Origin of the sequence: Halomonas sp. 7T, from assembly GCF_025643255.1 — a bacterium.
In the GTDB taxonomy this organism is placed as follows: Bacteria; Pseudomonadota; Gammaproteobacteria; order Pseudomonadales; family Halomonadaceae; genus Vreelandella.
In genome coordinates, this window is the sequence record NZ_CP087112.1 from 918145 (window position 1) to 975227 (window position 57083).

At 54.2% G+C, this 57083-nt stretch carries 53 protein-coding genes (2 of these 53 only partly in view); 46 read left to right on the forward strand and 7 right to left on the reverse strand.

The window, feature by feature from the left end:
• The 6 genes from murC to lpxC all read left to right on the forward strand — a co-directional run.
• Positions 1-1277 carry the 3' portion of a UDP-N-acetylmuramate--L-alanine ligase gene (gene murC / locus LOS15_RS04195; protein WP_263069618.1) on the forward strand. The gene continues 136 nt to the left of window position 1, outside the view, so 1277 of the gene's 1413 nt are visible here — the last part of the coding sequence; its start codon lies off the left edge, out of view; its stop codon occupies positions 1275-1277.
• Complete coding sequence (locus LOS15_RS04200; RefSeq protein WP_263068325.1) at positions 1274-2215, forward strand: D-alanine--D-alanine ligase; 942 nt, start codon at positions 1274-1276, stop codon at positions 2213-2215. The genes murC and LOS15_RS04200 overlap by 4 nt, the downstream gene beginning before the upstream one ends.
• A gap of 10 nt (positions 2216-2225) precedes the next feature.
• Positions 2226-2942, forward strand: a complete 717-nt coding sequence (locus LOS15_RS04205) for a cell division protein FtsQ/DivIB (protein ID WP_263068326.1) — start codon at positions 2226-2228, stop codon at positions 2940-2942.
• Between the two features lie 308 nt (positions 2943-3250).
• On the forward strand, positions 3251-4540 hold the full coding sequence (ftsA, locus tag LOS15_RS04210) for a cell division protein FtsA (RefSeq protein WP_263068328.1): 1290 nt from the start codon (positions 3251-3253) through the stop codon (positions 4538-4540).
• 34 nt (positions 4541-4574) lie between these two features.
• The gene (gene ftsZ, locus LOS15_RS04215) at positions 4575-5753 is read left to right on the forward strand and encodes a cell division protein FtsZ (protein ID WP_263068329.1); all 1179 of its coding nucleotides are present in this window, start codon (positions 4575-4577) and stop codon (positions 5751-5753) included.
• Positions 5754-5908: 155 nt separating this feature from the next.
• Positions 5909-6820, forward strand: coding sequence for a UDP-3-O-acyl-N-acetylglucosamine deacetylase (lpxC, locus tag LOS15_RS04220; protein ID WP_263068330.1), 912 nt, complete (start codon positions 5909-5911; stop codon positions 6818-6820).
• A 98-nt stretch (positions 6821-6918) separates the two neighbouring features.
• Here the strand turns inward: lpxC and LOS15_RS04225 are convergent, their stop codons facing one another.
• Positions 6919-7392 (reverse strand): DUF721 domain-containing protein, encoded by a 474-nt coding sequence (locus LOS15_RS04225; RefSeq protein WP_263068331.1) that lies wholly within the window; start codon positions 7390-7392, stop codon positions 6919-6921.
• A gap of 123 nt (positions 7393-7515) precedes the next feature.
• Between LOS15_RS04225 and LOS15_RS04230 the strand changes: the two genes are divergently transcribed.
• The 4 genes from LOS15_RS04230 to LOS15_RS04245 all read left to right on the forward strand — a co-directional run bounded on the left by LOS15_RS04230 (position 7516) and on the right by LOS15_RS04245 (position 12979).
• The gene (locus LOS15_RS04230) at positions 7516-7884 is read left to right on the forward strand and encodes a hypothetical protein (RefSeq protein ID WP_263068333.1); all 369 of its coding nucleotides are present in this window, start codon (positions 7516-7518) and stop codon (positions 7882-7884) included.
• Between the two features lie 69 nt (positions 7885-7953).
• A complete protein-coding gene (gene secA, locus LOS15_RS04235) occupies positions 7954-10689 on the forward strand; it encodes a preprotein translocase subunit SecA (RefSeq protein ID WP_263068334.1) in 2736 nt (911 codons plus the stop codon).
• Positions 10690-10714: 25 nt separating this feature from the next.
• Positions 10715-11944: a bifunctional glutamate N-acetyltransferase/amino-acid acetyltransferase ArgJ gene (gene argJ / locus LOS15_RS04240; protein ID WP_263068336.1), complete on the forward strand. Its 1230-nt coding sequence runs from the start codon at positions 10715-10717 to the stop codon at positions 11942-11944.
• 78 nt (positions 11945-12022) lie between these two features.
• Positions 12023-12979 (forward strand): Nudix family hydrolase, encoded by a 957-nt coding sequence (locus LOS15_RS04245; protein ID WP_263068337.1) that lies wholly within the window; start codon positions 12023-12025, stop codon positions 12977-12979.
• 86 nt (positions 12980-13065) lie between these two features.
• On the opposite strand, the gene LOS15_RS04250 is transcribed toward LOS15_RS04245, so the two are convergent.
• On the reverse strand, positions 13066-13968 hold the full coding sequence (locus tag LOS15_RS04250; protein WP_263068338.1) for a carbon-nitrogen hydrolase: 903 nt from the start codon (positions 13966-13968) through the stop codon (positions 13066-13068).
• Positions 13969-13977: 9 nt separating this feature from the next.
• Complete coding sequence (locus tag LOS15_RS04255; RefSeq protein ID WP_263068339.1) at positions 13978-15048, reverse strand: agmatine/peptidylarginine deiminase; 1071 nt, start codon at positions 15046-15048, stop codon at positions 13978-13980.
• Positions 15049-15247: 199 nt separating this feature from the next.
• On the opposite strand from LOS15_RS04255, the gene LOS15_RS04260 reads away from it, so the two are divergent.
• On the forward strand, positions 15248-16489 hold the full coding sequence (locus tag LOS15_RS04260; RefSeq protein ID WP_263068340.1) for a lipoprotein-releasing ABC transporter permease subunit: 1242 nt from the start codon (positions 15248-15250) through the stop codon (positions 16487-16489).
• Between the two features lie 10 nt (positions 16490-16499).
• Positions 16500-17216, forward strand: coding sequence for an ABC transporter ATP-binding protein (locus tag LOS15_RS04265; RefSeq protein ID WP_263068342.1), 717 nt, complete (start codon positions 16500-16502; stop codon positions 17214-17216).
• A gap of 21 nt (positions 17217-17237) precedes the next feature.
• On the opposite strand, the gene LOS15_RS04270 is transcribed toward LOS15_RS04265, so the two are convergent.
• Entirely contained in the window at positions 17238-17789 is a 552-nt protein-coding gene (locus LOS15_RS04270; protein ID WP_263068344.1) for a DUF2062 domain-containing protein, read from the reverse strand.
• Between the two features lie 96 nt (positions 17790-17885).
• Between LOS15_RS04270 and LOS15_RS04275 the strand changes: the two genes are divergently transcribed.
• The 7 genes from LOS15_RS04275 to murB are packed head-to-tail and all read left to right on the forward strand — an operon-like array spanning position 17886 to position 25421.
• Positions 17886-20153, forward strand: a complete 2268-nt coding sequence (locus LOS15_RS04275; protein WP_263068345.1) for a DNA internalization-related competence protein ComEC/Rec2 — start codon at positions 17886-17888, stop codon at positions 20151-20153.
• 56 nt (positions 20154-20209) lie between these two features.
• Positions 20210-21946, forward strand: coding sequence for a lipid A export permease/ATP-binding protein MsbA (gene msbA, locus LOS15_RS04280; RefSeq protein ID WP_263068347.1), 1737 nt, complete (start codon positions 20210-20212; stop codon positions 21944-21946).
• Positions 21943-22959, forward strand: a complete 1017-nt coding sequence (lpxK, locus tag LOS15_RS04285) for a tetraacyldisaccharide 4'-kinase (protein ID WP_263068348.1) — start codon at positions 21943-21945, stop codon at positions 22957-22959. The genes msbA and lpxK overlap by 4 nt, the downstream gene beginning before the upstream one ends.
• On the forward strand, positions 22952-23161 hold the full coding sequence (locus tag LOS15_RS04290; RefSeq protein ID WP_263068350.1) for a Trm112 family protein: 210 nt from the start codon (positions 22952-22954) through the stop codon (positions 23159-23161). The genes lpxK and LOS15_RS04290 overlap by 8 nt, the downstream gene beginning before the upstream one ends.
• Entirely contained in the window at positions 23161-23946 is a 786-nt protein-coding gene (gene kdsB / locus LOS15_RS04295; protein ID WP_263068352.1) for a 3-deoxy-manno-octulosonate cytidylyltransferase, read from the forward strand. The genes LOS15_RS04290 and kdsB overlap by 1 nt, the downstream gene beginning before the upstream one ends.
• Positions 23946-24413, forward strand: a complete 468-nt coding sequence (locus tag LOS15_RS04300) for a low molecular weight protein-tyrosine-phosphatase (protein ID WP_263068353.1) — start codon at positions 23946-23948, stop codon at positions 24411-24413. Before kdsB ends, LOS15_RS04300 begins: the two co-directional genes overlap by 1 nt.
• Positions 24414-24416: 3 nt before the next feature.
• Positions 24417-25421 (forward strand): UDP-N-acetylmuramate dehydrogenase, encoded by a 1005-nt coding sequence (gene murB, locus LOS15_RS04305; protein ID WP_263068355.1) that lies wholly within the window; start codon positions 24417-24419, stop codon positions 25419-25421.
• Positions 25422-25477: 56 nt separating this feature from the next.
• Here murB and rne read toward each other — a convergent pair whose 3' ends face one another.
• The gene (gene rne, locus LOS15_RS04310; protein ID WP_263068357.1) at positions 25478-28819 is read right to left on the reverse strand and encodes a ribonuclease E; all 3342 of its coding nucleotides are present in this window, start codon (positions 28817-28819) and stop codon (positions 25478-25480) included.
• A gap of 700 nt (positions 28820-29519) precedes the next feature.
• Here rne and LOS15_RS04315 point away from each other — a divergent pair.
• From LOS15_RS04315 to sppA, 3 genes are read left to right on the forward strand one after another with little or no spacing between them, the layout of a single operon-like run.
• The gene (locus LOS15_RS04315; protein WP_263068358.1) at positions 29520-30461 is read left to right on the forward strand and encodes an RluA family pseudouridine synthase; all 942 of its coding nucleotides are present in this window, start codon (positions 29520-29522) and stop codon (positions 30459-30461) included.
• A gap of 9 nt (positions 30462-30470) precedes the next feature.
• On the forward strand, positions 30471-31121 hold the full coding sequence (locus LOS15_RS04320) for an HAD family hydrolase (RefSeq protein ID WP_263068360.1): 651 nt from the start codon (positions 30471-30473) through the stop codon (positions 31119-31121).
• A 29-nt stretch (positions 31122-31150) separates the two neighbouring features.
• Positions 31151-32275: a signal peptide peptidase SppA gene (sppA, locus tag LOS15_RS04325; RefSeq protein WP_263068361.1), complete on the forward strand. Its 1125-nt coding sequence runs from the start codon at positions 31151-31153 to the stop codon at positions 32273-32275.
• A 28-nt stretch (positions 32276-32303) separates the two neighbouring features.
• Here the strand turns inward: sppA and LOS15_RS04330 are convergent, their stop codons facing one another.
• Positions 32304-32906, reverse strand: coding sequence for a Maf family protein (locus tag LOS15_RS04330; RefSeq protein WP_263068363.1), 603 nt, complete (start codon positions 32904-32906; stop codon positions 32304-32306).
• 164 nt (positions 32907-33070) lie between these two features.
• Here LOS15_RS04330 and LOS15_RS04335 point away from each other — a divergent pair, with 164 nt between their 5' ends.
• From LOS15_RS04335 to LOS15_RS04405, 15 genes are all read left to right on the forward strand, one after another.
• On the forward strand, positions 33071-33619 hold the full coding sequence (locus LOS15_RS04335; RefSeq protein ID WP_263068364.1) for a YceD family protein: 549 nt from the start codon (positions 33071-33073) through the stop codon (positions 33617-33619).
• Between the two features lie 36 nt (positions 33620-33655).
• The gene (rpmF, locus tag LOS15_RS04340) at positions 33656-33826 is read left to right on the forward strand and encodes a 50S ribosomal protein L32 (protein ID WP_009099300.1); all 171 of its coding nucleotides are present in this window, start codon (positions 33656-33658) and stop codon (positions 33824-33826) included.
• 42 nt (positions 33827-33868) lie between these two features.
• Positions 33869-34903, forward strand: a complete 1035-nt coding sequence (gene plsX / locus LOS15_RS04345; protein ID WP_263068371.1) for a phosphate acyltransferase PlsX — start codon at positions 33869-33871, stop codon at positions 34901-34903.
• Positions 34904-35038: 135 nt separating this feature from the next.
• Entirely contained in the window at positions 35039-35998 is a 960-nt protein-coding gene (gene fabD, locus LOS15_RS04350; RefSeq protein ID WP_263068372.1) for an ACP S-malonyltransferase, read from the forward strand.
• 55 nt (positions 35999-36053) lie between these two features.
• Positions 36054-36797, forward strand: a complete 744-nt coding sequence (gene fabG / locus LOS15_RS04355) for a 3-oxoacyl-ACP reductase FabG (protein WP_263068374.1) — start codon at positions 36054-36056, stop codon at positions 36795-36797.
• Between the two features lie 124 nt (positions 36798-36921).
• A complete protein-coding gene (acpP, locus tag LOS15_RS04360) occupies positions 36922-37155 on the forward strand; it encodes an acyl carrier protein (protein WP_008956801.1) in 234 nt (77 codons plus the stop codon).
• A 195-nt stretch (positions 37156-37350) separates the two neighbouring features.
• Positions 37351-38589, forward strand: a complete 1239-nt coding sequence (fabF, locus tag LOS15_RS04365) for a beta-ketoacyl-ACP synthase II (protein ID WP_263068378.1) — start codon at positions 37351-37353, stop codon at positions 38587-38589.
• A 12-nt stretch (positions 38590-38601) separates the two neighbouring features.
• Positions 38602-39393, forward strand: coding sequence for an aminodeoxychorismate lyase (gene pabC, locus LOS15_RS04370; RefSeq protein WP_263068380.1), 792 nt, complete (start codon positions 38602-38604; stop codon positions 39391-39393).
• A 40-nt stretch (positions 39394-39433) separates the two neighbouring features.
• On the forward strand, positions 39434-40441 hold the full coding sequence (gene mltG / locus LOS15_RS04375) for an endolytic transglycosylase MltG (protein WP_263068382.1): 1008 nt from the start codon (positions 39434-39436) through the stop codon (positions 40439-40441).
• A 61-nt stretch (positions 40442-40502) separates the two neighbouring features.
• Positions 40503-41156, forward strand: coding sequence for a dTMP kinase (tmk, locus tag LOS15_RS04380; RefSeq protein ID WP_263068384.1), 654 nt, complete (start codon positions 40503-40505; stop codon positions 41154-41156).
• The gene (locus LOS15_RS04385; protein WP_263068386.1) at positions 41147-42130 is read left to right on the forward strand and encodes a DNA polymerase III subunit delta'; all 984 of its coding nucleotides are present in this window, start codon (positions 41147-41149) and stop codon (positions 42128-42130) included. Before tmk ends, LOS15_RS04385 begins: the two co-directional genes overlap by 10 nt.
• Before the next feature lie 27 nt (positions 42131-42157).
• Positions 42158-42493 (forward strand): PilZ domain-containing protein, encoded by a 336-nt coding sequence (locus tag LOS15_RS04390; protein ID WP_009099319.1) that lies wholly within the window; start codon positions 42158-42160, stop codon positions 42491-42493.
• 42 nt (positions 42494-42535) lie between these two features.
• On the forward strand, positions 42536-43372 hold the full coding sequence (locus tag LOS15_RS04395) for a TatD family hydrolase (protein WP_263068389.1): 837 nt from the start codon (positions 42536-42538) through the stop codon (positions 43370-43372).
• A gap of 27 nt (positions 43373-43399) precedes the next feature.
• The gene (locus LOS15_RS04400) at positions 43400-43975 is read left to right on the forward strand and encodes a DUF1285 domain-containing protein (protein ID WP_263068391.1); all 576 of its coding nucleotides are present in this window, start codon (positions 43400-43402) and stop codon (positions 43973-43975) included.
• Positions 43972-46182: an ATP-dependent helicase gene (locus LOS15_RS04405; RefSeq protein WP_263068392.1), complete on the forward strand. Its 2211-nt coding sequence runs from the start codon at positions 43972-43974 to the stop codon at positions 46180-46182. The genes LOS15_RS04400 and LOS15_RS04405 overlap by 4 nt, the downstream gene beginning before the upstream one ends.
• 36 nt (positions 46183-46218) lie before the next feature.
• On the opposite strand, the gene LOS15_RS04410 is transcribed toward LOS15_RS04405, so the two are convergent.
• Positions 46219-47883, reverse strand: a complete 1665-nt coding sequence (locus LOS15_RS04410) for an electron transfer flavoprotein-ubiquinone oxidoreductase (RefSeq protein ID WP_263068393.1) — start codon at positions 47881-47883, stop codon at positions 46219-46221.
• A 436-nt stretch (positions 47884-48319) separates the two neighbouring features.
• On the opposite strand from LOS15_RS04410, the gene LOS15_RS04415 reads away from it, so the two are divergent.
• The 9 genes from LOS15_RS04415 to LOS15_RS04455 form a co-directional block, all read left to right on the forward strand.
• Positions 48320-49069 (forward strand): electron transfer flavoprotein subunit beta/FixA family protein, encoded by a 750-nt coding sequence (locus LOS15_RS04415; RefSeq protein ID WP_263068395.1) that lies wholly within the window; start codon positions 48320-48322, stop codon positions 49067-49069.
• Between the two features lie 14 nt (positions 49070-49083).
• Positions 49084-50010, forward strand: a complete 927-nt coding sequence (locus LOS15_RS04420) for an electron transfer flavoprotein subunit alpha/FixB family protein (protein ID WP_263068397.1) — start codon at positions 49084-49086, stop codon at positions 50008-50010.
• A gap of 232 nt (positions 50011-50242) precedes the next feature.
• Positions 50243-50854, forward strand: coding sequence for a superoxide dismutase (locus LOS15_RS04425; protein ID WP_263068398.1), 612 nt, complete (start codon positions 50243-50245; stop codon positions 50852-50854).
• A gap of 267 nt (positions 50855-51121) precedes the next feature.
• Positions 51122-51343, forward strand: a complete 222-nt coding sequence (gene nrdH / locus LOS15_RS04430) for a glutaredoxin-like protein NrdH (protein ID WP_009722061.1) — start codon at positions 51122-51124, stop codon at positions 51341-51343.
• Positions 51344-51352: 9 nt separating this feature from the next.
• A complete protein-coding gene (gene nrdI / locus LOS15_RS04435) occupies positions 51353-51802 on the forward strand; it encodes a class Ib ribonucleoside-diphosphate reductase assembly flavoprotein NrdI (RefSeq protein WP_263068400.1) in 450 nt (149 codons plus the stop codon).
• Between the two features lie 56 nt (positions 51803-51858).
• Complete coding sequence (nrdE, locus tag LOS15_RS04440; protein ID WP_263069620.1) at positions 51859-54009, forward strand: class 1b ribonucleoside-diphosphate reductase subunit alpha; 2151 nt, start codon at positions 51859-51861, stop codon at positions 54007-54009.
• Between the two features lie 43 nt (positions 54010-54052).
• The gene (nrdF, locus tag LOS15_RS04445; RefSeq protein WP_263068402.1) at positions 54053-55024 is read left to right on the forward strand and encodes a class 1b ribonucleoside-diphosphate reductase subunit beta; all 972 of its coding nucleotides are present in this window, start codon (positions 54053-54055) and stop codon (positions 55022-55024) included.
• Between the two features lie 302 nt (positions 55025-55326).
• Positions 55327-56124, forward strand: a complete 798-nt coding sequence (locus tag LOS15_RS04450; RefSeq protein WP_263068404.1) for a DUF3450 domain-containing protein — start codon at positions 55327-55329, stop codon at positions 56122-56124.
• Positions 56121-57083: the 5' portion of a MotA/TolQ/ExbB proton channel family protein gene (locus tag LOS15_RS04455; RefSeq protein ID WP_263068406.1), read on the forward strand. It continues 408 nt past the right edge of the window; the window shows 963 of its 1371 coding nt (coding positions 1-963); the start codon lies at positions 56121-56123; its stop codon lies beyond the right edge, outside the window. The genes LOS15_RS04450 and LOS15_RS04455 overlap by 4 nt, the downstream gene beginning before the upstream one ends.

A 57083-nucleotide genomic window follows, 5' to 3' on the forward strand; every position in this document is an offset into this window, starting at 1 on the left:
GCGGGTGCGGCGTGAGTGTGGCGATCGGGCATGCTGAAGAAAACGTACAAGGCGCCGATGTTGTGGTGGTGTCGAGTGCAATAGACGAAACCAACCCTGAAATCCGCTGGGCTCATGAGCATCGGGTGCCAGTAGTGCGTCGCGCGGAAATGTTAGCTGAACTCATGCGCTTTCGTCACGGCATCGCTGTGGCGGGTACTCATGGGAAAACCACCACAACTAGCCTGACGGCTACGCTGCTCGCTGAAGGAGGCTTAGACCCCACCTTTGTTATAGGTGGCAAACTGACCAGTGCCGGCGCCAATGCGCGCCTGGGCGAGGGTGACTATTTGGTCGCTGAGGCCGATGAGTCCGACGCGTCATTTTTGCACCTGCAGCCCATGGTGTCGATCGTCACCAATATCGATGCAGATCACATGGCGACCTATGGTGGCGACTTTGAGCGGCTGAAAAACACCTTTATCGAGTTTTTACATAATCTGCCCTTCTACGGGTTAGCCGTTTTGTGTATAGATGACCCGCACGTACGCGGCTTGTGTGAGCGGGTGAAGCGCCAGTTTGTAACCTACGGGTTTGATAGCGATGCAGATTATCGTATTGCTGATTTTAAACAGCAAGCCGGTGAGGTGACTTTCACAGCCCTACGCCCAGGTGGCGCGACGCCGCTTGCCATTCGGCTGGCGATGCCAGGGCGGCATAATGCACTTAATGCCATGGCGGCCATTGTAGTAGCTACCGATGCAGGCGTTAGTGATGAGGCTATTTTGCGTGGACTCGCCGGTTTTGCGGGTGTAGGCAGGCGCTTTCAGGTGCATGGACACTTTCCCACGCCTAAACATACCGGCGAAGTGATGCTGGTAGATGATTATGGCCACCATCCTCGTGAAGTGGACATGGTCATTCAGGCGGTACGCGCTGGCTGGCCAAATCGGCGGTTGGTTATGTTGTATCAGCCGCACCGTTATAGTCGCACCCGTGACCTTTACGAAGACTTTGTTCGGGTGCTCTCTCAAGTGGATACGCTTATTTTGTTAGATGTGTACAGCGCTGGCGAAGCGGTGATCCCGGGTGCAGAAGGGCGAACGTTAGCAGGCTCTATCCGTCAGCGAGGCGATGTTGACCCACTTTTTGTAGAGCATAAGGAGGAGCTTCCCTCGTTGCTGGGCAACGTTTTGCGGCCTGACGATATTTTAATTACCCAAGGGGCTGGTGACGTAGGGGGCATATCGCTGCGTTTAGCGCAGTCAAAACTGGTGTTGGACGGGGTTGAGCTATGAGTGCCCAAGTATCTCAAGCAGATCGCTTAGCGCGTGTAGTGGTGGTTTATGGCGGAATGTCCGCCGAGCGCGATGTGTCACTGAAAAGTGGCGCCGCTGTGTTAGACGCTTTGAAACGAGCAGGCATTCAAGCGGTAGGCTACGATCTCAAGGATAACGGTTTAGTTGGGCTTGAGCGGTTGGCGCCCACAGCGGTATTTGTTGCTCTGCACGGTCGCGGTGGAGAGGACGGAACGCTTCAGGGAGCGTTAGAGCTTTTAAAAATACCTTATACCGGCAGCGGCGTTTTAGCCTCAGCGCTTGGAATGGACAAACAGCGTACCAAGCAAGTATGGCAAGCGGTGGGCCTACCAACGCCTGAAAGCATAATGTTGAGCGCTGAATCAAACTGGGCAGCCGTTGTTGCTCAGCTAGGGTTGCCGATGATGGTAAAACCCGTTCATGAAGGCTCCACGCTGGGTATCAGTATTGTTAAAAGCCAGGAAGCTTTAGAAGCCGCATACCGTGCTGCTGCTCAGTACGATGCTCGCGTGATGGCAGAGCGATTTGTTGTCGGTGAAGAGTACACCGTTGCTCTGCTAGGCAGCGAAGTGCTACCCGCGATACGTGTCGAGGTGCCAGGGGGCTTTTACGACTACGAAGCTAAGTATGTGTCCAATACCACCCAGTACCATCTTCCCTGTGGTTTAAAAGCTCAAGAGGAAAATGAGTTAGCGGTACTTTGCCGCCAGGCGTTTGCAGCCATTGGTGGCGAGGGTTGGGGCCGAGTCGACGTTATGCGCGATGCTGACGGTAAATTCTGGTTGATCGAAGTCAATACCGTGCCGGGGATGACCGACCACAGTTTGGTTCCTCAGGCAGCGGCCCATGCAGGAATCAGCTTTGATCAGCTGGTCGTGCAGATACTACAGACCGCCGGCAAGCAGAGCGCATCATGAAGAGCGCCTTATGAAAAGGCGTAATGCTTGGCTAGGTATTCTGCTGCTGGCACTGGTGCTAGGTGCTGGCAGTCGCGCTCTTTGGCTGTGGCTAGACCGACCTATCGAGCGGGTTTCCATTCGTGGAGAGTGGGACTATGTCAGCGCTGACTATCTGCGTACTCAGTTAGCGCCGCTTGTCCAACATGCCACTTGGTTGTCTGCGGATTTGGGAGATCTGCGCAGCCGAGCACTCGCGATTGGCTGGTTAAAAGAGGTGCGCATTTCCCGAGAGTGGCCCAACGCGCTGGTTTTTGAACTGGTTGAACAGCAGCCGGTTGCTCGCTGGAACGACACCTTTTTGCTCAATCCACAAGGGGAGCCCTTCGCATTTGCTCCGCTTTCAGCGCCGTCAGGGTTGCCCGACTTGGCTGGCCCGGCAGGTAGTAGTGAAGAAGTGCTTACTTTTTACCACCGGCTGACGCCGCATTTCGCCAACTTGTCGCTGTCGTTGGCGCAGCTGCGCTTGGAGCCACGCGGTGCGTGGCGGTTGCAGCTAAATAATGGGGCTTGGATAATGTTAGGTAGACGCCAGCATGATGTTCGCCTAGCGCGTTTGTCTGCTTCCTGGCAGCGCGAATTAGCGCAGCTTAGTGATCATATTCGGTATATTGACCTGCGCTATCCTAATGGTGTGGCGGTTGCTTGGCATGGTGAGAGCGATTTTGAAGTTACCAAGAGTGAATAGCCTTTGGTAATGTGCAAAAAGCAGGTAAATGTGAGTGGTCACCAACGCTGAGAGCCATTAATAGGGTTTTAATTGACCGTTATGCCCATTATCGTGGGTATGGACTAGTCGTATTGCGACTATTGTTTCTATACTATGTCCCTATCAGCGATTTTGCGGATTTTATTTATTCCTTTTGAGTTTTAGCTGCGTTTTATCAATAGGCCGTAACAATTTTTTGGTTGACGCCGATTGGGATGTTTTACCGAGACAGCGTTATCCCTCAATACGATCACGTTTAAAATTACGACAAGGAGATTTACCGACTCATGGCAGGCTCACCCAACGCATCCAATATGGTTGTCGGGCTGGACATTGGAACGTCCAAGGTCGTCGCGATAGTCGGTCAGCCCACCGATGATGGTGGGATTGAGATAGCCGGTATCGGTTCCCACCCCTCACGTGGCATGAAGCGCGGCGTGGTCATCAATATTGAATCAACGGTTCAATCAATTCAACGCGCAGTTGAAGAAGCGGAGCTGATGGCAGGCTGCGATATCCACTCGGTGTACGTGGGCGTGGCGGGTAGTCATATTAGCTCGATGAACTCAGATGGTGTCGTAGCAATTAGAGAGCGTGAAGTAACGCCTTCTGACATTGATCGGGTAATTGACTCTGCACGTGCTCGGGCTATTTCTGAAGGGCAGCGCGTGTTGCATGTACTGCCGCAAGAGTTTTCGATTGATGCCCAGGGCGGCATCCGCGAGCCGTTGGGCATGTCGGGTGTACGACTTGAGGCGCAGGTGCATTTGGTCACCGCGGCGCTCAACGCTGTACAAAACATCGAAAAGTGTGTTCGCCGATGCGGGCTGGATGTTGATGCCATCATCCTTGAGCAGTTAGCCTCTAGCATGGCAGTGCTGACTGAAGATGAGCGTGAGCTAGGCGTTTGTATGGTGGATATTGGCGGTGGCACGACGGATATGGCTATATTTACCGAAGGGGCGATTCGCCACACTGCGGTAATACCTATTGCCGGTGACCAAGTCACTAATGATATCGCCATGGCGCTGCGTACGCCTACCCAGCATGCCGAAGAGATTAAAGTAAAGTACGCCTGTGCGTTAACGCACCTCGCCGCAAGCGATGAAATGATTAAAGTACCCAGTGTAGGGGATCGTCCATCGCGGGATCTATCACGCCAAGCATTGGCCGAAGTGGTTGAACCGCGCTACGAAGAACTGTTTACGCTGGTAAGAGACGAATTACGCCGCAGTGGCTATGAAGATATGGTAGCCGCCGGTGTGGTACTGACCGGCGGCACCTCGCGCATGGAAGGCGTTAGCGAACTAGCAGAAGAGATTTTCCACATGCCGGTTCGTATCGCCTGCCCGCAAAATGTTAGAGGGTTGGCGGACGTGGTGCGTAATCCTATTTATGCAACGGGCGTTGGCTTGCTGCATTATGCCTTGCAGGAAATGCGCCATGGGCAGGGCCTAGAAAGCCATGGGGGAGTCGTTGCCGCGCATAAAGGGCGTAACGAGCTTGCCCGGCGTGATAGCAAGGAAGGCAATCCAGCGCTGGCGAAAATTAAAGGCTGGTTCAAAGGAAATTTCTGACAGGGCCGCAAGCGCGGTTCAGGAGACGGGGCTTATGTTCGAATTGGTAGATAACGCACCCTCGAGCAGTGCGGTCATCAAAGTGGTCGGTGTTGGCGGTGGCGGCGGTAATGCTGTCAACCACATGGTCGAGAGCAACATCGAAGGCGTAGAGTTTATTTGCGCTAATACCGATGCCCAGGCGCTTAAACGCGTATCCGCAAAAACGGTTTTGCAGCTTGGCAGTGAAATAACCAAAGGGCTAGGCGCCGGCGCCAACCCAGAGGTTGGGCGCCAAGCTGCTATGGAAGACAGAGATCGAATTGCCGAGCTGTTAAATGGCGCCGATATGGTGTTCATCACCGCGGGTATGGGCGGTGGTACTGGTACTGGCGGTGCACCGGTTGTTGCTCAGGTGGCTAAAGAGCTGGGTATTTTGACGGTGGCCGTGGTGACCCGCCCCTTCCCATTTGAAGGGCCAAAGCGGATGCGCGCTGCAGAAGAGGGCATGAAAGAGCTCTCAGAGCACGTAGATTCGCTGATCACTATTCCCAACGAAAAGCTACTTTCAGTGTTGGGCAAAAATGCCACGCTGCTTACTGCATTTAGTGCCGCTAACGATGTATTGCTAGGCGCCGTTCAGGGGATTGCCGAACTGATCACAAGCCCCGGCATCATCAACGTTGACTTTGCTGACGTGCGCACCGTCATGTCGGAAATGGGCATGGCCATGATGGGTACCGGTGGTGCGACCGGTGAGAACCGCGCACGTGAAGCGGCTGAAAAAGCGATTCGTAGCCCGTTGCTGGAAGATATCGACCTACACGGTGCTCGCGGCATCTTGGTCAATATTACCGCTGGTCCTGACTTGTCGATTGGTGAGTTCAACGATGTGGGGGCGACGGTTCAAGAGTTTGCCTCACAGGAAGCCACCATTGTCGTTGGTACCTCCATTGATATGGAAATGTCCGATGAACTGCGGGTTACGGTTGTAGCGGCGGGGCTGGATGGTAGTAAAGCGAAGGCTGCCACACGTGAACCTGCGCGCCGCTCAGCAGCGGAGTCATCAGATTACCGCAAGCTTCAGCAGCCAACTGTAATGCGTCAGCAAGCAACGGCTCGCGCCGAGGCCGCACCTGCTCCAGCAGCTAAACCCCGCCCAGAAAAGCGTCGTGCTTCAGAAGCCGACGACTATCTGGACATTCCTGCTTTTTTACGCCGTCAGGCAGATTAAACTGCGCTTCGTCTCTCACCGACACAGTAAACGAGAGTTTTATTGGTTAAAACGCTCGTTTGCTGTTAAGGTGAACACTGTTTGATAACTTTTCCCCCGCGGTATTTGCCAGTTTTGTGCCAATCACCGCCGACACTAGAGCTAGACCACTGCCCATGATCAGACAACGCACACTACAAAACGTTATCCGCGCCACTGGAGTGGGTCTGCACTCTGGAAAAAAAGTCCACTTGGCTTTGCGTCCGGCGCCGGCAAATACGGGCATTGTGTTCGTTAGAACCGATTTAGATCCTGTTGTGCATGTGCCTGCTCGTGCGGAATTGGTTGAAGACACTACGCTGTGCACTGCGCTCTCTAAAGAAGGCGTAAAAGTGGCAACAGTTGAACACTTAATGTCAGCGTTTGCGGGGTTAGGTATCGACAATGCCTACGTAGATGTTAGTGCCCCTGAAGTGCCGATCATGGATGGCAGTGCCAGCCCGTTTGTTTTTCTGATTCAATCGGCGGGCATTCTTGAGCAGGAGGCGCCTAAGAAATTTATCCGTATTAAGCGTCGTGTTGCAGTCAGTGATGGCGATAAAGAGGCCGTGTTTCTGCCGCATCAGGGCTTTAAAGTGTCGTTTGCGATTGATTTTGATCACCCCGTCTTTGAGCAGCAAAAGCAAACTGCACTGATAGACTTTTCAACGACCTCGTTTGTTAAAGAAGTCTCACGCGCACGCACGTTTGGGTTTATGCGCGATTTGGAATTTTTGCGCTCTAATAACCTGGCGCTCGGTGGCAGCCTAGATAACGCTATCGTGGTTGACGACTACCGTATCGTTAATGAAGGCGGGCTACGTTATGAAGACGAGTTTGTCAAACATAAGGTGCTTGACGCGATTGGCGATCTTTACCAGCTAGGTTACAGCCTAATTGGTGAATTTCGTGGCATTAAATCGGGTCATGCGCTCAATAATCAGCTTTGCCGTGAGCTAATGGCTCAGCCAGATGCTTATGAGATCGTGACTTTTGAAGAAGAGAAGGCGGTTGCACCCATCTCTTATGCGGCTCCTGCCATGGCATAGTCAGGCTTGCGAAAGTCTAACTGGTTGAAATATCGGTTTCTAGCCCCACCATATAAAGCACCGCTTAGACGGTGCTTTATGCGTTTTGAGTAAGGGCTTTAGGCTTCACCTTTAGAGGAATGTGGCGCATGGGAGGCCAGGCGTTCTAGCGCTTTTTTGAGTGATGGGTCGTCGGTATCTTTTGCGCACTCAGCTAAGGTTTTTCCGGCGTTGCTAGAGAGCGAGCGCGTATAGCGTTTTGGGCTCTCTACTGGCCGTACTGGGCGGACTTTTAAGGTAAAGCCACTAACGCTTTCAAACCCTGGTAGCTGGTGCAGAAGGGTAAGCAGGCGATGTTGTTCGTAGCGCAACCACGTTAGCCAGCTCGCTTGGCCGCTAATCAGCGTTAATCGACCGTCACGAAACCCGCCCACAAAAATGTGCTCACGCATTTCTTCAGGTAAATGAGCGCGTAGATGCCGCTGTGCTTGGTCAATTAAGCGAGACTGGCGCATTAACTGCCCAATATCGCCAGACTTAGACAGCAGTTGGGTGATGGGCTGTGCGTGAGATCGCTTAACCTTTATACTCATACGCCTAATTTCCGAGATGGCTTGATATAAATTTTTGGCAGTCCGAAGCGGGCGACCATAAATAGTTTACTTTATCGAACGCCAATCAGAAGAGCCTAACACGCCCAGGAGCTAGCCCACAGCATGTCGTTAACACCAGAAGTCTTAACCGCTTCGCCACGGCGCCAGCGCCGTCATGGCCTGGCGCGCTGGTGGCTGGCTGGGCTTCTGGTAAGTTGTTTGTTGCCTGCAAGTTTACACCCATCAGATGCGTTTCGCGGCAGTGAGCGCAGCGTCACTATCTGTTTTTGGGTGCCTGCCATTTTGCGTGCGCAGTCTCAGTGGATTGCTAAAAAACGTCGTGCGCTTCGTTTCTGGGGTAGTCGCCTTGCGCGTCAGCTTATCCTGCGACCTGCTCATGCCCGGATATTACCGTTGGTTAAACGGCGCCTAGTTGCAGCTAAAGACGTGCTGACTCAGCGCGGCCCTCCTTGTTTGCCCCTCCCGCATTAGAACTACTTTATTTGCCTTATATATAAAGGGCGCCTTCATAAAGGTCGCTCATGATGATTTGGAATTTTCATGATTAATAATTTGTTACGCAAAGTTGTTGGCTCTAAAAATGATCGCGAAGTAAAGCGGATGCATAAAAATGTGCATGAGGTCAATAAGTTAGAGTCAGAGCTGGAAGGGCTAAGCGACGCTGATTTACAAGGTAAAACGTCGCTTCTTCGTCAGCGGTTAAACGAGGGTGAAGCGCTTGACAGCCTATTGCCCGAGGCTTTTGCCGTCGTGCGCGAGGCGAGCAAGCGAGTCATGGGCATGCGCCATTTTGATGTGCAGATGATCGGCGGTTTGACGCTACACCGTGGGCGCATTGCTGAAATGAAAACGGGCGAGGGTAAAACGCTGGTAGCGACTCTGGCCGTTTACTTGAATGCGCTGCCTGCAAAAGGGGTGCATGTTGTTACTGTAAATGACTATTTGGCCCGCCGAGATGCCGAGTGGATGCGTCCGTTGTATGAGTTTTTAGGCCTTTCCATTGGCGTGATTTTTTCGGGTCAGAGCGGTGAAGAGAAGCGCTACGCCTACCAATGCGATATTACCTACGGTACTAACAACGAGTTCGGCTTCGATTACCTGCGCGACAATATGGCGTTCTCGCTTGAAGACAAAGTGCAGCGTGGCCTGCACTACGCTATCGTCGATGAGGTGGATTCTATTCTCATTGATGAAGCGCGCACACCACTGATTATTTCGGGCGCTGTCGACGAAAATACCGATCTTTACGGTGTGGTAAACCGCCTTGCCCAGCATCTGGAAAAAGGCGAGGTGTCAGAAGATGAAGAGGCCACCGTGACAGGCGACTTCCTGCTTGATGAGAAGCAAAAGCAGGTAGAACTTACCGAGCAGGGCCATAACAAGGTAGAAGCCCTGATGCGCGCTGAGGGGCTGCTGGGGGAAGAGGATTCCCTTTATGCTGCGCAAAATCTTAATCTCTTACAGCATATGCATTCTGCGCTGCGAGCCCGGCATCTCTATCATCCCGATGTAGATTACATTGTTGCTGAAGACCAAGTCGTCATCGTCGATGAGCATACCGGCCGCACAATGCCGGGCCGCCGCTGGTCTGAGGGGCTTCATCAAGCTGTTGAAGCCAAAGAGGGCGTTACCGTTCAGCGTGAAAGTCAAACGCTGGCATCTACTACCTTCCAGAACTATTTCCGCCTGTACGAGAAATTAGCGGGTATGACGGGCACGGCCGACACAGAAGCCTTCGAATTCCGTCAGATCTATGGCCTGGATGTAGTGGTGATTCCCACCAACCGTGTGCTGGCCCGTAAAGATCTGAATGATCTGGTTTTCCTGAGTGCGGAAGAGAAATACGAAGCCATAATTAAAGATGTTAAAGCTGAAACAGAGGCAGGTCGGCCAGTGCTGGTAGGTACCGCGTCGATTGAAACCTCTGAGTACCTTGCCCGTTTAATGCGCGAGGCGGGTCTGAAATTTAACGTTTTGAACGCTAAGCAGCACCAAAGCGAAGCGGAAATTATTGCTCAGGCAGGTCGCCCTGGGGCGATTACCATTGCGACCAACATGGCGGGTCGTGGTACCGATATTATGCTGGGGGGCAATTGGGAAGCGGAAGCGGCAAAACTGCAAAACCCCACCCAGGAACAAATTGACGCGTTAAAAGCTGAGTGGCAAAAGCGCCATGATGGCGTCTTACAAGCGGGCGGTTTGCACGTAGTAGGTTCTGAGCGTCACGAATCACGTCGCATTGATAACCAGCTGCGTGGCCGTGCCGGTCGTCAGGGTGACCCAGGCTCCACACGTTTCTTCCTCTCCTTGGAAGATAGCTTGATGCGGCTATTTGGCTCTGATCGCGTTAAGCGTTTGATGCAGGCGTTGGGCTTAGAGCGTGGGGAAGCCATTGAACACAAGATGGTGTCTAACGCCGTTGAGCGCGCACAGAAAAAGGTGGAAGGGCGTAACTTCGATATTCGTAAGCAGCTCCTTGAATATGATGATGTGGCCAACGACCAGCGCCGCGTTATTTATAACCAGCGCAATGAAGTGCTGGCGTCTGACGATATCTCCGATGCAGTGCTGGGTATTCGTGAAGAGGTCATGGAAGAGGCGATCAGCGATTTTGTGCCACCGCAGAGTTTGGTAGAGCAGTGGGATCTGCCGGGCTTGGAAGCACACCTAAAAACTGAGTTTAATCTTGATGCACCGGTGGTGCAGTGGTCAGCAGAAGATGAGCGGTTTAGTGAAGAGAAACTCCGTGAACGCCTTCAGACCATGCATCGCGAAGCCTACGAAGCCAAGGTAGAGGCGGCGGGCGCTGCGTTAATTCGCCGCTTTGAGAAACAGGTGATGCTGCAGGTCTTGGATACTCGCTGGAAAGAGCATTTGCAATCGATGGATCATCTGCGCCGTGGTATCCACCTGCGAGGCTATGCGCAGAAGAACCCCAAGCAGGAATACAAGCGTGAATCGTTTGAGTTGTTCCAACATCTGCTCACCAATATTAAAGCTGATGTCACGCGTATTCTAAGCCATGTTCAGGTACGCCAGCCCGAAGAAGTGGATGCGCTCGAGCAGAAGCGCCGCGAAGAATTGGCCCGGGAAAAAGCAACGGCGGACAGCCGCCACGACGAAGCTGCCGCGCAAAATAGCAGCGGGCGTTCTCAGGAGTCGCAAGGTGCTGATGGACGTCCGCTTCGCCGGGAAGGGCCCAAAGTAGGTCGCAACGACCCCTGTAGCTGTGGTTCCGGTAAAAAATATAAGCAGTGCTGCGGTAAGTTAAGCTAATCGCTCTAATGTGAAGGAGAAGAATATGGCGGTGGGAATCGTTCCCTTTCCTGAGCTACCCCCTATAAACGGGGTACGCCTAGGCACTGCAATGGCGGGTATTAAGAAACCGGATCGCCGTGATTTAGTGGTGATTGAGCTGCCTGAGTCTGCCACGGTTGCAGGCGTGTTTACGCAAAATGCCTTCTGTGCGGCGCCGGTGGCCGTGGCTAAAGCACATATAGCGCGCTGTGCCAGTGAAGGCTTAACGCCGCGCTGCTGGCTAATCAATACTGGCAATGCCAATGCGGGCACAGGTGACGCGGGCATGCGCGATGCCTATGCCAGCTGCGCCGCCTTGGCATCGCAGCTGGGTATGGCAGAAAGCCAGGTGCTACCTTTCTCAACAGGGGTGATTGGCGAGCCGTTGCCCATGGAGCGTTTATTGGCCGGCCTGCCAAGCGCTGTCGGTTCACTCGCTGATACCAGCCACGCGTGGCAGCATGCGGGTGAGGGGATTCTCACGACGGACACTCGCCCTAAAGGCGCGACGGTGACCGTAAACATTGGTGACCAGCAGGTCACGATTAACGGCATCACCAAAGGCTCCGGCATGATTAAGCCCAATATGGCGACCATGCTGGGGTTCGTGGTCACCGATGCCGCTATAGAGCAATCGCTTCTTGAAACGCTGCTGCGCGAAACGGTTGACCGTTCGTTCAACTGTATTACCGTCGATAGCGATACGTCGACTAATGATGCCTGCATGCTGGCAGCCACAGGCGTTGGGGCACGTATCGAAAGCGATGAGCAAATTGCAGTATTTCGTAACGCCCTGCAGCGGGTGATGACGGAACTTGCTCAATCGATTATTCGTGACGGGGAAGGAGCGACAAAGTTTGTGACGCTTCAGGTAAATGATGCTTCGACCCGCCAAGAAGCACTGGATGTAGCGTTTACTGTTGCGCACTCACCGCTGGTTAAAACCGCATTATATGCATCCGATGCTAACTGGGGGCGCATTTTAGCCGCCGTAGGCCGAGCACCCGTTGACGCATTTGATGTGAGTCGCGTCGTGATTGACCTTGGTGATGTGCGCTTAGTTGAGACGGGGGGGCGTGCTGCCAGCTACACAGAAGCAGCAGGTAGCGCGGTGATGGCGCAGGAAGAGATTACAATCCGGATCAACTTAGGGCGAGGCGAAGAGAGTGCCACTGTGTGGACCTCAGACCTCTCCCATGAGTATGTGTCGATCAACGCAGATTACCGCAGCTAGCCTCAGCAGTAGGGGTTAGTGCAGCGATACAGCGCCGCCTGGATTTAGGGTGGCGCGCACAACGTGGACAAAGACGTAATGAGTGTAATGGTAAAACGACGGGTTCATGTCGCGGCGGCTGCAATGATCAGCGCCGATCAAAAGCAAGTGCTAATTGCGCGTCGACCTTCTAATGTCGACCATGGAGGCCTATGGGAGTTTCCCGGTGGCAAATTAGCACCTTATGAAACGGGGCTTGAAGGGCTTAAACGTGAGTTACATGAAGAGCTCGGCGTTGAAATTGTACGTGCCCGCCCACTGATTCGTATTCACCATGAGTACCCAGATAAGCATATTCTGCTGGATGTTTGGCAGGTTCAAGAGTTCGCAGGCGAACCCTTTGGGCGCGAAGGACAAGCGGTACGCTGGGTGCCCATGGAAGAGCTGGTTAATTACCCGTTCCCGGCAGCTAATCTACCGATTTTGCGAGCGGTGATGCTACCCACTGATTATTTGATAACCGGTGAAGAGGCAGATGAGGCGCGCTTTGATTCACGGTTAGAGCGAGCGCTACGCGAAGATGGCATACGCCTTGTCCAACTGCGGGCCAAGGAGCTGGATAAAGCCGCGTACCTTGCGCGGGCAGAGCGTGCACTAGCGCTATGCCGTCAGTACGATGCCCGTATGGTACTTAATGCCGACCCTGCGCTTCTGGATGAAGTGGATGCTGATGGCGTTCATTTAACTAGTGAGCGCTTAATGCAGCTGGATCGTCGGCCGATAGCTGAAAATAAGTGGCTCTCCGCGTCTACTCATGACCAGGCCCAGCTCTCTAAAGCCGCCGTGCTAGGCTGCGATTTTGTGACCCTTTCTCCACTACGCACCACGCCGTCGCACCCTGAAGTGGCGCCGCTGGGCTGGCATGATTTCCAGCAGCTGGTAGAGCGTGCCGGTATGCCGGTGTTCGCTCTAGGCGGGATGACTCGATTTGATGCCAACCACGCCCGCGCCGTGGGCGCACAGGGTATTGCGTCGATTCGTGATTTTTGGAAATAAGTCTGCCGCTCGGCATGCTTAGATAAAAAAGCGCCTACTCTTTTTTGGAGCAGGCGCTTTTTATCGTATGGATGAAGGCCGTTTGGTTAATCGCGGTAGCGACGGGTTAAATCCCCGTAGGCATCGATCCTGCGGTCTCGCAGGTAGGGCCAAATACGGCGGGTATGTTCGCTGCGTGCCATATCAATATTCACCACGAGCTGTTGGGTTTCTTCGCCAGCTTGGGCCAGTAGTTCCCCTTGAGGGCCGCAAACAAAGCTTCCCCCCCAAAACGTAATGCCGTCACCAACACCCGACGGGTCGGCTTCAAAGCCTACTCGATTAGCCACCAGTACCGGCAAGCCATTAGCGACCCCATGAGCGCGCTGGATAATGGTCCAAGCGTCTTTCTGACGGGCTTTTTCCGCGTCGTCATCGTTAGGATCCCAGCCAATGGCCGTGGGGTAGAGCAGCAGGTCTGCGCCTGCGAGCGCCATTAATCTAGCTGCTTCCGGGTACCATTGGTCCCAGCACACCAGAAGGCCCAACCGGCCAACCGAGGTGTCAATGGGCGTGAAGCCCTCTCCCCGGGCATCGTCTACATCACCTGGGGTGAAGTAAAACTTTTCATAAAACGCTGGGTCATCGGGTATATGCATTTTGCGATACTGACCCACGCGCCCCTGGGCGCGGTCGTAGACGACTGCGGTATTGTGATAAAGCCCAGGCGCACGACGCTCAAACAGCGAACCCACCAGCACAATATCCAGCTCTTTTGCCAGCGCCGCTAAGCGTTGACCCGTTGGCCCATCAAGCGGTTCAGCCAAGTCAAACAGTGCTGGATCTTCGTATTGGCAAAAATAGTGGGTAGCGTGAAGCTCTTGCAGCAGTACCAGTTGGGCGCCTTGCGTAACCGCTTCGCGGATACCTGCTTCGCTTGCGGCTAGGCTACGTGCTTTATCAGGCCATGCGGACTGCTGGACGACCCCTACGGTCAACGTATTCGTCATGATAGCTCCTTACGATTCCAAGGTGGCCGGGGCAAGTGTGCCTGTCGGCAATTGCATGGTTAAGCAGTGTAGGCTGCCATGCTGTCGGATCACGTTTGTGCACTCAATGGGAATCAGCGTGTGTTTAGGAAACGCCTGGGCTAGCGCTTGCAGTGCGACCATGTCGGCAGGGTCGCCATAAGTCGGCACCAGAACAGCTTGGTTAATGATTAAAAAGTTCGCATAGGTGGCCGGTAAGCGGTGACCTTCATCCGGGTCAAAGCATGCCTGCGGCCAGGGCAGGGGGATAAGGTTATAGGGGCGGCCGTCGCGCTGGCGAAATGCCTTAAGTTCCTGCTCCATTGCCTTGAGTGCCGCATAGTGTGGGTCGTGTGGATCATCACAGGTCACGTAGGCAATGGTTGAGGGTGAGCAAAAGCGCGCCAAGGTGTCAATGTGGCTATCTGTATCGTCACCTTCTAGGTGTCCGTTGGACAGCCATAGTACGCGGTCGACGCCAAAGTCCTCGGCTAGCATTGCTTCTATATCGCTGCGGGAGTGCGTAGGGTTGCGATTGGGGTTCAGCAGGCAGGCCTCGGTGGTAAGGAGCGTGCCCTCGCCGTCCGTTTCAATACCGCCACCTTCTAAGATCAGCTCGCGCGAGGCGACTGGGCATGCCCACACCCCTGCATCCGCTAGCCATTGGGTCAACTGATTGTCACGCTCAGCGGGAAATTTCCCGCCCCAACCGGTAAAGGTGTAGTCCAGTAGCAGCGGCTGATGATCTTCATCCAAGACGGTAATCGGCCCGTGGTCTCGCGCCCAGGTATCGTTGGTAGGGGCGACAACCAATAGCAGCTGATGTTGGCTAATGCCATAGGCGGCAAACGTCGTGGCTAGACGCTCATGTGTTGCCTCATCGGGGACGCTAATAAGTACGCGCTGATAGCGTACGGTGGCGATAACAATTCGCTCAAGCGTTGCTTCGATACGCGACAGTAAAGGCGCCCAATCACCGTCTGAGCGGGGCCAGGTAAGCTGAAGGCCGTCTTGGGGGTGCCATTCCGGTAGCAGGCGATGCGTTTTGGTAGCCAACGTCACAAATGCTCTCAATAAAAGTATAAAGACTTACCCTAGGGGCAAGAGGAACCGGCGCAATGTAGGGGCTTGCTCAGAAACATGCAAGCCTTACCTTCGCTAAGGGAACGGCTTTGCATGATGCTGCTCTAAGGCTGCGTTTGCACATGCAGCCCTGCTAAAAAAACCGTACCATGGGCGCTTATTATTAAGGAAGACTGCCATGCTTGATCGTTTGCCTTTTCTGGTGGGGCTGCGCTACGTGCGCGCTAAACGCCGGAACCACTTTATTTCGTTTATCTCCTTAACCTCCATGCTGGGCCTTATGCTCGGTGTGGCAGTACTGATCTTAGTACTGTCAGTCATGAATGGCTTCGATCATGAGCTGCGTACCCGCATTTTGGGCATGGTGCCCCATACCAAAATTGAGGCGCAGGAGGGGCTCGTTGAGTGGGAAGCGCTCGCCGAGCGGCTAACCGAGCGTGAGCGCGTCATTGGCGCAGCTCCCTTTGTTGAGCAGCAGGGTATGTTCTCTGCTGGCGGGCGTAACCAAGGCGCTATGGTGAACGGGATCCACCCGGATTGGGAAGGACAGGTATCCATTATTGGCGAACACATGCGTCAGGGCGAGTTAGCAGACCTGGTGCCTGGGGAGTGGAACGTTGTCTTAGGTTCAATGCTGGCGCGTCGTCTGGGTGTTGGCGTGGGTGATCGGGTCACACTGCTGGTGCCCGAGGCCTCCATTACGCCGGCGGGAGTCTTTCCGCGCTTAAAGCGCTTTACGGTTAGCGGGATTTTTAGCGTTGGTGCCGATTTAGATGCCAATCTGGCCTATGCCAATATTTATGATATGCAAACCCTAGCGAGGTTAGGCGATGCCGTTGGGGGGTTGCGTCTTGAGCTTGATGACCTGTTCCTTGCGGGTAGTGAAACCCAGGCCATTGTGAACGAGCTAGGCGCTGGGTATCGCGGTAGTGACTGGACGTTCTCCCATGGCAGCCTCTTCCAGGCGATCCAAATGGAGAAGCGCATGATTGCGCTGCTGCTCACTGTGATTATTGCCGTTGCTGCATTTAACATTGTCTCAACACTGGTCATGGTGGTGACCGATAAACGCGCTGACATTGCCATTTTGCGCACCATCGGGGCAACGCCACGTTCGATTATGGGTATCTTTATCGTCCAAGGCTTGGCCATCGGCTTGATTGGGATTGCGATAGGCGTTGCTGTAGGCGTTCTCCTGGCGCTTACGATCTCCGATTTAATTAGCTGGTTTGAAACGGCGTTTGGTATTCAGTTCTTAGATGCCGGGGTTTATTTTATTAGCAACCTGCCTTCTCAGCTCCGCTGGGGCGATGTGCGCGATATTGTCATCGCTGCCTTTGGTCTGACGTTCCTCTCGACGCTCTATCCTGCATGGCGGGCTGCTCGGGTTCAGCCAGCTGATGTATTGCGCTATGAATAAGGATGATTTAATGACCTCATCGACACCGCAGCCAGGGGCAATTATGTTGCAGTGCCAGGGCTTAACCCGGGTTTATAGTGAAGGCCCTCAAGATCTTACCGTGCTGGACCAGCTTGAATTACGGGTACACGCGGGTGAGCGAGTCGCCATTGTGGGGAGTTCGGGATCCGGTAAAACGACACTGCTTAATTTGCTTGGCGGCCTTGACCGTCCAAGTGACGGCAGCGTGGTGATTGCCGGTGAGCCGCTTTCAGGCCTTAATGAAGCAGCATTGGGCAAGTTTCGTAACCGCTACATTGGCTTCGTTTACCAGTTTCATCACCTGCTGGCTGAGTTCAGCGCGGTAGAGAATGCAGCGCTGCCGCTGATTATTCGTGGTCAGTCGAAAAAAGTAGCGGAGCAGCGGGCCATGCAGTTGTTAGAACGCGTGGGGATGAAAGCTAGGGCTGATCATAAACCTGGCGAGCTTTCTGGCGGGGAGCGCCAGCGGGTTGCCATTGCGCGGGCGCTGGTGACCGACCCAAGCCTTGTCTTGATGGATGAACCCACCGGCAATTTGGACCAAACCACCGCGAGCACGATATTAGCGCTGATGGATCAGCTGGCTAAAGAGAGCGCCTGCGCCTTTGTGATTGTGACCCACGATGTGGCGCTAGCCGCCCATCAGGACCGTGTTTTGAAGCTGGATGGAGGGCAGTTGGTAGAGCAAAAGGGTGCGACTGCTTAAGCTTGCTTAGTTGGCTTAACGCTAATCATCAAACTCTGACTCAATGCGCGCTCGACGCCGCCGCCTATTTAAGCGGCGGCGTTTCCAGTTATGGGAAACGTGCCAGCGCCAAATCAAACGAATACCAACGTTGGCGACAATCGCCAGAAAAATAGCCGTGATTAATGAGCCCAGCAGCAAAGGTGGCATGATGTCGTGCATTTGCTCAGCAATCCAGCGGGTAGAGATGCGTGACGGCGCATCGCGTACCGGCGCGCCTAACAGAAAAGTGCCCACGCGGTAGTTAAAATAGAATATTAGCGGCATCGTAAGCGGGTTGGTGATCCATACCAAGCCAACAGAGAGCGCTAAATTGCAGCGGCTAAGGCGTGCACCTAAAGCAGCCACGACCATTTGAAATGGAATGGGCAACATGGCGCAAAACAGCCCTACGCTGAAGGCGTTAGCAACGCTTCGTCGTGTTAAAAGCCATAATCCAGGGTCGGCAATGAGCGGCGCCATAAAGCGTAACGAACGCTGGCGTCTAAGCGTGTCAGGTTTAGGCATGTAGCGCTGCAGAAAACGCCGCGGCATGTCATATACTCTTGCGATTGATGCGGCCCATTATCCATATAGCGCAGTGCTTCGGCTATGCCACGGGCGTTAATGATCTAACACCAAGGAGAGGTGATGCGTTTCGGTGTGGCGGTGCCTGCTGCCTTGGCAGCACTAAGCGGTGTGTTGCTGGCAGCTTGGAGTGGTGCGGAAGGGCGCTATTTACCGTGGCTAAGTATTATCCTCGTTGGCCTTTTTTGGCTCATGTCAGGGCGGCCTAAGTTACTGATATGGCTTTTAATGGGTAGCTTCGCATTTGTCAGCGTTCAGCAGGAGTGGGGGCGACGTTTGCCGGCAGGGTTAAACGGTGAAGACGTTACCCTGCAGGCGCGCATTCTGAGCGTTCAGCGTGAAGAAGGTGCTTCGCGTTTGCAGCTAGCGGTGGAGGCATGTCAGGCGCCCAGCCACCTTCCCCGCTGTGATGCACTGCGCCGGGTGCGGGTGAGTGCTTACGGCGAGCATGCCTATAAGGAGGGAGAGCGCTGGCAAATGACGCTGCGGCTTCGCCCACCCAGCGGCTTTGCTAATCCTAATGCGTTTAATTTTGAGCGTTGGTTATGGCGTGAAGGTATTCATGCCACGGGATACGTGCGTCAGAATCCTGCTCCGCAACGCTTAACCACAGCGACGGCTGGGCTGCGCCAAAAAGCGCTGGAAATGCTTGCTCGACAGCCTCTTGAAGCACGAACTCAGCGCTGGCTGGCCGCACTCACACTGGGAGATAGCGACCAGCTGACCCAAGAGGACTGGACGCTTCTAAACGCCACGGGCACCACGCATTTAGTGGTTATTTCTGGCCTTCACGTGGGCTTAGTTGCCTCGTTTACACTGTTACTAGCCCGTTGGGCGGCGCGGTTGCTCTCACCGACTAATTGGCGGTTGCGTGCGTGGCCATGGTGGTTGGCGGGGGCTGCAGCAGTGGCGTATGCCACGTTAGCAGGGCTGGCGCCGCCAGCCCTTCGCGCGATGGTAATGACACTGTTAGGACTGTGGGTGCTTAGCGGTCGCCACTCTCCCGGTGCTTGGCAGGCGTGGTGGCTAGCGCTGGCGCTGATTTTGTTAGTAAATCCGCTCTCTTTTTGGCGGCCGGGTCTCTGGCTTTCATTTGTTGCGGTGGGCTGGTTAATCGTCATCTGGCAGGGAAGGCCGCGCCCGACGGGGGTAAAAGGGTGGTGTTGGGCCTTAGCGCGCTCGCAATTATTGCTCGCGCCGTTGATGGCCGCCGCGGTACTGCTGGCATTTGGGCGCGTTGCGCCTGCAGCTCCGCTCATTAATCTAGTGGCTGTGCCGTGGGTTGGCTCGGTGATGGTGCCCAGCGCGCTGCTTGGGTGGCTGCTTTCCCCGCTGCCGGGCGTAGAGCTATTGATGTGGTGGGGATTTGAACAGGCGCTCGCCGGTTTTCATCTGTTGTTAAACGTCGCTGTAAGGCATGCACCGCTGTGGGAGCCTGTGCCGTCACTGATTTATCCGCTGGCGGCGGTATTGGGCATTCTCGCTTTATGCTGGGGGCTGCCGGGTATACCCCGATGGCTGCGCATCAGTGCGTTGCTGTTAACCGGCTTGTTACTGTGGGTACCACAAGCGCAAACGCTGCCTGAAGGCGAGCTTCACGTGACGGTATACGATGTGGGGCAGGGTCAGTTAATTGAATTGCGAAGCGCGACTCATCGGATGCTTTACGATACGGGACCGCGCTTTCGCAGTGGTTTTATGCCGCTGCAAACGCTCTGGCCGCCAGGTCAGCAGTTTGATCATGTCATCGTTAGCCATGCAGACACGGATCATGCGGGTGGGATAAACAGTTTGCTAAACGATCATGAGGTTAACCAATGGCACGCACCGCTAGGGGAAGCGCTGCCGATAGAGGCGACAGCCTGTGAGCGGGGGCAGCAGTGGCAGCGGGATGGCATCGACTACCGCGTGCTTTGGCCGCCTGAAGGTGACAATACGCTATCAGCTAATGATCGTTCCTGCGTGCTGGAAGTAAGCGTAGGTGATCAGCATTTGCTGATTACCGGTGACGTAGGGCGTGATATTGAACGCCGCTTTGTTGCTGACCTCACGCCGCCCGTCAGTGTATTGATCGCAGGGCACCACGGCAGCCACACAAGTTCAGGTGTTCAGTTTGTGCGCCTGAGCCGCCCACTTCATGTGATTTTTAGTGCCGGACGCAATAATGCGTTTAATCATCCCTCGGATGAAGTGGTGCGCCGGTTTCGATACCAGGAGAGCTGTTTATGGAGTACCGCACAGGATGGAGCCCTTAGCTTTACGCTAGAAGCAGGGCAGCCTGTAAAGATTATTCCGTGGCGAAAGCTGCCTGAAGGTCGTAAGCGGTGTTGAAGCGCCGCACCATAAGGTAGAATTCTGCGCACTGCACACTATTGCCGGGAGCGCGTGTGACTGATTCAGGTTGGGTTCTTTACAGACGGTTATTAGGCTACGTTAAACCACATTGGCGCGCATTTGCGCTAGCGATTTTAGGCTTCGTGATTTATGCCGCTTCAAGTACAGCGCTAGCTGAGATGATGAAGCGATTAATTGACGGTATTCAGCATCCTGATGCTGCTTTCAGGCTTTTTTTACCGTTGTTTGTCATTTTGATGTTTGCTGCTCGTGGGTTGGGGACGTTTTTAAGTACCTATTTTATGGCGTATGTCGGCAGGTATGTGATCCATACGCTGCGCTGCAACGTTTTTAGCCATCTATTGCACTTGCCGGGTAGCTTTTTTGATCACCACTCAAGCGGTCATCTTGTTTCGCGTGTAACGTATCATGTAGAGCAAGTGGCGGGGGCGGCGACTAAGGCAGTTACGATTATTTTACGTGAAGGCCTGTTTGTTATCGGTCTCATTGGTTATTTGCTTTGGACAAATTGGATGCTGACGCTGCTATTTTTAGCAGTAACGCCCGTTATTGCAGCGGTTGTCAGCTATGTAAGCAAGCGGTTTAGGCGTATTTCCAAGCGTATTCAGAACTCCATGGGTGATGTCACTCATATTGCCTCTGAGGCGCTCTCAGGCTATCGCGTGGTGCGCACCCACGGTGCCGAGCCTTATGAAAAACAGCGTTTTGAACGGGTGAGTGAAGAGAACCGTCGCCAGAGTATGAAAGAGGCGATGACCCGCGCTGTGAGTTCCCCCGTTATCTTGATGCTGGTTGCTATCTCTATGGCGCTATTGGTGTGGATGGCGATGGCACCCGCACTAATGGCTGATATGACGCCCGGTGAGTTTGTGGCGTTTATTACCGCAGCGGCATTGATGATTAAGCCAGTGCGTCAGCTTACTGAAGTTAATGGTGAGATCCAAAAGGGGCTTGCCGCCGCCTCTGAACTATTTGGTTTGCTGGACTTACCCCCTGAGCAAGATGAGGGTAAAACAGTACCTCAACACGTCACTGGTGAGCTGGTAATTGATAACGTCAGCTTTCGTTACGCGGATGATCAGCCCAATGTGCTCCATGGTATTAACCTCAAGGTAGCGCCGGGTGAACTAGTCGCGATAGTAGGGCGCTCAGGCAGCGGCAAGACAACGCTCGTCAGTCTATTGCCGCGGTTTTATCGTCCAACCGAAGGGCGGATTTTGATTGATGGCCTGGATGTTAATGAGTACGCACTCGGGCCGCTACGGCAGCGTATCGCTCTGGTGTCGCAACAAGTGACCCTATTTAACGCCAGTATTACCGATAATATTGCGTACGGCGTTGCTAATCCTGATCCAGCGGCTGTTGAAGCTGCAGCGCAAGCGGCTTACGCCAGCGAATTTATTGAGAAGCTGCCCCAAGGCTACGCCACCGTTGTAGGGGAGAACGGCGTTATGCTCTCAGGGGGGCAGCGCCAGCGCCTAGCAATCGCCCGAGCGATTTTCAAAGATGCGCCAATCCTCATTTTGGACGAGGCCACGTCTGCTCTGGATACGGAGTCAGAGCGGTATATTCAAAAAGCCCTTGAGCGGGTCTGCGAAGGTCGCACTACGCTGGTCATTGCCCATCGCCTTTCTACTATCGAACGGGCTGACCGTATCCTGGTCATGGATCAAGGCCGCATTATCGAGCAGGGCACTCACCAAGCGCTGCTGGAGGCTGGTGGTGCATACTCAGCGCTGCATCAGCTGCAGTTTCAGGAGAGTGAATGAGCCTGGAGCAACGTTGGCTAAGGGCCGCTTACGGTGCTAGTCCATGGCTTATGCCACTCTATCCTTTGGGTGGATTATACCGTTATCTTATGCGGCGCCGAGAAGCACGCTATCGCCGTGGTAAGAAATTCGTTTGGCATGCGCCGGTACCGGTTATTGTCGTGGGTAACATCACGCTAGGTGGTACTGGTAAATCCCCGTTGGTGGCATGGCTTGCCCGCTGGCTGGTTAACCAGGGCTGGTCACCGGGTATTGTTACCCGGGGATATGGGGGCAAGTCGGATGCTTATCCGCTACTCGTAACCCCTGAGACGGCGCCATCCCAAAGTGGCGATGAGCCTCTCATGCTTGCTCAGCAAACGGGCTTACCCGTGGTGGCCGATCCTCAGCGCGCGCGGGGTGCCCAAGCGTTAGTGGAAATGGGGTGCGATATTCTATTGAGTGATGATGGTCTACAGCATTTGGCGCTCGGGCGGGATATTGAACTTGTCGTTGTCGACGGTGCTCGAGGGTTAGGCAATGGCCGCTGTCTGCCTGCAGGGCCATTGCGGGAAGCTCCCAGCCGTTTAGGTCGTGTCGATGCTGTGATTGTCAACGGTGAGTTATCTAAGCCGTTACCGGTCGCCTCTATCGCGATGCAATTAATGCCGCAGCGTTGGCGATGTTTGCGAGATGGTCAGCACCGTGAGCTGACACCGCTTCCATTTCGTTTGCCGGTGCATGCCATCGCAGGTATTGGCCATCCAGAACGATTTTTCAACACCCTACATAGCTTGGGAGTTGAGGGCGAGATGCATCCGTTAGAGGATCATCAGCAATTTCATCCAGCGGCGCTAGAGTTTGGTGACCGGCGTCCCGTTGTGATGACCGCAAAAGATGCGGTGAAATGCAAAGATATAGCGCCACCCGATAGCTGGGTGTTGGAGGTGGAGGCGGTGCTTCCATCATCGTTTGAACATTGGCTGGCAGCCAAGCTGTCAGCGCTTATTGAAAGGGGATGCACCCATGGATAAGGAACTACTGGCGATGCTGGTTTGCCCACTCTGCAACGGCAAGCTGAAGTATGATCGTGAAGCTCAAGAGTTACTCTGCTATTACGATGGTCTCGCCTATCCCATCAATGAAGGGATTCCGGTTATGCTGCCCGAAGAGGCGCGAGCAATGGACGCTGATGAAAAACTGCACACCTCGCCAGGTCGAACAGGGGAGGCATAATGGCAGCCGCTGAACCAGGTTTCATTGCTGTTGTACCTGCTCGATATGGCTCTACTCGCCTGCCTGGTAAACCGCTGCTCGATATTGCCGGTGAACCGATGGTTGCCCATGTATGGAGGCGCGCCTGCCAAAGCCAGGCTAGCCGCGTGGTAGTTGCTACCGATGATGCGCGTATTCGGGATGCCATGCTGCCGTACGGCGCAGAGGTAGTGATGACCCAGGCTGACCACCCGTCAGGCACAGATCGTCTGGCAGAAGTGGCTGAGCATTTATCCTTGAGTGAAGACGCGCTGGTTGTGAATGTGCAAGGAGATGAACCGCTTATTCCTCCTGTGCTGATCAACCAAGTGGCGCAACGCTTAGCTGATGACCCTGAGGCAGCTATTGCAACGCTCGCTGAGTCAATCAGCGATGTAGAGACACTTTTTAACCCCAATGTGGTGAAAGTGGTTCGCTCTTTAGCTGGCCGGGCGCTTTATTTCTCACGTGCCCCCATTCCATGGGATCGCGAGCACTTTAAGGCCCAGCCGGCGCTGCTGGCTACCGATGCCTGGCTGCGTCATATCGGTATTTATGCCTACCGCGCAGGGTTTTTGTACGCCTACCGTGAGCTTTCGCCCTCTAGCTTGGAACAACTTGAACAGCTAGAGCAGTTGCGAGCGTTACAGCATGGCTATGCCATCCAAGTCGCGTTGGCCAATACGATTAACCCGCCGGGCGTAGACACCGCTGAAGATCTCGATCGGGTAAGAGTATTGTTAACGCAGTTAAGCGAGGGTCACTGATGAAGCGCGTACTGTTTGTTTGCCTGGGTAATATATGCCGCTCTCCAACAGCAGAGGGCGTCTTTCAGCACGCTGTTGATGAAGCAGGGCTGAGAGGGCAAATTCACGTCGATTCCTGCGGCGTGGGTGATTGGCATGTCGGTAAAGCACCGGACGAGCGTGCCCAGTTAGCGGCCAAGCGGCGGGGTGTAGATATCAGCCACCTGCGTGGTCGCCAGCTGAGTACCAGCGATTTTCTTGAGTTCGACTATGTATTGGCGATGGATCATGCCAACTTGCAGGCAATGAGAGCGCTTAAGCCTGAGGAGAGTCGCGCTCACGTGGGGCTTTTTTTAGCCTTTGCGGGCACTCCCGATGCGGAAGTGCCAGATCCGTACTATGGCGGAGATGAGGGCTTCGAAAGCGTGCTGGATATGATTGAAACGGCTTCGGCGGGGCTCATTGCCGAGTTAACGGGTAACCGATAAGGCATGCTAACTCTTCAAGCGCATGTTGATTTAACCGCAGCGAATACGCTGCGCCTGCCATGTTATGCCGAGCGGTTTATGGCGCCTCAAACGCTATGCGATTTACAGGCTATACTGCGCCGAGCTGCTGTATGCCAGTGGCCTGTCACCCTGTTGGGCGGCGGCAGTAACGTGCTCCTACCGCCTCAATTGAGTGGGATTGTGATTCGCCCCTCGCTTCACCAATGGTGGCTTGAGTCTCAGGGCGATGATGTCGTGGCCTATGTGGGCGCAGGCGTCAATTGGCATTCGCTCGTGATGGCGTTAGCGGCCCGGGGGGTGTGGGGAACGGAAAATCTTGCGCTTATTCCTGGACACTGCGGCGCGGCGCCGGTGCAAAATATTGGTGCATATGGCGTTGAGCTAAAAGACGTGCTGTTGGGCGTGCAGGTGGTCGAGATCGCTTCGGGTAATATGCGCTGGATGAGTGCCGCAGAGTGCCAGTTTGGTTACCGCGATAGCCTTTTTAAACATGCGTTGGCGAATCGTGTCGTAATTACACAACTGGCGCTGCGTCTTTCAAGACAGTCCAATCCAAAACTGCACTATGGAGACTTGTCATCACGCGTGCCCTCGCAGCCAACCCCATTGGCAATTGCCGAAGCCGTGTGTGCCGTTCGCCGTGCAAAACTACCCGACCCCGCAGTATTGGCAAATGCGGGCAGTTTTTTTAAAAACCCCCTTGTCAGCCAGGCTCATGCTGAGCGTTTACTTCATCAATACCCGGCTATGCCCCACTTTTCCCAGCCTGATGGGAAAATTAAATTAGCGGCAGGGTGGTTGATCGATCAGTGTGGCTTAAAGGGGTGGCGAGAAGGCAGCTTTGGCGTGCATGCCCAACAGGCGTTGGTGTTAGTGCACTTTGGTGGCGGTGATCGCGCGGGCTTACTGCAATTTGCCGAGCGGGTTGTCAGCGCGGTGAACACGCATTTTGGCGTAGAGCTTGAGCCTGAGCCAAGAGTTTTATAATCAAACGCTAGCCACAAAAAAACCCCGCCGAAGCGGGGTTTTTTAGGCGCTAACGCTTACTCTTGATTAGCGTTTTGCGCTTGCTGCTTGCGCAGTTCACGCGGGTCGTTATGCGCGCGGCTGCGACGGCGCCGACGGCTTGGCGTGGGTGTTTCTTCTTGAGCGGCCGCTGGCGCGGTCTCAGCGTCTTTAGGCGTTGCTTCGCTGTCTGTGCCTGTTTCAGGCGCTGCAGCGGATGCTTCTTCAGGCTGCGGGGTATCACTGCGTGAAGCTGTAGGCGCTGCTTTTTCAGAAACTGGCGCTTGAGGCACTGGCGTTTCAGTGGCGGCAGCATCTTCTAACGGCGTTGAAGCGCTGGCTTGCGTGGCTTCAACATCATCAGCGTTCGCTTCGTTGACCTTCGCTTTATCAGGCTGTGCGCTGTCAGACTGAGCGTTGCTGGGCTGAGCGTCGGCTACCGGTTCAGCGTCTGTGGCCGTTTGTGTAGCATGCGCTTTTGGTTCTACTTCAGGCGCTTTAACGTCCGCATCTGCCGTTTGGTTCTGCAGGGCTTCGTTAGACTCAGGCCGCTCTGTTGCATCGGCGGGCTCTGGTTCGCTATTGGCCTCGGGCGCGGCTTCAGGCTGCACAGTTGCCTTGGCGGGCTGAGGCGCGTCTGCTGCTTGAGGCGTCGCAGCCTGGGGTGTTTCTTCAATTGCAGCTTTTGCCGTATCACTAGCAGACTCGTTAGCGATAGGTTGGCCTTCATCACCTGTTGACGCCTCTTGTGCCGGTTGCACGGGCTGAGGCTTACGGCGCTGATGCGTAGCTTTGCGCGCCTTTTCAGCGGGCTTTGCGGGCTGCTCTGCGGTTGTCTCCTCGACGTTTGTTTCATCAACTGTTTTATCAGCATCAGGCGTTTGCGTGCTTGCTGAGTCAACGGGCGTCGCTGGAGGCGTCTCTTGTGTCGCAGAGGCCGTTGGCTGGCTCTCAGTGCTTGGTACGGCGGCTTGGTTTGTGTCCTCTACAGTGGCCACTGCTGTAAGCGCGGCCTCCGCTTGAAGCTTTTGCTGCTCGGCTTCCGACTGAGGGTTGATAGCCTGTTTGCGTGAGCGGTTACGTGGATTATTACGCGTACGTTTTGGCTTGCCATCATGTTGCGAAGCAGGCTGATTATTATCTTGACTTGCCTCGCCCTCGTTGACGCTGCGCGACTCATCGCTCTTGGCTTTCTCATCGCGTGGCTTATTGTCCCGTGGCTTGTTGTCACGGGTTTTTTGCTCTTTTGCCTGTTCGCGTGAGGTGTTGCGGCGATTTTCAGGCTGCGCGGGTGCCGTGTCTTCATTATTGCGAGCCTCAGAGCTGCTGCTCTGTTCCTTCGGCGTTTGCCGATTGCTCTTGTTGGCACTTTCTTGTTGCTTAGCATCATCCTGTTGCGATGGGCGGCGGCGGTTGCGCGTGCGGTTAGGGCCGTTGCGCTTATCGTTAGCCTCATCCCCAGAGGTGGCGCTACGCGCCGAGGTGTTACTGCGCTGCTCATTTTTCCCAGCGTTGTCGCTGCTTTCGCGCGGCTGCTTGGGCTTGTTGCTATCGCCGCTGCGGGCGTTTTTGGATACGCTGCGTTCAGCGGGCTTGCGTGCAGTTTGGGTCTTCGCAACCGGTTGTTGAGAGCTGCTGTCTTCGCCGCCAAGTAATTTGGCGAAACCGCGGATAAAGCGGCCAATCACACTCGGCTGCTCATCGACGGCGGGGGCTGAAGCAGAGGGCGATGTTTTAGCAGGCGTTTCTTCTGTCTGTAGCGAAACCGGCGCAGGGGCGTTATGTGTCACGCTCTTGACGGCCGCTTCAGCGCGTTGTGCCGGTGGGGTAAAGCTTGGATCAGGCTCTTTGCCTACTTCAGTATCCGTCGATATCTCAAAGCTAGAAAGCGCCTGGCTATCATCTTCATCAAGATGATCATCGCGAAACCGCTGAACGTCGTAGTGGGGGGTGTCCATGTCAGGACTAGGCAATAGGACGACGCGCACCCCTTGACGAGATTCGATATCGGCGAGCACGCTGCGTTTTTCGTTCAGCAGATAAGTGGCCACCGGCACCGGCAAGATGGCGCGGATCTGTGCGCTGCGCTCTTTCATGGCTTCTTCTTCGATGAGGCGCATGATAGACAGGGAAAGAGAACGAACGTCGCGTATTGTGCCTTGGCCGTTACAGCGCGGGCAAACGACACCACTGGTTTCGCCTAAGGAGGGGCGCAGCCGCTGGCGCGACATTTCCATTAAACCAAAGCGCGAAATACGTCCAATCTGGACCCGTGCTCGATCCAGCTTCAGCGCATCCCGCATGCGGTTTTCCACTTCTCGCTGATTGCGAGCCGGGCCCATGTCGATAAAGTCGATCACGACCAGGCCACCAATATCCCGCAAACGCAGCTGGCGAGCGATCTCGTCAGCGGCTTCGGAGTTGGTTTGTAAGGCGGTTTCTTCGATATCACTACCGCGAGTGGCGCGAGCGGAGTTGATGTCGATAGAGACCAGCGCTTCAGTGTGGTCGATAACGATAGAGCCGCCGGAGGGCAGCTTCACTTCGCGCTGATAGGCGGTTTCGATTTGCGACTCAATTTGGAAGCGCGAAAACAGCGGAACTTCATCAACGTAGAGTTTGATTTTCTGCTGGTAAGAGGGCATTACCTGACGAATAAAGCCCAGGGCTTCCGCGTGAATCTCCGGGCTGTCGATCAATACTTCGCCGATATCCTGGCGGAGATAGTCGCGCATGGCGCGAATGATGACATTCGATTCACGGTAAATCAGGAAAGGTGCTGAACGTTTGCCTGCTTCAGTGGTGATGGACTCCCAAACCTGTACCAGGTAGTCGAGATCCCACTGCAGCTCTTCGGAGCTGCGGCCAATGCCTGCGGTGCGCACAATCAGGCCCATCTTGTCGGGTACGGTGAGCTGACCCATAGCATCTTTTAGCTGGCTGCGGTCATCGCCTTCAATGCGGCGAGAAATGCCACCTGCGCGCGGGTTGTTGGGCATGAGGACTAAAAAACGACCCGCTAAGCTAATGAACGTTGTAAGAGCAGCGCCTTTATTGCCACGCTCCTCTTTGTCCACCTGAACGATGACTTCCTGGCCCTCTTTGAGCACCTCTTTAATGCTAGGACGGCCAGAGACATCCTTAATAAAGTACTCGCGGGAGATCTCTTTTAAGGGCAAAAAGCCGTGGCGTTCAGCGCCAAAGTCGACAAACGCGGCTTCAAGAGAGGGTTCAACGCGGGTGATTTTGCCGCGATAAATATTGGCTTTTTTCTGTTCCCGTGCGCCTGATTCGATATCTAAATCGTAGAGGCGTTGTCCATCTACCAGCGCAACCCGAAGCTCTTCTGGCTGGGTTGCGTTAATCAGCATCCGTTTCATAGTATCTCGCATAGCATTGCGTGCCGACGAACCGTCTAGGCGTGGCGTAGACGAATCGCTGGGTGCTGCGTGCTTGTGCTCGGCGCATAGCTATGCTGACGCATTAAACCGGGAAGGCAACATTGCCAACCCGGCTGAAAGGGCGTTGAGTACGTGGCGGAGGCAAGACATGTTTCGGTGGCTGTCACATCCATCCGGCCTTGCTGACACCGCCAACACCTGGCATTCATCGATTCGCTAACGCCGGCCATCGGCACAGCGTTGATCATTGCGCTCCGAATAACGCCCTTTTATGACATGCAGGGCAGTAATTCAGAGCGTGACGTTTGTTTAAACAAGCCTGCCATTGCCGGCGAGACTTATGCGTATCTGGCGCAGAAATTACGAGCACCAGAGTGACTGTTTTTTTCAGTACGTTATTTCAGTGCGTGCTTTCAATGCATTGGGGGCGCGGGCAATGCGTACACTAACCTATCACCCCATGCTCTGACCTGCGTGTTAGTCGGGCAGGTGCTTAGCTTAATCGTGGAAGGCAACGTGTAATAATACGGTTATCTACACGTTATCCACGCTAAACCGACGAGCATTTTGGAATATAACAGTAAAGACAACTACCAGCAATTGACGCAATGCCCATTGGTCTACGTTAGAATGCCGTTTTTAGCCTGATGTTAAAACATCATACCAGGAGTGCGCGGCAATGGCCGAAGGGCGCGAAGTGCAGTGGGTGGATATCGCCCCGGAGCAGGCGGGTCAGCGAATTGACAATTTTTTGATGACGCGATTGAAAGGAGCGCCACGTGCGTTGATCTATCGCATCGTACGCAAAGGCGAGGTAAGAGTTAACAAAAAGCGTGTCAAAGTCGATTATCGCTTACAGGCAGGGGATTTGGTGCGCGTACCGCCGCTGCGCCTAGCGCCGCGAGAGGCGGTAAAAGAGGTTAGCGATAATTTGCGCGACCTGCTGATTGGTAGTGTGATTATGGAAGGCCCGGACTGGATGGTGCTCAACAAACCTTCTGGTTTGGCGGTGCATGGCGGTAGCGGCGTGAAAATAGGTTTGATCGAAGCGCTCCGCCAAGTCCGCGATGACCTTACCTTTTTAGAGCTGGTGCACCGATTGGACCGTGATACGTCTGGCTGCCTGCTGCTGGCTAAATCTCGCGATGCGTTGGTTACTCTTAATGAATCGCTGAAAAAGCACGCCATGGATAAACGCTACCTGGCGCTGGTGAACGGCCGCTGGCCGGCACGAAAAACCTATGTAGGCGCTCGATTAGATCGTTTTGATGCTGGCAACGGTGAGCGTCGCGTGCGTGTTGACCCGAATGGCAAAGTGTCGCGCACGCTGTTTTCCGTTGTTGAAACCTTTGAAAAAGCCACCCTGGTTGAAGCGGAGCCCGTGACGGGTCGCACTCATCAGATTCGCGTGCACGCAGCCCACGCAGGTCATGCACTACTGGGCGATGATAAATATTCGACCCGTGAAAGTGCGCATATGACCCAGCAGCTAAAAGTGGATCGACTATTTTTGCATGCGCGTGCCTTAACCTTTCCTGAGCCGGGCAATGGCCGGCCTGTGACGGTAAAAGCGCCGCTACCAGAAGCGTTAGAAGCCGCTTTGCAGCGGGCTCGTCGATAAGGAACCCGTATGCGCTATGAGCTGATTATTTTTGATTGGGATGGCACCTTGATGAATTCGGTGCCGAAAATTGTCGCCTGTATGCAGGCTGCCGCGGCAGATGCAGAGTGGCATGGACTGAGTGTTAGCGCCATCGAGGACATTATTGGCTTGGGATTGCCTGAAGCGATTGCCAGGCTTTGTCCTGGCATCAGTCCAGCCCAGGCTGAGCTGTTACGTCAGCGCTATGCCCACCATTTCGTGCATTCAGACGCAACGCCAATGCCGTTTTTTGATGGTGTAGCGGCGCAGGTGGCGCGTTTGCGTCAGCGGGAGCAGCAGCGGTTAGCTGTGGCTACAGGAAAAAGTCGCCGTGGGCTTGATCGTGTGTTTGCTGAAACAGGCAGTGGTGGATGGTTTGACGCTAGCCGTACGGCGGATGAAACACGCTCAAAACCTCATCCACAAATGCTCAGCGAGCTACTGGAAGAGCTAGCCATTCCCGTGGACCGTGCGGTGATGGTGGGAGATACCGAGTATGACATGGAGATGGCTAGAGCTATTGGTATGGATCGTGTGGCGGTCACTTATGGTGTCCACACGCCAACCCGTTTAGCGGCCAGTCAACCGCGTTGGGTAGCGCATAATATTAATGAGCTTTTTGATTGGCTGTATGGCTAACCACACCCCGGCACAATTAAGGTCAGTTTATGAGCGATGATCAAAAGCGCGGCAGCGATGACGAGCGGCCGCAGGCGTTAAGCGGGCAGGCTGATGAGACTGTGCAGGATCGTTGGACGCAGGGACCCGACGTCTCAAGGTCTGCGAAGGAAGGAGCTGCGTTAGCTGGCGATGCCAGCGACGATGCCGAAACCCTGCGCGAGCGTCAGCGGCTGGCGCAGTTAGAAATGATGGATCGGTGGATTGGTGGCGTATTAACCGAGCAGCGCCGTACGCGCCGTTGGAAGCTTTTTTTCCGTTTAATGCTGCTGACCATTGTGCTTGTCTCATTAATTTCCACAGTTTACCGCGTATGGTGGGGCGAGCCCGCGGTTACTATGCCCGCGCAATCGCATTTGGGGCTGGTCGAAGTGCGAGGGGTTATTGCTAACGATGCCCCGGCTAACGCAGAGCGTATTATTCGTGGGCTAAATCGCGCCTGGTCGGCTGATAATGCCGCTGCGGTGGTGCTGCATATCGATAGTCCTGGCGGGAGTCCTGTCCAGTCACAGCGCATTTTTGCGGAGATTATGCGATTACGTGAGCAGGGCGATAAGCCTATCTATGCGCTGATTGAAGACGTAGGGGCCAGCGGCGCCTACTACATTGCCTCCGCAGCTGATGAAATTATGGCGTCACCTGCGAGTTTGGTGGGGTCAATCGGCGTTATTTACGCGGGTTTTGGTTTTCAGGAGGCGATAGATAGATTGGGTGTCGAGCGACGGGTAGTCACTGCGGGTGAGAATAAAGCGTTTCTTGACCCCTTTCAGCCGTTAGATGAGGACGTAGCGGCGTTTTGGCAGAACGTACTGAATCAAACCCATGCGCAGTTTATTAATGACGTACGCGCTGGGCGCGGTGATCGGTTAACCGATAATCCAGAAGTGTTTTCAGGGCTGGTTTGGAGCGGCGAGCAGGCGCTTTCGCTGGGTTTGGTGGATGAGTTAGCGAGTCTTGAGCAGTTAGCGCGAGACAAAGTGGGTGGTGCGCACTGGGAGGACTACACGCCGAGCTTGGATCCCTTCGAGCGATTAACACGCCGCTTCACCCGAGCAGCGGCTGAGGTGATGGGCGTGTCATCGGCGAGTTCTCCGCTTCGTTTCGAGTCTCCTTAACGTAACGCTGAATTCTGCTTTAAATCGATTAAGCATCGCCAAGTGGGTTCATGCCTGCTTGGCGAAGCATATCGCATAGTGCTATTAGGGGGAGGCCGATAAGGGCGTTTGGATCTCGGCCCTCAAGGCTTTCAAAAAGCGCAATGCCTAGCCCCTCCATGCGAAAGCTGCCGGCGCTATCTAGCGGTTGCTCAATTGCTACGTAACGTTCGATTTCTCGCTGGCTTAGTGAACGGAAGACAACATCAAAGGGCTCAATGTGAACTTGATGGCGCTGGTTGCGGGTGTCCAGCAGTGCTAAGCCAGTTAGAAAAGTAACGCGCTGGCCCGAAAAACGCGCCAAATTAGCGCAGGCGCGCTCACTTGTATGTGGTTTGCCCAGGATGTCCCCTTCAAACAGGGCGACTTGATCAGAGCCAATAATGCAGTGATTAGGGAAACGATCAGTCACTGCGTTGGCTTTGCTGAGGGCAAGACGATGTACGAGAGCCTTTGGTGATTCGTTGGGATAGGGAGTTTCATCGATCTCCGGCGAATAGCACTGGTAAGGCAGCTGCAGCCTATCTAGCAGCGCTTGGCGGAAGCGTGAGCTAGATGCCAGAACCAAAGGGGCGTCATCCGTTAGTGGCACTGAAGTCTCCTTATTTGACCGCGTATTGGTTTTTCGGGTGTGTCCATGCGAGTGTAACCAAACCCGTTGAATCTGCCTATTTACGCTGCTGCGGAAGAGAAACTATCAAGAAATACGCTGACAGCTTTGACACCGGCGGGGGGAGTGCCTATCATTGCGCGCCTATGTTGACCTCACAACTCCCCAGTCGGGTTGAGCCTTATAAGCTCGCAGCCCGCCGCGAACGACTTGAAGGCTTAGTGGCGCTTGATAAGCTGCCACGTCTTGCTGAAGAAGCAGGAGACCAAACCGGCGACTGTCATGTCGTGCTTGAGTTTGGCGTTGATGCCCAAGGTCGTCGTGAAATTCGTGGCCAATTGCAAGCGACGCTGGCACTGCCCTGTCGCCGCTGCCTAGAGCCGCTTAGCCAAGACGTGTCCAGTGACTTCCTGCTTGGAATGATCACTGACGAAGCCTTGGCTGCCGAGCTGCCTGCCAGTCATGAACCTGTGCTGGTGGAAAATGAACAGCTGGACTTGCTGACGGTAGTAGAGGATGAGCTTATCCTTAGCTTGCCGCAGGTGGTCTATCACGATGAGGCTGAATGCCACGTCTCGGCGGATCAGCTGGTCAGCAAGACTGAAGGCGCAGCGGATGAATCCGCTTCAGCCAAGAACCCTTTCGCAGTGCTCAACGCTTTGAAAAGCAGCGGCGCTTTGAAAGGCAAAAAGTAAGCACTACTTACCCTACATACCTTGGAGTAAACACCCATGGCAGTTCAACAGAACCGTAAAACTCGTTCCAAGCGCGGCATGCGTCGTAGCCACGATGCGCTGAGCGCACCGACTCTTTCTCAAGATAAAGAGACTGGCACTACTCACCTGCGTCATCACGTGTCTCCAGACGGTTTCTATCGTGGTCGTAAGGTCGTTGAGGTTTAAGCCTTAACGCGTTTATTTACGGCAAAACAGGGTGGGTGCTGTGTGCGCCTAGCAATTGATGTAATGGGGGGTGACCAAGGCCCCCGTGCCATTATTGAAGGCTCAGCCAGGGCGGTCATTGAACGCCCTGATTTAGAGCTAACCCTGTTTGGGCCGTATCAGCAGATTATTGCTGAGCTTTCGCGCTTGCCGCAGCCTTTGGCTGCGGCAACGTCACGTTTAGTGGCAGTCGATGCGCCTGAATGTGTATCCCCAGAAGCTACTGCGTCATGGGCACTTCGTCGTGGTCAGTCAACCAGTATGGCGCGAATGCTGAGTAGTCTTTCGCAGAACGAAGCTTTGGCGGGTGTTAGTGCTGGCAATACGGGTGCGCTGGTGGCGCTTGCCAGGCGTGAGCTTGGCATGCTGCCCGGCATTTCCAGGCCTGCGATAAGCACTGCTATTCCTGCTCGTAAAGGACGCCGCTGTTATTTGTTAGATTTGGGCGCAAACGTAGATTCGCCCGCCCATAGATTGTTTGATTTTGCCATGATGGGGGCTACGATGGCCCACTGCATTGATGGTGTTGAGCGCCCAAAAGTCGCCTTGCTTAATGTTGGCGCAGAGGCAACCAAGGGTAGCGCAGATGTGCGTGAAGCTGATCGCTTATTGCGTGAATGTAGTAGTGAGCTGGCGTTTGATTACCAAGGTTATGCTGAAGGGGGCGATATATTCCAAGGCGAGCTTGACGTGGTGGTGTGCGATGGCTTCGTGGGTAATGTAGTCCTCAAAGCGAGTGAAGGCTTGACCCGTATGCTGGTCGAGCGCGTGCAAATGGCGTTTGAATCACGCCTAAGCGGGCGTTTGGCAAGCGTACTGGCCAGGCCTGTGCTTAAGCGTCTGAAGCAAGAATTGGATCCTGTGCGCTATAATGGTGCCAGTTTGCTGGGTCTGCATAAGACCGTCGTAAAAAGTCATGGCAGCGCCGGTGCCGATGGCTTCTATTATGCTATCCAGCGTGCGCTACAAGAAGTCGAGCATAAACTGCCAGCGCGAGTGGCGGGGCGCTGGTCGCGCCACGCACCTCCGCAGTTATGAGATAATAAAACATTGGTTAATTATTTTTGCGCGTTATCGGCGGCAGCAGGATGTGCCAAAACCGTTTAAAGCGGCGCCAATAACTGCGCCTATCGCTCGAATGAGCAAACGCCTACAAGAGCAAAGGTGAACGACATGTCTCAACCCCTTGCCCTCATTTTTCCCGGGCAAGGCTCTCAGCAGCTAGGAATGCTGCGAGAGCTGGCCGAGCGCTATAGTGTGGTGGGAACAACATTTGAGGAAGCGTCGGATGCTTTGGGCTACGACTTGTGGAAAGTCGTCCAAGAAGGCCCGGAGGAAGCCCTTAACGCCACTGCCTGCACCCAGCCTGCACTGCTTTCGTCAAGCATCGCTATTTGGCGTGTTTGGCAAGAGCTGGAGGGGCCTCGCCCAAGCGTGATGGCAGGCCATAGCCTAGGTGAATACAGCGCTATGGTATGTGCAGGCGTCATGAGCTTTGCCGAAGGCGTAAAGCTTGTGCGCTTACGCGGTGAGGCCATGCAGCAAGCGGTGCCTGCTGGTGAAGGTGGTATGGCAGCCATACTGGGACTCGAAGATAGTGCAGTTGAGGCCGCCTGCGCTAGCGCAGCTCAAGGTGAAGTGGTTTCTGCCGTAAACTTCAACTCCCCTGGGCAGGTGGTGATTGCGGGCGGTAAAAGTGCCGTTGAGCGTGCCATTCTAGCCTGTCAGGAGGCGGGTGCTAAGCGCGCCATGGCGCTGCCGGTGTCGGTACCTTCCCACTGTGCCTTAATGCGCCCTGCAGCCGAGCGCCTCTCTCAAGCGATGCAAGAGATTGAGCTACGTGCACCGCGCTATACGGTCATCCAAAATGTGGATGCACAGGCGCATGCCGATATTGAAACCTTGCGTACCCGCCTTATTGAACAGCTTTATCAACCGGTACGCTGGTCCTCTTGCGTTGAAGCCATGGTAGATCAAGGGGCGAATGTATTTATTGAGTGTGGCCCTGGTAAAGTGCTCACTGGGCTAAATAAGCGTATTGTGCGGGGAGCGAAGGGCTTAGCCGTCAATGATCCCGATAGCTTGGATGCTGCGTTGGAGCTTGCGCGTGAAGCGTTGGCTGACGACGCGTGATACGCGGTAATTTTCCGCTATCCTTGCTTATTCATATGGTTAAAGGCAGAACGTTATGACGCAAGAACGTAGAGTTGCGCTAGTCACTGGCGCCAGCAGAGGCATTGGTCGCGCCATTGCGCATGAGCTTGGGCGTCAAGGCCGCATTGTGGTGGGAACCGCGACTAGTGAGTCGGGTGCTGCGAAAATCGACGCGGATCTTAAAGAGCACGGCATTGATGGCGCGGGTATGTGCCTTAATGTTACGGATCAAGCAAGCATTGATCATGTAGTGAAAGCGATCAATGATCAGTTTGGCGCACCTACCATCTTGGTAAATAATGCAGGCATTACGCGCGATAACTTGCTTATGCGCATGAAAGAGGATGAGTGGGATTCTGTAATGGATACCAACCTCAAGTCTGTTTATCGCGTTACTAAAGCCTGCTTGCGCGGTATGACAAAGGCGCGCTTTGGGCGTATCGTGTCGATTAGTTCGGTTGTGGCAACGATGGGCAATTTAGGCCAAGCTAACTATGCGGCTGCTAAAGCAGGCATGGAAGGGTTTAGCCGAGCGTTGGCCAGAGAAGTGGCGTCGCGGGCGATTACCGTTAACGCCGTGGCCCCTGGTTTTATTGCCACCGATATGACAGAGGCGTTGCCCGAAGCGCAGCACGAAATGCTGTTGAAGCAGATTCCTCTCGCTCGCCTTGGCGAGCCTGGAGAAATCGCCGCTGCCGTCGGCTTTTTAACAAGCGAAGCGGCGGGTTACATTACTGGTGAAACGCTGCACGTGAACGGCGGCATGAATATGCGTTGATGGCCTCGGGCTTGGCGGTTGCGTCGGCCCAAGGGCGTCTATAAACTACCCCGCAGCTTTTGGCTTGCGGTTTCCAAATGGCTAGTTATCTATAACGGCTGATGTGAACGACTGGAGTACGTTGATGAGTACTATTGAAGAGCGCGTGAAGAAAGTTGTGGCAGAGCGCCTAAACGTTAAAGAAGAAGATATCCAGAATAGCTCTTCTTTCACGGAAGACTTAGGTGCTGACTCCCTCGACACCGTTGAACTGGTGATGGCGTTGGAAGAGGAATTTGATACTGAAATTCCTGATGAAGAAGCCGAAAAAATCACTACGGTTCAAGAAGCTATCGACTACGTAAACGCCCACCAGTAAGGGCTAGGTCGACGCATTGAACCAGGGTGGCATGTTAACCGCCCGCACCAAAAAAAGCCGTCCTGACACAGGGCGGCTTTTTTGCTTTGCGGTCACACTGAATATAACGTTCAATCTCCGTTATACTAGTCACCAAATTTCTGCAGCAAATGACCCAGATGGGTCGTGTCACCATGGATGCCTGGAGGAAAGCTGATGACGCGTAGAAGGGTAGTGGTAACTGGGTTAGGCCTGGTGACCCCAGTGGGTAATAGCGTAAATGAGACGTGGGCGAATATTCTCGCAGGCAAAAGCGGCATAGCGCCGATAGAGCACTTTGATACCAGTGGCTTTAACACGCGCTTTGGTGGTTCGGTAAAGAATTTTGATATCAGTCCTTACTTGAACCCCAAAGACGCGCGCAAGATGGATCTGTTCATTCAATACGGTATGGCGGCTGGAGCTCAGGCGATTCAAGACTCAGGGCTTGTATGCACCGAAGAGAATGCTGAGCGTATTGGGGTGGCGATTGGTTCAGGCATCGGTGGGCTTCCGATGATTGAGAATAACCATAATGCGCTGAACAAAGGGGGCGCTCGTCGTGTATCGCCGTTTTTTGTGCCGGGCTCTATTATTAATATGATCTCGGGCAATATGGCGATTCAGCACGGGTTTAAAGGCCCCAATATTGCTATCACGACGGCCTGTACCACCGGTACCCATAATATTGGTTACAGTGCACGCACCATCGCCTATGGCGATGCGGACGTGATGATTTGTGGCGGTGCAGAAATGGCCACTACACCATTGGGTTTAGGAGGGTTCTCGGCCGCACGAGCACTTTCAACGCGAAACGATAATCCCGAAGCGGCTAGCCGCCCCTGGGATGCCGACCGCGATGGGTTTGTGCTATCAGACGGTGCCGGCGTAATGGTGCTTGAAGAGTATGAGCAGGCCAAAGCCCGCGGTGCGACGATTTATGCGGAGCTTTCCGGGTTCGGCATGAGTGATGATGCCTTCCACATGACGGCGCCGCCCGAGGACGGCCGTGGCGCTGCGCTCTCAATGAGCAACGCCATCAAAGATGCCAATATAGCGCCTTCCGAAGTGCACTATATCAATGCTCATGGGACATCAACCGCAGCGGGTGACTTAGCAGAAAGCCGTGCTATTGAGCGCGTGTTGGGTAGCGCTGCGCAACAGGTAGCCGTTAGCTCTACCAAGTCAATGATCGGCCATCTCTTGGGCGCTGCCGGTGCTGTTGAAGCCATTTTCAGCGTTTTAGCGATACGTGACCAAGTGGCTCCCCCGACTATTAATCTGGATAACCCTCAAGAGGGGTGCAATCTTGACTATGTGCCACATACCGCCCGTGAAATGCGTATTGATGTAGCGCTGTCTAACTCATTCGGTTTTGGCGGCACTAACGGTTCGCTGCTGTTTACAAAGGTATAATGCGCTGTGCCTATGCCCCAGGTGCCGTTTGATGACCGCGGGCTAGCGTATGGTGACGGGATATTTGAAACAGTGCTAATGCGTGCGGGTGAGCCAGTGCTTTGGCCTTATCACTACGCACGCTTGGCGAAGGGGTGTGCGCGCTTAAATATCCCGTTACCTCCCCCTGAGCAGCTCCAGGCTACTTGGCAAGCGGCTCCAGCTACTGAACTGGAAGTGCTTAAGCTGATTCTCACGAGGGGAAGCGGTGGACGTGGTTACGCGTCGCCTGATGAAGCATCGCCGAGGTTACTAAGTCAGCGAACGCCTTTCGCGGCCAACGCTGAACGCTGGCAGCAAGGAGTCAGTGTCCGCATCTGCCAGCTACGTCTGGGCTTCCAGCCTCTGCTGGCGGGTATTAAACACCTAAACCGTTTAGAAAATGTACTGGCGCGCCAGGAGTGGCACGACGGTGCGATTGCGGAAGGGCTGTTGGCTGATGCCGACGAAAACGTGGTGGAAGCCACGAGCATGAATGTTTTTTGGCAGCAGGCAGGGACGCTATTTACTCCCTCGCTTGAGCGCTGTGGTGTGGCGGGGACGCTGCGGGCTGCGCTGTTAGATAAGGGCGTGGTGAGTGAGGCCTCTTTGCCGTTAAACGCTTTGCCTGATGTAGAGCGTTTATGGGTGGCTAACTCTGTACAAGGCGTTTGGCCTGTCCGCGTGCTGCTTGATGAATCAGGTAGCGTGTTGCACGCCTGGGAGCTGGCTGAACATGACCGATTACAAGTGTTAGGGCACCGTTTGCTTGGTTATTTGCCCTAATCCCGTTAGTTAGGGTCTTTTAAAAAGTCGTTGAGGTGTCATGGTGAAACGGTTATTAGCCGCAGTGGGAGTATTGATAGTGCTTGGCGCAGCTGCTGCAGTGGGTGGCTACGTCTATTGGCAAAGCCGTTTAGAGGCGCCATTAGCCCTGGACGAACCTACTCTTTATCAAGTGCCAGCGGGTGCCGGTTTCAATCAGGTGGTGGGGGAATTAGAGGCACAAGGCGTTATCAGTGACGCATGGGCTTTTCAATTAATGGCGCGTTTGGAGCCAGCGCGGGTACCGCAGCTTCGCGTGGGTGAGTATCAGCTGATGCCTGGCATGAGCGGGTTAGAGATGGTCGCATTACTAGGTAGCAATAACGTGGTGACGTATCCGCTGACCATTCCTGAGGGATGGTCATTTCGCCAGATGCGCGAACTTCTTGGTGCGGCGCCCAAGTTAGAGCAGCGCACCGCTGAGTTAAGCGATGGTGAAGTGATGGCGTTACTCGGTCGTGAAGATACTTTTCCTGAAGGCTGGTTCTTCCCCGACACCTATCGCTATCACTTAGGAATGAGTGATGTGGATATTTTGCGCCAGTCGCTAACGCGTATGGAGCGTATCCTAGAAGAAGTATGGGAGGGGCGCGATGATGATCTGACGATTGATACACCCTATGAGGCGCTTATAATGGCCTCCTTAATCGAGCGGGAAACCGGTGCGCCCGAAGAGCGCCGTGAAATTGCCGGGGTTTTTAAACGGCGAATGGAGCAAGGGATGCGTCTGCAAACAGATCCCACCATTATTTACGGTATGGGGGAGCGTTATGAGGGGCGTATCACTCGCGCGGACATACGCGAAGCTACAGCGTATAACACGTATGTGATCGATGGCTTGCCTCCTACACCCATCGCGATGCCTGGACGTGCTGCGCTGGAAGCCGCTGTTAATCCGCTGCCTGGTGAGACGCTCTATTTTGTATCGCGGGGTGACGGCACGCACCATTTCTCGCGCACGCTGCGTGAGCACAATAACGCTGTTAATCGCTATATTCGTAACCGTTAATTTTGAATACGATTTTATAAGCAGGCTCTTTTATGGTGTATCTGGCGAGTAAGGGGCTTCAATGACCAAGCGTGGACGCTTCATCACGCTAGAGGGTGGAGAGGGAGTAGGCAAATCGACCAACGTAGCGTTTGTAGAGGCCTGGTTAAAAGCGCGCGGGGTGGAGGTGGAGCTAACTCGGGAGCCGGGAGGCACGCCACGAGCCGAAGCGATTCGTGAGCTGCTACTAGACCCTACTCAAGCAGAGCCTCTTGATAGTGATGCCGAGCTATTATTGATGTTTGCTGCCCGCGCACAGCATTTGTCACAAAAAATTGTGCCCGCGCTCGAGCGCGGTGCTTGGGTTGTTTGTGATCGATTCACGGATGCCACCTTTGCCTACCAAGGTGGAGGGCGGGGCATTGCGTCTTCTCGTATTGCTCAATTAGAGCAGTTTGTGCAAAAGGGGCTCACGCCGGATCTCACGCTTTTGCTGGATATGTCCCCTGCAGCGGCAAAAACGCGTTTAGAAGGGCGGTTTCGTGCCCAACAAACTCAGCGTGACCGCTTTGAGCAAGAGCATGAGAGCTTTTTCAATGCCGTAAGGCAAGCCTACTTAGACCGGGCTATAGCAGCACCGGAAAGGTTTACCATCATCAATGCCGAGCAGTCTCTCGACGGTGTGCAGGCGGCACTGGCAAGTGAACTGGAAGAGCGGTTAACACAATGGCGTTAACGGGCGTACTGCCCTGGCACCACGCCACTTGGCAGCAGTTCGTTCGCTTAGCGAATGATGATCGCATGCCCCATGCGCTAATGATTAGCGGTGCGCATGGCGTTGGTAAGCAGCAGTTGGCGGATGCCTTGGTGGCAAAAACACTGTGTACTAAACCTACCGACCAAGCCTGCGGACAGTGTCACAGCTGTGCCATGCTGGCGTCGGGGTATCATCCTGATTTGTTGCGTATCTCGCCTGAAGAGGGGAAGCGACAGATACGTATCGACCCGATACGCGACGTTAATCGCTTTGTATCACAAACCGCTCAGCAGAGTGGGTACCGGGTCATTGTGATATCTCCCGCTGAAGCGATGAATACCGCAGCGGCCAACGCGCTACTGAAAAGCTTAGAAGAGCCGGGTGAAAAAACGCTGTTTATCCTGCTCTCGGACGTGCCCTCGCGAACACTGCCTACGATTCGTTCCCGTTGCCAACAATGGCCGTTGGCGAGCGTGCCTTTTGACGCTTGCCAAGCGTGGCTAACTGAAAAACTGGGGCCTGACGAGGCCTATTTTTGGTGGCGAGTCGCCGGCGGATTACCTTTGTTGGCTGTCGAGCTAGCCACCCCCGATGAGCGTGCCTTGCGCCACCAAATCCACGACTGCTTTGAGCAGTTGGTACGCGGTGCCGAGCCCGTTTCTGAGGCGGCAAGGCTTGATCGCCAAGCTATAGATGCCATCTTATGGTACGGTATTGCGTGGTTGGAAGATCTTATCCGCTTAGGCCTATCAGGTGAAACCACGGCGCTGCATAATCCTGATTTGGAGCCACTTTATCGCCAAGCGGTCAAAAATGCTCGGGTACAAGACTGGTTTCGGCTACTGGATTATGCTCGTGAGCAGCGACGCTTGTTGGCCATCGGCGCTAACCCAAACCCACAGCTCGTTCTTGAAGCATGGCTGGTACGCTGGTCGGCGCTGTTGCGCTCATAACTCCATTAGCTGCCAAGCGAGGTTATGATGGCTGCTCAAAAAGCTCTCTCTTTGACATTACCCGATGTGCCGACGCTGTTATCCGCGTATATGCCTTTTCTTGATCGGGGAGGCATTTTTGTGCCCACTAAAACGCCTTATGCCCTTGGTCAAGAAGTATTTTTGTTACTGACGTTGCCTGGGGAGAGCGAGCGGCTTTCGGTAACTGGAAAAGTCATTTGGGTGTCACCGGAAGGGGTTAGCGGGCGCCGGATACCTGGTATTGGGGTGCACTTCAGCCAGCAGGACTATTCGGTGCGCGACCGCATTGAAACATTGCTGGCAGGCCAGTTAGATAAAGCTCCCCCGTCGTTTACGCTGTAAATAGACGCCAAGCGTTACTTAATTACCCAAAAGCGAGACGTTATGTTTATTGACTCACACTGTCACCTGGACCGCTTATCTGAGCATACCCACGGGGGAGATGTGGCGGCTACCCTAGCGGCTGCCCGTGCTGCCAACGTCAGCCAGTTTCTCGCTATATCGGTGACCTTGGAAGAGTTGCCGGGCTTGGCCGCGATTGCCAGAGAGCACCAGGATGTGGCGATTTCTGCAGGCTTACACCCTCTGCATACAACGCCCAACGAACCGAGCGTTGACGATATTGTAGAGGCCGCTGAGCAGTATGGTGCAGTTGCGATTGGTGAAACGGGGCTTGATTATCACTACCAGGACAGCGTGCCCATTGCTGTTCAGCATGAGCGCTTTAAGCGCCATTTGTTGGCGGCACGCGAATTGGAACTGCCGGTGATTGTCCATACGCGTGATGCCAAGCAAGAAACACTCGCACTGCTGCGCGACTACAGTAATCCCAAGGTGGGCGGAGTATTACACTGCTTCACAGAAGATATCGAGATGGCGCGGGAGGCGGTGCGCTTAGGCTTCTATATTTCGTTATCGGGCATTATTACCTTCCGCAACGCTGATTCGCTTCGGGATTTGGCGCGGCAACTGCCCCTGGACCGCCTCTTAATTGAAACCGATAGTCCCTATTTGGCGCCAGTGCCCTATCGCGGTAAGCCCAATGAGCCTGCGTGGGTGGTTGAAGTGGCTGCATGTATTGCACAGGCACGGGGAATCAGTGTAGATGAGGTGGCGATGCAGACCTCTGCCAATTTTTATCACTTATTCCGTGCTGCTGCGCCCGACGCGCCAGAAAATGTTAAACAGGCACTAGCGCAATCCGGGCTATTGGTAGAGTAAGCCATTGTTATCGGGAGGTGTGGACGGATGAATATTGATCGACTGTTACAGCATCAGCAAGGTTCGCCAACCATACCACCCGTTGACAAGTGGCAGCCGGACCTTTCCGGTGACATTGATATTGTAATTAAGACCGATGGTACCTGGCAGCACGAAGGGCAGCCCTTTGCACGAGCGGCCATACCACGGTTACTGGCAAGCCTATTGCGCCGCGATAGTGACGGCTACTGTTTGGTAACTCCTGTAGAACGGTGGCGGGTAAACGTCGAAGACCTCCCGCTCGTCGCCGTAGAAGCCGATTTCTATGATGATGCTTGGTGGTTTACGACGCAGTTTGACGATGTGGTGCGCCTAGATGAAGATCATCCCCTGACGTTGAGTGCAACCCCTGAGGGCGAGGTTGTGCCTGAGATCGCTGTGCGTTTTGGACTCGCTGCTCGCCTGCACCGTAACGTTTATTATCGGTTGGTTGAGCAGGCAACCTCTCATGCCTGTACAAACGGTGGTATGCAGCTACGCCTTTACAGCGCGGGTAATGAGTACCTGTTAGGAGAGCTGGACAGAGAAATGGATGCCGATGATGTACCCAGCGAGGCGCCGTGAAGTTAACAGCTGAACAGCAGGCGGTCGTCTCTCACAGCAAAGGGCACGCAAGGGTTGCCGCTGTGGCCGGGGCAGGTAAAACCACCACAATGGCAGCGCGCGTGCTGCATTTGTTGGCGCATGACGTTTCGCCAAAACGTATTTTAGTACTGATGTTTAACCGCTCTGCCCGAGATGATTTTCAGCGTCGCCTGCACAGCATGGCACCGAAAGGTCAGCCATTGCCGGATGTACGCACTTTTCATTCATTGGGGCACCGGCTAACACAAAGCCTGTGTCGATGGGGAGCCTTGGCGCCCCGGCGTCTACTGTCTGCCGAATGGCAGCTGGAGCGGCTGTTGCGTCAGGCCAGCTTGAACGTGCTGAGTAATGCGGTAGAGCGGCGTGATGCGGCCCTTGAAGGCGATCGCTTGGAAGCGCTAGCGCATTTTTGCGGCTTGGTAAAAGCGGAAATGTTGCCCGCTGGCATACTGTACGAACGCCTTAATTACGAGCCAGATACCGACTATTTTCCCGCGGCGTTTGATGAAGCTGAGCGTCTATTGCAAGCAGAAGGAGTGATGACATATGCCGACTTGCTTTATCGGCCACTTCAAGCGCTTGAAGCGGATGAAGCTCTACGCCGCCGCGTGGAAGGCTTTCTTGATCACGTGATTATTGATGAGTATCAAGATATTAATACTGCCCAGCAGCGCTTGTTGGCGGTGCTAGCCGGGCAAAACGCGGCTGTTATGGCCGTAGGTGATGCCAACCAGTGTATTTATGAGTGGCGCGGTGCGCGCCCTGACACCATGCTGGAAAACTTTACCGCCACGTTTGGTAAAGCGACTGACTATCCACTCTCGACAACTTTTCGACACGGCCATGCGCTGGCGCTAGCGGCTAATCACGCCATTATGGCCAACCAGCGCCGTCCCGATCAGCTCTGCCTAGCGGACGTGAATAACCCTGAAACGCGGCTATCGGTGGGTCAAGGTAGCCGACTGCTGCTGGATGCGCTGATGGACTGGCAAGCCCAAGGCCGCGCGTTGAATGAAGCGAGCCTTTTGGTACGCAGTTGGGCGCTTTCGGTGCCTTTTCAATTAGCTTTGCTGCAGGCGGGCATTCCCTTTCGTTTGCTTCGAGAAGACCGCTTTGTATTTCGACTACCGTTGGTGCAAGCGCTAGCGGGCTATTTAAAACTCTCTCGACGCCCTGAGTTGTTGCAGGATCCTGCGCATTTACTGCTGTTGCTTTCACAACCAACACCGTTTGTGGCCCGTGAACGGCTTCATCTGTTAGCGAATCAGTTGGCCAGTACCCAGCGTTGGCCCGAACGCCACGAGCCAGTGCTTGCGGCGCTTAAGCCGCTGCAGCGCAGGACATTAAAAAAACGCTGGGCGCTGCTATGCGAACTCCCCAAACTCAGCGCATGGCAGCCAGCAAAACTGCTTAGCCATGTGGTAGACACCATCGATGCGGAAAAAACCCTGAAGCGTGCTGCCGCAAGGCGAGACAAAGGCGAAGAGGATGTGCGTCTGCTGGATGTGTTAATTGAGCAGGCTGAGAGCGTTCAAAATCCCGATGCATTTATTGAGCTGCTGGAGCGGCCGGTAGAAAATCAAGCGAGTGGGGTGCTTATAAGCACGGTGCATGGCGCCAAGGGGCTTGAATGGCCGCTGGTAGCGGTGGCGGCGGTCAATGAAGAGGATTTTCCCTATTACAGCCGAGATAACCCGTTGAACGATGAGCGATTAGAGGAGGAGCGACGGCTTTTTTATGTCGCTATTACTCGCGCCCAAGAGCAACTGTTAATGCTTCATGATGGCGGCGTTCACCGCCCCAGTCGCTTTATTGCTGAAAGTGCCTGGCAAGACAGTATGCGTGTAGCGGGTTGTTTGGCAACGTCGCGTTCGCCGGAGGCGGCTGTTCAGGTGTCATCGCCTAGCTTGGTGAAGCGCTATCTGGACCGGCTGGGCAGGCAAGATATAGAATTAACCGCCCCTCAGGTTCAGGAGGTGAATGCGGCGTATCACGTAACGGCGCATTACTATCCAGGCCAGCGACTGCTGCATGCCGTGTTCGGAGAGGGGGAAGTGGCGGCTGTGGAAGGTAATCCATCAGACCCGGTGATTGATGTTCGATTTGCGCAAGCAGGGAGGCGACGCTTGATTGCCCGACGTGCGCCGATTGAGTGTTTGGATTCACCTGCCCAACCGGCATGCTAGCACTGCCAGCATGCCGTTCTTAGCGGTTAACAGTGCCTACATATTAGGGTAGTTGGGGCCGCCGCCGCCTTCAGGCGCCACCCAGGTAATGTTTTGGGCGGGGTCTTTAATGTCGCAGGTTTTACAGTGGACGCAGTTCTGGAAGTTGATTTGGAAGCGTGGATTGCCTTGGTCATCTTCCAGTACTTCATAAACCCCGGCAGGGCAGTAGCGCTGTGCGGGTTCGGCGTATTTAGGTAAATTGTCGCGTATGGGGAGCTCAGGGTCTGCTAAACGCAGGTGGCAGGGCTGATCCTCTTCGTGGTTGGTGTTAGATAAGAAGACAGAGGTCGACTTATCAAACGACAGCTTGCCATCGGGTTTCGGGTAGTTGATTTTTTCAAACTCAGCAGCAGGTTTCAGCGCTCCGTGGTCCGTCGTGGTGTCGTGGACGTTAGGGAGCTTATTGCCCAGCAGCTGGTTAACAAAGTTATAGGCGCCGCCGCCCACCGTGCCGTATTTGTGAATCGCAGGGCCGAAGCTCGCGCTCTCTTTCAGCTCTGCATAGGCCCAGCTGTCTTCCCATTTGGCGGTGAAGCTGGTCAACTCTTGGGCGCCTTCATCGCCACCTTTAATAGCTTCAAAAACGCTCTCTGCAGCGACCAAGCCAGACTTCATCGCCGTGTGCAGGCCCTTGATCTTGGAGAAGTTGAGCGTGCCCGCATCGCAGCCAATCAGCAGGCCGCCGGGAAAAGTCATTTTAGGCAGGCAGTTTAGGCCGCCTTTGGTAATCGCCCGGGCGCCGTAAGCCACTCGCTTGCCGCCTGATAAGTATTGGCTGATCGTAGGATGGTGCTTCATCCGCTGGAACTCATCGAACGGTGAGAGCCACGGGTTTTGATAGCTAAGGTCCATGATTAACCCCACCACCACTTGCTGGTTCTCTGCATGGTAAAGGAACCAACCGCCGTGCGTGTTTTTATCCAGCGGCCAACCCGAGCCATGCGCCACCAGCCCCGGCTCATGCTGTTCGGCGGGCACGTCCCACAGCTCTTTAAGCCCAATGCCGTAGTGCTGCGGGTCGCGGCCAGCGTCAAGGGAGTACTCTTTGATTAACTGCTTGCCGAGGTGGCCGCGGGCGCCTTCAGCAAAGAGCGTATACTTGGCGCGTAGTTCCATACCCGGCATGTGACCATCTTTCGGAGTGCCATCGGCGCTAACGCCCATATCACCTATCAGAATGCCGCGAACAGCGCCCTCCTCAATAAGCACTTCTTGGGCAGCAAAACCGGGGAAAATTTCAACGCCTAGTGCTTCAGCCTGCTCACCTAGCCAGCGAGTTAAGTTACCTGCGCTGATGACATAGCGGGTCAGATCGCCCCCTGTGTTATGCATGCTTTTAGGTACTAGGGCATTGGGGATTTTTTGTGCTTTTTCAGCATCTTTGAGTAGATAAACATCGTCCCGGGTGGCCGGCGTGTTGAGCGGTGCGCCGCGCTCTTCCCAGTCGGGGAACAGCTCGGCTAATGCACGAGGCTCAAATACAGCCCCCGATAAAATATGCGCGCCGACCTCTGATCCTTTCTCTACCACACAGACCGTCAGTTCTTGCTCCGCCTCGTTAGCTTGTTGCATTAAGCGACATGCAGCAGACAGCCCCGCTGGGCCAGCCCCTACAATCACTACATCAAAGTCCATGACATCGCGTTCAACGTTTTCCACCCGGTTGCTCCTTATTCTCTTAAAGGCCATCTTGACGATAAGTTAGCTTTAAGAACTAGCTTATGAAAAGAGGATCTTAATTTAAAACGGTCGTTTGCTTCTGGTTATGTCCCATGATAGGCATAATACCCCTGTCAGGTCACCCCTACGATGGCTAAAGCAGCATTTCTCGACAGAACCGGGTACAGCCCCACACTCTGCTTACAGAAGGGTGCGTGTTGATAGCAGCTACGACCAAGGCCGTAGTCGATGAGTGTTGTTGCCCATAGGCAGGTTGTGGCAAATTGATGGGGTTTTTCATTTACAGACCTATCAAACGCTTGCATGAATTTTTTAAGCAGCGCTAACTGTCTTGTGCTGCTCCTTTTTTCATCGGTATCTATTTTCGGTGCCGGGTCAGGTTAACGGCTTTTACGACAAGCCAAGCGAGGAACCTATGAAAGTACTCGTCGCGGTTAAACGCGTCATCGACTATAACGTCAAAATCCGCGTTAAAGCGGACAACTCTGACGTCGATCTTACCAACGTCAAAATGGCCATGAACCCCTTCTGCGAGATTGCCGTCGAAGAAGCGGTGCGGCTGAAAGAAAAGGGCGTTGCCACTGAAGTTGTGGCTGTGACAGTAGGCCCCAAAGCCGCCCAAGAGCAGCTGCGTACGGCATTGGCGCTGGGCGCAGACCGTGCGATTCACATCGAAACCGACGAGCGGGTTGAGTCGCTGGCGGTGGCTAAGCTGTTGGCTAAGGTTGTTGAAGAAGAGCAGCCGGGACTAGTGGTGCTGGGTAAGCAGGCCATCGATACCGACAACAACCAGACCGGCCAAATGCTGGCCGCGCTGACCAACCTGCCGCAAGGCACGTTCGCTTCGGAAGTAGCGGTAGACGGTGACAAGGTCAACGTCACCCGTGAAATCGACGGCGGCTTGCAAACTGTGGCGCTCACGCTGCCCGCGATCGTTACCACCGACTTGCGTTTGAACGAACCGCGCTACGCCAAGTTGCCGGACATCATGAAGGCCAAGAAAAAGCCCTTGGATGTTAAAACCCCCGCTGATTACGGCGTTGAAGTGGCCTCCAAGGTTAGCCTGCTCAAAGTGGAGTCCCCGGCAGAGCGTAAAGGCGGTGTCAAAGTCGCCTCGGTGGATGAATTGATCGACAAACTGAAAAACGAAGCCAAAGTGCTTTAATAGGAGCTGATCTCATGAGCATTCTGGTACTTGCCGACCTTCATGAAGGTCAGTTGGCGGGCGCAACCGCCCATGTGGTTGCCGCTGCTAAAGCGATAGGTGACGATATTGACGTGCTGGTCGCCGGTGAAGGCGTTCAGGCTGCTGCTGAAGCCGCCGCCAAACTCGACGGCGTTAGTAAAGTCCGTGTTGCCGACAATGCTGTTTACGCCCACCAGTTGGCTGAGCCCATGGGCGCACTGCTGGTAGAGCTTGCTGGCGATTATACGCATGTGCTGGCCAGCGCCTCGACTACCGGTAAAAACGTTTTGCCACGCTTAGCGGCATTGAAAGATGTCAGCCAGCTTTCCGACGTCATTGGCGTTGAGAGCGCTGATACGTTCCTGCGCCCTATTTATGCAGGCAACGCAATCGCCACCGTCAAAAGCGACGACGCACTGAAAGTGATGACCGTGCGTCCTACCGCATTTGATGCGGTCGAAAGCACGGGCAGCGCCTCAGTGGAAGCGGTAGAGGTCGTAGTCGAAAACACCCAGTCGAGCTTTGTTAAGCAAGAGCTGGCGCAATCTGATCGTCCGGAGCTTGGCGGCGCCAAAGTGGTGGTGTCTGGTGGCCGCGGTATGGGTAACGGCGAGAACTTCAAACTGCTGGACGGCATTGCTGACAAACTGGGTGCAGCCATTGGCGCTTCTCGCGCCGCAGTGGATGCAGGCTTTGTGCCCAACGATATGCAGGTCGGCCAAACCGGTAAGATCGTCGCGCCTGAGCTGTATATTGCCGTGGGTATTTCTGGCGCGATTCAGCACTTGGCGGGTATGAAAGACTCAAAAGTCATTGTTGCGATCAACAAAGACGACGAAGCGCCGATCTTCCAGGTGGCCGACTACGGCCTGGTAGGGGATCTGTTCGAGATTCTGCCGGAGCTGGAAAGCAAGCTGTAAGCCACTGAATCTTAACTGGCTCAAAAGCCGACTTCACCAGAAGTCGGCTTTTTTATTGGTGATGAATTCGATAAACTGCCAATAGTTGACTAAGGTACTGAGGTATAAAACGTATCAGTTATCAATAATCGCTACTCACAGCAATAAATATAGCTGTGATGGTTGAAAAAGGTGGGGTAAGACCACACATAGTTAAGTGAACGTAACAAAAGCCACTTAAGGAGAAGTTAGCATGGCACATACACTTCCAGAGTTACCGTACGCCTACGACGCGCTTGAGCCGCATATCGATGCAATGACGATGGAGATTCACCACTCTCGTCACCATAATACCTATGTCACTAATCTAAATGCTGCGTTAGAGGGCACGGGTCTTGAAGACGTGCCGGTCGAAGAGCTGGTTGCAAACCTTGATCGTGTACCTGAAGAGAAGCGCCAAGCCGTTATTAATAATGGTGGCGGTCATGCCAACCACTCTATGTTCTGGCAGATGATGTCACCCAATGGCGGCGGCCAGCCCCAAGGTGATGTGGCAAAAGCCATTGATGCCGAACTGGGCGGTCTTGACGCATTCAAAGAAGCGTTCAAAAAGGCGGCGCTAGGCCGTTTCGGTAGCGGCTGGGCATGGCTCTCTGTTACTCCTGAGAAAAAACTGGTTGTTGAAAATACCCTGAACCAAGACAGCCCGCTGATGCATGGCAACACGCCGGTATTGGGTTTGGATGTTTGGGAGCACGCCTACTACCTGAAATTCCAAAACAAGCGTCCTGATTACGTAGAAGCCTTCTTCAACGTCATCAACTGGGAAGACGTTGAGCGTCGTTACCAGGCAGCCAAAGCCTAAGCGTATACCCAGTAAGACCCAGAAAAGAGAAGGCGCTGATGTGATCGGCGTCTGATCAGAAAAGCCGCTCCCTTGTGGAGCGGTTTTTTTTGGTTTTTGACTGACATCCTGGGCATGGCCTGTCAATAACCTGTGGATGAAAAATACCATATATGCTTGAATTGATTTTCTCGTGGTCTATATATAGTATGCGTTGTGTCTTCCAGAGAGGGTAAGCACAAGATGTGCTCTACCCGAAAAACACCGCTATGAAAAGGAAAAATAGCCATGGATATCCAAATTTATAGCAAGCCGGCTTGTGTTCAATGCACCGCTACATACCGCGCGTTGGATAAGCAGGGTTTAGAATATACCGTTATTGATATTACTGCTGAAAGCGGTGCCCAAGAGGAAGTGGAAGCGCTGGGCTATCGCCAGCTACCGGTCGTCGTTGCAGGTGAGGATCATTGGTCTGGTTTCCGTCCTGACCGCATTCAAGCGCTAGCGTAAACCGTTGCTATGCAAAACGCTGATGTGGACGCGGAGCGTGCTGGTTCGCTCGTTTATTTTTCTACCAAGTCAGGCAATACCCACCGTTTTATACAAAAGCTTGGCTTGAGCGCCCAGCGGCTGCCGCTAAATCGTGATGAACCAACGCCACATGTGATGCAGCCCTACATACTAGTGACACCTACCTATGGTGGCGGCTATGCCGAAGGGGCAGTGCCGAGGCAGGTAATCCGATTTTTAAATGATGAGCACAATCGACACCTCATTCGGGGTGTCATTGCTGCTGGTAATACGAATTTTGGTGAGGCATACGGGTTGGCAGGGCGAATCATTGCCCAAAAGTGCCAAGTGCCGTTGCTCTATCGATTTGAACTGTTTGGCACTGACGACGATGTCGCCAAGGTCCGCAAAGGAGTAGAAGAGTTTTGGAAACGTCAAGCTCAGTCTCTAAGAACGTAGCCTCTCGCCATGAAGCCTCTGAAAACGATGCTTCTACACATGTCGCTACAAAAAACTTGGCAGAAACAAAGCGGCCCGCGGCGGCATCCGAGGCGCGTACCCTGGATTACCATGCGCTGAACGCGATGCTGAATCTTTACGGTGCCAACGGTGAATTGCAGCTCGATAAAGACCGTGAAGCGGCGCGTCAGTATTTCTTGCAGCACGTTAACCAAAATACCGTGTTCTTCCACTCGCTGGAGGAAAAACTCGATTACTTGGTAGAAGAGCAGTACTACGAGCCAGAAATGCTCGCTCAGTACAGCTTCGCTTTTATTAAGGCACTGTTTGAACAGGCGTACGACTATAAATTCCGTTTCCCCAGTTTCCTCGGGGCATTCAAGTATTACACCAGCTACACGCTGAAAACGTTTGATGGCAAGCGTTATCTTGAGCGCTATGAAGACCGCGTCTGCATGGTGGCTTTGACGCTGGCGCGTGGTGATGAAGTACTCGCCAAGTCGCTGGTCGATGAAATTATTAGTGGACGCTTCCAACCTGCCACGCCGACTTTTTTGAACTGCGGCAAACGCCAGCGGGGCGAATTGGTCTCCTGCTTCTTGCTGCGGATCGAAGACAACATGGAGTCCATCGGTCGCTCCATCAACTCTGCGCTGCAGCTCTCCAAGCGCGGTGGCGGCGTTGCCTTCTTGCTAACAAACATTCGTGAGTCAGGCGCACCGATTAAGCGTATCGAGAATCAGTCGTCGGGTATTATCCCGATTATGAAATTGCTGGAAGACGCCTTCTCCTATGCCAACCAGCTAGGCGCGCGCCAGGGCGCTGGTGCGGTTTATCTGAACGCGCACCACCCGGATATTTTGCGTTTTCTGGATACTAAACGTGAAAATGCCGATGAAAAAATCCGTATCAAAACCCTGTCGTTGGGCGTGACGATTCCGGATATTACGTTTGAGCTGGCCAAGCGTAACGACGATATGTACCTGTTCTCTCCCTACGATGTAGAACGGGTGTATGGCGTGCCGTTCGGTGATATTAGCGTCACCGAGAAGTACCATGAAATGGTCGCCGACGCGCGCATTCGTAAGCATAAAATTAACGCCCGTGCCTTCTTCCAAACCCTGGCCGAGCTGCAGTTCGAATCGGGCTATCCGTACATTATGTTTGAAGATACGGTCAACCGCGCGAACCCGATTGCCGGTCGTATAAATATGAGTAACCTGTGCTCGGAAATTCTGCAGGTTAATACGCCGACCGAATACGATGACGATCTCGGTTACCGCCAGGTAGGGCAGGATATCTCCTGTAACCTGGGTTCGATGAACATCGCAAAAGTCATGGATTCCGGCGATATCGGCACCAGCGTCGAGATTGCCATTCGTGGCCTCACGGCGGTTTCTGAGATGAGCAACCTGCGTAGTGTGCCCTCCATTGCTGAAGGCAACGCTAAGTCCCGCGCCATTGGTCTTGGGCAGATGAACCTGCACGGTTTCCTGGCGCGCGAGCATATCTATTACGGTTCAGAAGAGGGGTTAGATTTCACTAACCTGTACTTCTATTGCGTAGCGTTCCATGCCATTCGTGCGTCGAACCAGCTGGCGATTGAGCACGGTGAGACCTTTGCCGGTTTTGAAGAGTCCACCTACGCATCGGGTACGTTTTTTGATAAGTACACCGATCAAGCATGGCTGCCGCGTACGGAGAAGGTGCGTTCGCTATTTGAGCGCAGCGGCATTGCACTGCCTACCCAAGATGAGTGGCAGGCGCTAAAGGCATCAGTGATGGCGCATGGGCTGTACAATCGTAATTTGCAGGCGGTGCCCCCAACGGGTTCTATTTCTTACATTAATCACTCCACCTCCAGTATCCACCCGGTGGCAGCGAAAATTGAGATCCGCAAAGAGGGCAAGCTGGGCCGCGTTTATTATCCGGCGCCATTCTTGAATGAGGCAAACTTTGATTATTTCCAGGATGCTTATGAAATTGGCCCTGAGAAAATTATCGATACCTACGCAGAAGCCTCCAAGCACGTTGACCAAGGCCTTTCGTTGACGCTGTTCTTCCCGGATACAGCTACTACGCGGGATATCAACAAGGCGCAAATTTACGCATGGCGCAAAGGTATCAAGACGCTTTACTACATCCGTTTGCGCCAGAGCGCGCTTGAAGGTACGGAAGTTGAAGGCTGCGTCTCCTGCACGCTGTAATCGCGCATTGCTTTTATAAGATTATGTTTGTGAGAGAACTCTGATGACCATTATGCAACGCTTATCGCGGGTCGATGCGATCAACTGGAACCGCCTTCAGGACGATAAAGACCTGGAAGTGTGGAACCGCCTGACCAGCAACTTCTGGCTGCCTGAAAAAGTGCCGCTCTCCAACGATATTCAATCTTGGAACACGCTGACCCAGCAGGAAAAGCAGCTGACGATTCGCGTGTTCACTGGCTTGACGCTGCTCGATACCATCCAAAGTAGCGTGGGCGCGCCAGTATTGATGGATGATGCGCGTACACCCCATGAAGAGGCGGTATACACCAATATCGCCTTTATGGAGTCGGTGCATGCACGCTCCTACAGCTCGATTTTCTCGACGCTATGCGCGACTCGCGACGTGGACGATGCGTTCCGTTGGAGTGAGGAAAATCCGACGCTGCAGATGAAATCTGAACTGATTCTGAAGCGTTATCGCTCGGAAGACCCGCTGATGCGCAAAGTCGCCAGTGTCTTTCTCGAATCGTTCTTGTTCTACTCGGGCTTCTATCTGCCCATGTACTGGTCTAGCCACGCCAAGCTGACCAACACGGCCGACCTGATTCGCTTGATCATTCGTGATGAAGCGGTACACGGCTACTACGTGGGCTACAAATTCCAGCAGGCGCTGGCGGAAGAGACGCCCGAGCGTCAGCAGGAAGTCAAAGATTATGCCTACGAGCTGCTGCTGGAGCTGTACGACAACGAAGTCCGCTACACCGAATCGCTTTACGATGAAGTGGGCCTGTCGGAAGATGTGAAGAAATTCCTTCACTACAACGCCAACAAAGCGCTGATGAACCTCGGGTTTGAGCCGCTATTCCCCAGTAGCGTTACTGACGTAGATCCCACCATTATGGCCGCGCTTTCTCCGAGTGCGGACGAAAACCACGACTTCTTCTCTGGTTCTGGTTCCTCCTACGTGATCGGCAAAGCGGTTGCGACTGAAGACGACGACTGGGCGTTTTAATCTCTCGCTGTGGTTAGTCTGACGAAAGTGGCGAGCAGCGTGCTCGCCACTTTGCATTGTTTCCTCGCCATTTCTCCTGCCAAGCTGCTACCTCCGCCCCTGACGACCTGTCGCAAGCAATATCGTCGAGATTAAAGAAGTGTGAAGCTAATAACGCCATTGAATGCTAATGATAAATATTGTCATTTATTCCATTAATGTTAGGCTATGCACTACTTAAGCGAAACGCAAATCGTTCTTATACATAATGAGTTTTAGCGCACGGTTAATGGCAGTGTGCTAATCAGTAACGGAGACGTAACGTGCTGAAAAGGCCTTTTTTTGCCTTGCGTGGTGGTTGGCTTGCCGGGATGCTGGTTAGCGGTACGCTCATGGCAAGCGATGAGACAGTCGAACAAGCGGCTCAGAGTGTCGAGGCTCAGCAAGCGCAGTCCGCACTTCAACAGCAAATTGATGAGGCTGATGATACCACCCGTTCAGCAATTGAAGAGCTGCGCCGCTTAGAGCGGGAAATCCGCCAGATGGAAGCATCTAACGCTGCTTTAAGCGACCGCTTGGCCGGTGAAGCCGAGCGCCAGCAGCGTCTTGGCCAAGCGCTCGATACATTAAGCGATACGCGCGCCGCATTGCCAGTGGTTGAGCAGGATATGACAGAGCAACTAATTAGTTGGATCGAATCTGACCTACCGTTTCTTCAAGACGAGCGATTAGCACGTGTTCGGCCTACTGAACAGCAGTCTTCAGAAAGTGCGGCGCGCATTGCGAATTTGTTGGAAGCGTGGCGTGCCGAGCTTGCATATGGCCGTGAAGTTGACAGCTGGCGTGGACGCTTGGAATTGGTAGAGGGTAATCCGCGCGAGGTGGAGTATCTACGCATTGGCCGAATCGGCTTTTATTATCTAACCCCTGACGGGCGAGAAGGAGGGGTGTGGGATAAAGCTAGCGGTGAGTGGCAGGCGCTTGATGAAAGTGCTCGTCGCCAGGTGCGTAATGGCCTGCGTATTGCCGATGATCAGCGCACGCCGGAACTGCTGAGTTTACCGCTCTCCATTATTGCTAACGGCGATATTGCTAACGACTATGCAGGGGGCCAGCAATGAGTCTGTTGACACGCCAAAGGGGCGCGCGCAGAGCCATCATTTGTTTAGTAGTGCTGGCAAGCCTGTTGGGTAGCAGTGCCGCGATGGCGCAAGCCGACAATGTCGGTTCATTACGTGAGGCACGCGAAGCCGCCGAGGCACGCGATCAAGCGCGTTTACAGTCGTTTCTTGAGGATCAAGAGGCGCTAGAGGCTGCGTTAGAAGAAGCACGAGCTGAACACCAAGCAGCAGAAGAGCAGCAGACAGCGTTGGCTGAGCAGCAGCAGTTGCAAGCACAGCAGGCCGAAGCGCTGGCCGCACGTCAAGAGGAGCAGGGCGCAGCGCTCACCTCGCTGCTGGCGGATTTGTCACGGCATAGCGAAGAGGTACGCAATGAGCTAGGTGGTGACAGTTGGTTAACGCTCAATGCGGATGCGCTACCCCCGCGTCTTAATGAAGTCGAGGTGCTGGAGCGTCAACACATCGAAACGGTTGTGGACAGTTTAGTAGCGCTCACGCAGAACACTGGGCGTGCCGAACGCCTGGAATTACCGGTAGCCGACGCTAGCGGGGAGATTAAGCCGCGCAGTGTGGTGCGCCTGGGAGATTTTGCCGCATTTACGGACACTGCGCTGCTTAGGAAAGGGCAAGGTGACGGTAGCTTGGCCGAAGTGCCGCGCACCCCTGCGGAAATTAGCGACGTACTGGCGTCCTATCACCAGGGTGAAAGCCGTGTGTTTGCCATTGATCCTACTCAGGGAAGCGTTCTGCAAGCTCTTGCTCAACAGCCAAACCTTTGGGAGCGCTTCCATCAAGGTGGCTATGTTGGCTATATAGTAGTGGCGCTAGGGGGCGTTGGTTTGTTAGTGGCCTTGGCACAGTACCTCTACTTAGTGGTTGTCAGTGTCCAGGTGCGTCGGCAGCGTAAGGCGCTTGATGAGCCGAACGCTAATAACCCGCTGGGTCGTGTGCTCCAGCGC

Excerpts from the sequence above, each read along its gene's own strand:
- LOS15_RS04400 (WP_263068391.1), top strand. The coding sequence starts at position 43,400 with ATGAATATTGATCGACTGTTACAGCATCAGCAAGGTTCGCCAACCATA.
- ftsZ (WP_263068329.1), top strand. The coding sequence starts at position 4,575 with ATGTTCGAATTGGTAGATAACGCACCCTCGAGCAGTGCGGTCATCAAA.
- fabF (WP_263068378.1), top strand. The coding sequence starts at position 37,351 with ATGACGCGTAGAAGGGTAGTGGTAACTGGGTTAGGCCTGGTGACCCCA.
- LOS15_RS04395 (WP_263068389.1), top strand. The coding sequence starts at position 42,536 with ATGTTTATTGACTCACACTGTCACCTGGACCGCTTATCTGAGCATACC.
- LOS15_RS04300 (WP_263068353.1), top strand. The coding sequence starts at position 23,946 with ATGAAGCGCGTACTGTTTGTTTGCCTGGGTAATATATGCCGCTCTCCA.
- rne (WP_263068357.1), bottom strand. The coding sequence starts at position 28,819 with ATGAAACGGATGCTGATTAACGCAACCCAGCCAGAAGAGCTTCGGGTT.
- LOS15_RS04260 (WP_263068340.1), top strand. The coding sequence starts at position 15,248 with ATGCTTGATCGTTTGCCTTTTCTGGTGGGGCTGCGCTACGTGCGCGCT.
- LOS15_RS04290 (WP_263068350.1), top strand. The coding sequence starts at position 22,952 with ATGGATAAGGAACTACTGGCGATGCTGGTTTGCCCACTCTGCAACGGC.
- acpP (WP_008956801.1), top strand. The coding sequence starts at position 36,922 with ATGAGTACTATTGAAGAGCGCGTGAAGAAAGTTGTGGCAGAGCGCCTA.
- secA (WP_263068334.1), top strand. The coding sequence starts at position 7,954 with ATGATTAATAATTTGTTACGCAAAGTTGTTGGCTCTAAAAATGATCGC.
- kdsB (WP_263068352.1), top strand. The coding sequence starts at position 23,161 with ATGGCAGCCGCTGAACCAGGTTTCATTGCTGTTGTACCTGCTCGATAT.
- nrdI (WP_263068400.1), top strand. The coding sequence starts at position 51,353 with ATGCAAAACGCTGATGTGGACGCGGAGCGTGCTGGTTCGCTCGTTTAT.
- LOS15_RS04415 (WP_263068395.1), top strand. The coding sequence starts at position 48,320 with ATGAAAGTACTCGTCGCGGTTAAACGCGTCATCGACTATAACGTCAAA.
- LOS15_RS04205 (WP_263068326.1), top strand. The coding sequence starts at position 2,226 with ATGAAAAGGCGTAATGCTTGGCTAGGTATTCTGCTGCTGGCACTGGTG.
- nrdF (WP_263068402.1), top strand. The coding sequence starts at position 54,053 with ATGACCATTATGCAACGCTTATCGCGGGTCGATGCGATCAACTGGAAC.
- LOS15_RS04420 (WP_263068397.1), top strand. The coding sequence starts at position 49,084 with ATGAGCATTCTGGTACTTGCCGACCTTCATGAAGGTCAGTTGGCGGGC.
- LOS15_RS04200 (WP_263068325.1), top strand. The coding sequence starts at position 1,274 with ATGAGTGCCCAAGTATCTCAAGCAGATCGCTTAGCGCGTGTAGTGGTG.
- LOS15_RS04275 (WP_263068345.1), top strand. The coding sequence starts at position 17,886 with ATGCGTTTCGGTGTGGCGGTGCCTGCTGCCTTGGCAGCACTAAGCGGT.
- LOS15_RS04250 (WP_263068338.1), bottom strand. The coding sequence starts at position 13,968 with ATGACGAATACGTTGACCGTAGGGGTCGTCCAGCAGTCCGCATGGCCT.
- fabD (WP_263068372.1), top strand. The coding sequence starts at position 35,039 with ATGTCTCAACCCCTTGCCCTCATTTTTCCCGGGCAAGGCTCTCAGCAG.
- LOS15_RS04335 (WP_263068364.1), top strand. The coding sequence starts at position 33,071 with ATGTTGACCTCACAACTCCCCAGTCGGGTTGAGCCTTATAAGCTCGCA.
- rpmF (WP_009099300.1), top strand. The coding sequence starts at position 33,656 with ATGGCAGTTCAACAGAACCGTAAAACTCGTTCCAAGCGCGGCATGCGT.
- LOS15_RS04265 (WP_263068342.1), top strand. The coding sequence starts at position 16,500 with ATGACCTCATCGACACCGCAGCCAGGGGCAATTATGTTGCAGTGCCAG.
- ftsA (WP_263068328.1), top strand. The coding sequence starts at position 3,251 with ATGGCAGGCTCACCCAACGCATCCAATATGGTTGTCGGGCTGGACATT.
- LOS15_RS04270 (WP_263068344.1), bottom strand. The coding sequence starts at position 17,789 with ATGCCGCGGCGTTTTCTGCAGCGCTACATGCCTAAACCTGACACGCTT.
- LOS15_RS04230 (WP_263068333.1), top strand. The coding sequence starts at position 7,516 with ATGTCGTTAACACCAGAAGTCTTAACCGCTTCGCCACGGCGCCAGCGC.
- LOS15_RS04245 (WP_263068337.1), top strand. The coding sequence starts at position 12,023 with ATGAGTGTAATGGTAAAACGACGGGTTCATGTCGCGGCGGCTGCAATG.
- pabC (WP_263068380.1), top strand. The coding sequence starts at position 38,602 with ATGCCCCAGGTGCCGTTTGATGACCGCGGGCTAGCGTATGGTGACGGG.
- sppA (WP_263068361.1), top strand. The coding sequence starts at position 31,151 with ATGAGCGATGATCAAAAGCGCGGCAGCGATGACGAGCGGCCGCAGGCG.
- LOS15_RS04385 (WP_263068386.1), top strand. The coding sequence starts at position 41,147 with ATGGCGTTAACGGGCGTACTGCCCTGGCACCACGCCACTTGGCAGCAG.
- LOS15_RS04425 (WP_263068398.1), top strand. The coding sequence starts at position 50,243 with ATGGCACATACACTTCCAGAGTTACCGTACGCCTACGACGCGCTTGAG.
- nrdH (WP_009722061.1), top strand. The coding sequence starts at position 51,122 with ATGGATATCCAAATTTATAGCAAGCCGGCTTGTGTTCAATGCACCGCT.
- murB (WP_263068355.1), top strand. The coding sequence starts at position 24,417 with ATGCTAACTCTTCAAGCGCATGTTGATTTAACCGCAGCGAATACGCTG.
- mltG (WP_263068382.1), top strand. The coding sequence starts at position 39,434 with ATGGTGAAACGGTTATTAGCCGCAGTGGGAGTATTGATAGTGCTTGGC.
- LOS15_RS04315 (WP_263068358.1), top strand. The coding sequence starts at position 29,520 with ATGGCCGAAGGGCGCGAAGTGCAGTGGGTGGATATCGCCCCGGAGCAG.
- lpxC (WP_263068330.1), top strand. The coding sequence starts at position 5,909 with ATGATCAGACAACGCACACTACAAAACGTTATCCGCGCCACTGGAGTG.
- LOS15_RS04225 (WP_263068331.1), bottom strand. The coding sequence starts at position 7,392 with ATGAGTATAAAGGTTAAGCGATCTCACGCACAGCCCATCACCCAACTG.
- argJ (WP_263068336.1), top strand. The coding sequence starts at position 10,715 with ATGGCGGTGGGAATCGTTCCCTTTCCTGAGCTACCCCCTATAAACGGG.
- tmk (WP_263068384.1), top strand. The coding sequence starts at position 40,503 with ATGACCAAGCGTGGACGCTTCATCACGCTAGAGGGTGGAGAGGGAGTA.
- LOS15_RS04390 (WP_009099319.1), top strand. The coding sequence starts at position 42,158 with ATGGCTGCTCAAAAAGCTCTCTCTTTGACATTACCCGATGTGCCGACG.
- fabG (WP_263068374.1), top strand. The coding sequence starts at position 36,054 with ATGACGCAAGAACGTAGAGTTGCGCTAGTCACTGGCGCCAGCAGAGGC.
- lpxK (WP_263068348.1), top strand. The coding sequence starts at position 21,943 with ATGAGCCTGGAGCAACGTTGGCTAAGGGCCGCTTACGGTGCTAGTCCA.
- LOS15_RS04320 (WP_263068360.1), top strand. The coding sequence starts at position 30,471 with ATGCGCTATGAGCTGATTATTTTTGATTGGGATGGCACCTTGATGAAT.